Origin of the sequence: Pseudaquabacterium inlustre (assembly GCF_038066595.1) — a bacterium.
Taxonomy (GTDB): domain Bacteria; phylum Pseudomonadota; class Gammaproteobacteria; order Burkholderiales; family Burkholderiaceae_C; genus Pseudaquabacterium; species Pseudaquabacterium inlustre.
In genome coordinates this window covers 170196-227866 of the sequence record NZ_JBBUTH010000008.1, presented here as the reverse complement: position 1 = coordinate 227866, position 57671 = coordinate 170196, and the positions used below count along the sequence as shown (strand labels likewise).

General features: G+C 71.0%; 49 protein-coding genes and 1 riboswitch (2 of these 50 cut by a window edge). Of the genes, 28 read left to right on the top strand and 21 right to left on the bottom strand.

What is annotated here, in order from left to right:
* The 3 genes from sucC to recA form a co-directional block, all read right to left on the bottom strand.
* Nucleotides 1-789: the 5' portion of an ADP-forming succinate--CoA ligase subunit beta gene (sucC, locus tag AACH10_RS15580; protein ID WP_341411370.1), read on the bottom strand. It extends 372 nt beyond the left edge of the window; the window shows 789 of its 1161 coding nt (coding positions 1-789); it begins with the start codon at nt 787-789; its stop codon lies off the left edge, out of view.
* Nucleotides 790-1038: 249 nt separating this feature from the next.
* A complete protein-coding gene (locus AACH10_RS15575) occupies nt 1039-1623 on the bottom strand; it encodes a regulatory protein RecX (RefSeq protein WP_341411369.1) in 585 nt (194 codons plus the stop codon).
* A gap of 14 nt (nt 1624-1637) precedes the next feature.
* A complete protein-coding gene (gene recA, locus AACH10_RS15570) occupies nt 1638-2684 on the bottom strand; it encodes a recombinase RecA (RefSeq protein ID WP_341411368.1) in 1047 nt (348 codons plus the stop codon).
* A 205-nt stretch (nt 2685-2889) separates the two neighbouring features.
* On the opposite strand from recA, the gene AACH10_RS15565 reads away from it, so the two are divergent.
* Both AACH10_RS15565 and AACH10_RS15560 read left to right on the top strand, forming a co-directional pair.
* A complete protein-coding gene (locus AACH10_RS15565) occupies nt 2890-3561 on the top strand; it encodes a response regulator (RefSeq protein WP_341411367.1) in 672 nt (223 codons plus the stop codon).
* A 138-nt stretch (nt 3562-3699) separates the two neighbouring features.
* Nucleotides 3700-5229 (top strand): sensor histidine kinase, encoded by a 1530-nt coding sequence (locus AACH10_RS15560; protein WP_341411366.1) that lies wholly within the window; start codon nt 3700-3702, stop codon nt 5227-5229.
* A gap of 50 nt (nt 5230-5279) precedes the next feature.
* Here the strand turns inward: AACH10_RS15560 and rodA are convergent, their stop codons facing one another.
* The 5 genes from rodA to AACH10_RS15535 form a co-directional block, all read right to left on the bottom strand.
* A complete protein-coding gene (gene rodA, locus AACH10_RS15555; RefSeq protein WP_341411365.1) occupies nt 5280-6434 on the bottom strand; it encodes a rod shape-determining protein RodA in 1155 nt (384 codons plus the stop codon).
* Nucleotides 6431-8503 (bottom strand): penicillin-binding protein 2, encoded by a 2073-nt coding sequence (gene mrdA, locus AACH10_RS15550; protein WP_341411364.1) that lies wholly within the window; start codon nt 8501-8503, stop codon nt 6431-6433. Before mrdA ends, rodA begins: the two co-directional genes overlap by 4 nt.
* Nucleotides 8500-9024: a rod shape-determining protein MreD gene (gene mreD / locus AACH10_RS15545; protein ID WP_341411363.1), complete on the bottom strand. Its 525-nt coding sequence runs from the start codon at nt 9022-9024 to the stop codon at nt 8500-8502. The genes mrdA and mreD overlap by 4 nt, the downstream gene beginning before the upstream one ends.
* Nucleotides 9021-10025, bottom strand: coding sequence for a rod shape-determining protein MreC (mreC, locus tag AACH10_RS15540; protein ID WP_341411362.1), 1005 nt, complete (start codon nt 10023-10025; stop codon nt 9021-9023). Before mreC ends, mreD begins: the two co-directional genes overlap by 4 nt.
* A gap of 72 nt (nt 10026-10097) precedes the next feature.
* Complete coding sequence (locus AACH10_RS15535; protein WP_341411361.1) at nt 10098-11141, bottom strand: rod shape-determining protein; 1044 nt, start codon at nt 11139-11141, stop codon at nt 10098-10100.
* A 271-nt stretch (nt 11142-11412) separates the two neighbouring features.
* Here AACH10_RS15535 and gatC point away from each other — a divergent pair, with 271 nt between their 5' ends.
* Genes gatC through gatB form a run of 3 tightly spaced genes read left to right on the top strand, consistent with a single transcriptional unit; the run spans nt 11413 to nt 14668 of the window.
* Nucleotides 11413-11712, top strand: a complete 300-nt coding sequence (gene gatC / locus AACH10_RS15530; RefSeq protein ID WP_341411360.1) for an Asp-tRNA(Asn)/Glu-tRNA(Gln) amidotransferase subunit GatC — start codon at nt 11413-11415, stop codon at nt 11710-11712.
* Nucleotides 11709-13199, top strand: coding sequence for an Asp-tRNA(Asn)/Glu-tRNA(Gln) amidotransferase subunit GatA (gene gatA, locus AACH10_RS15525; protein ID WP_341411359.1), 1491 nt, complete (start codon nt 11709-11711; stop codon nt 13197-13199). The genes gatC and gatA overlap by 4 nt, the downstream gene beginning before the upstream one ends.
* 8 nt (nt 13200-13207) lie before the next feature.
* On the top strand, nt 13208-14668 hold the full coding sequence (gatB, locus tag AACH10_RS15520) for an Asp-tRNA(Asn)/Glu-tRNA(Gln) amidotransferase subunit GatB (protein WP_341411358.1): 1461 nt from the start codon (nt 13208-13210) through the stop codon (nt 14666-14668).
* Nucleotides 14669-14698: 30 nt separating this feature from the next.
* Here the strand turns inward: gatB and AACH10_RS15515 are convergent, their stop codons facing one another.
* Nucleotides 14699-15418: a DUF4124 domain-containing protein gene (locus AACH10_RS15515; protein ID WP_341411357.1), complete on the bottom strand. Its 720-nt coding sequence runs from the start codon at nt 15416-15418 to the stop codon at nt 14699-14701.
* A complete protein-coding gene (gene pyrE, locus AACH10_RS15510; RefSeq protein WP_423228614.1) occupies nt 15415-16104 on the bottom strand; it encodes an orotate phosphoribosyltransferase in 690 nt (229 codons plus the stop codon). Before pyrE ends, AACH10_RS15515 begins: the two co-directional genes overlap by 4 nt.
* 9 nt (nt 16105-16113) lie before the next feature.
* On the opposite strand from pyrE, the gene AACH10_RS15505 reads away from it, so the two are divergent.
* From AACH10_RS15505 to AACH10_RS15490, 4 genes are all read left to right on the top strand, one after another.
* On the top strand, nt 16114-16920 hold the full coding sequence (locus tag AACH10_RS15505; RefSeq protein ID WP_341411356.1) for an exodeoxyribonuclease III: 807 nt from the start codon (nt 16114-16116) through the stop codon (nt 16918-16920).
* Between the two features lie 12 nt (nt 16921-16932).
* Complete coding sequence (locus tag AACH10_RS15500) at nt 16933-17343, top strand: carboxymuconolactone decarboxylase family protein (RefSeq protein WP_341411355.1); 411 nt, start codon at nt 16933-16935, stop codon at nt 17341-17343.
* An 86-nt stretch (nt 17344-17429) separates the two neighbouring features.
* Nucleotides 17430-19457 (top strand): sigma-54-dependent Fis family transcriptional regulator, encoded by a 2028-nt coding sequence (locus tag AACH10_RS15495; RefSeq protein WP_341411354.1) that lies wholly within the window; start codon nt 17430-17432, stop codon nt 19455-19457.
* Between the two features lie 250 nt (nt 19458-19707).
* Complete coding sequence (locus AACH10_RS15490; RefSeq protein WP_341411353.1) at nt 19708-21504, top strand: NAD(P)/FAD-dependent oxidoreductase; 1797 nt, start codon at nt 19708-19710, stop codon at nt 21502-21504.
* Between the two features lie 88 nt (nt 21505-21592).
* Here the strand turns inward: AACH10_RS15490 and AACH10_RS15485 are convergent, their stop codons facing one another.
* On the bottom strand, nt 21593-22060 hold the full coding sequence (locus AACH10_RS15485; RefSeq protein WP_341411751.1) for an Lrp/AsnC family transcriptional regulator: 468 nt from the start codon (nt 22058-22060) through the stop codon (nt 21593-21595).
* Nucleotides 22061-22193: 133 nt separating this feature from the next.
* Between AACH10_RS15485 and hppD the strand changes: the two genes are divergently transcribed.
* Nucleotides 22194-23282: a 4-hydroxyphenylpyruvate dioxygenase gene (gene hppD / locus AACH10_RS15480; RefSeq protein WP_341411352.1), complete on the top strand. Its 1089-nt coding sequence runs from the start codon at nt 22194-22196 to the stop codon at nt 23280-23282.
* 70 nt (nt 23283-23352) lie between these two features.
* A complete protein-coding gene (gene pncB / locus AACH10_RS15475) occupies nt 23353-24546 on the top strand; it encodes a nicotinate phosphoribosyltransferase (RefSeq protein ID WP_341411351.1) in 1194 nt (397 codons plus the stop codon).
* A gap of 34 nt (nt 24547-24580) precedes the next feature.
* On the opposite strand, the gene AACH10_RS15470 is transcribed toward pncB, so the two are convergent.
* Nucleotides 24581-26464: a potassium transporter Kup gene (locus tag AACH10_RS15470; RefSeq protein ID WP_341411350.1), complete on the bottom strand. Its 1884-nt coding sequence runs from the start codon at nt 26462-26464 to the stop codon at nt 24581-24583.
* Between the two features lie 107 nt (nt 26465-26571).
* A complete protein-coding gene (gshA, locus tag AACH10_RS15465; protein ID WP_341411349.1) occupies nt 26572-27873 on the bottom strand; it encodes a glutamate--cysteine ligase in 1302 nt (433 codons plus the stop codon).
* A gap of 232 nt (nt 27874-28105) precedes the next feature.
* Here gshA and AACH10_RS15460 point away from each other — a divergent pair, with 232 nt between their 5' ends.
* Nucleotides 28106-30496, top strand: a complete 2391-nt coding sequence (locus AACH10_RS15460; RefSeq protein WP_341411348.1) for a TonB-dependent receptor — start codon at nt 28106-28108, stop codon at nt 30494-30496.
* A gap of 98 nt (nt 30497-30594) precedes the next feature.
* Here AACH10_RS15460 and AACH10_RS15455 read toward each other — a convergent pair whose 3' ends face one another.
* On the bottom strand, nt 30595-31710 hold the full coding sequence (locus AACH10_RS15455) for an adenosine deaminase family protein (RefSeq protein WP_341411347.1): 1116 nt from the start codon (nt 31708-31710) through the stop codon (nt 30595-30597).
* A 192-nt stretch (nt 31711-31902) separates the two neighbouring features.
* Here AACH10_RS15455 and AACH10_RS15450 point away from each other — a divergent pair, with 192 nt between their 5' ends.
* From AACH10_RS15450 to AACH10_RS15420, 7 genes are all read left to right on the top strand, one after another.
* Nucleotides 31903-32889 (top strand): BMP family lipoprotein, encoded by a 987-nt coding sequence (locus tag AACH10_RS15450; protein ID WP_341411346.1) that lies wholly within the window; start codon nt 31903-31905, stop codon nt 32887-32889.
* A complete protein-coding gene (locus AACH10_RS15445) occupies nt 32889-34463 on the top strand; it encodes an ABC transporter ATP-binding protein (protein ID WP_341411345.1) in 1575 nt (524 codons plus the stop codon). Before AACH10_RS15450 ends, AACH10_RS15445 begins: the two co-directional genes overlap by 1 nt.
* Nucleotides 34464-34542: 79 nt before the next feature.
* Nucleotides 34543-35472 (top strand): NAD-dependent epimerase/dehydratase family protein, encoded by a 930-nt coding sequence (locus tag AACH10_RS15440; protein WP_341411344.1) that lies wholly within the window; start codon nt 34543-34545, stop codon nt 35470-35472.
* Complete coding sequence (locus tag AACH10_RS15435) at nt 35469-36599, top strand: ABC transporter permease (protein WP_341411343.1); 1131 nt, start codon at nt 35469-35471, stop codon at nt 36597-36599. Before AACH10_RS15440 ends, AACH10_RS15435 begins: the two co-directional genes overlap by 4 nt.
* Complete coding sequence (locus AACH10_RS15430; RefSeq protein ID WP_341411342.1) at nt 36592-37575, top strand: ABC transporter permease; 984 nt, start codon at nt 36592-36594, stop codon at nt 37573-37575. The genes AACH10_RS15435 and AACH10_RS15430 overlap by 8 nt, the downstream gene beginning before the upstream one ends.
* A 74-nt stretch (nt 37576-37649) precedes the next feature.
* Nucleotides 37650-38075 carry a cytidine deaminase gene (locus AACH10_RS15425; RefSeq protein ID WP_341411341.1) on the top strand — a complete coding sequence of 142 codons (426 nt, stop codon included), beginning with the start codon at nt 37650-37652 and terminating at the stop codon, nt 38073-38075.
* On the top strand, nt 38072-38896 hold the full coding sequence (locus tag AACH10_RS15420) for a purine-nucleoside phosphorylase (RefSeq protein WP_341411340.1): 825 nt from the start codon (nt 38072-38074) through the stop codon (nt 38894-38896). The genes AACH10_RS15425 and AACH10_RS15420 overlap by 4 nt, the downstream gene beginning before the upstream one ends.
* A 16-nt stretch (nt 38897-38912) precedes the next feature.
* Here the strand turns inward: AACH10_RS15420 and AACH10_RS15415 are convergent, their stop codons facing one another.
* The 3 genes from AACH10_RS15415 to AACH10_RS15405 form a co-directional block, all read right to left on the bottom strand.
* Nucleotides 38913-40166, bottom strand: a complete 1254-nt coding sequence (locus AACH10_RS15415; RefSeq protein WP_341411339.1) for a D-amino acid dehydrogenase — start codon at nt 40164-40166, stop codon at nt 38913-38915.
* Between the two features lie 58 nt (nt 40167-40224).
* Nucleotides 40225-40334: riboswitch (glycine riboswitch) on the bottom strand.
* 102 nt (nt 40335-40436) lie between these two features.
* Nucleotides 40437-41672 (bottom strand): M20 aminoacylase family protein, encoded by a 1236-nt coding sequence (locus tag AACH10_RS15410; RefSeq protein ID WP_341411750.1) that lies wholly within the window; start codon nt 41670-41672, stop codon nt 40437-40439.
* Nucleotides 41673-41733: 61 nt separating this feature from the next.
* Entirely contained in the window at nt 41734-42723 is a 990-nt protein-coding gene (locus AACH10_RS15405; protein ID WP_341411338.1) for a tripartite tricarboxylate transporter substrate binding protein, read from the bottom strand.
* A 138-nt stretch (nt 42724-42861) separates the two neighbouring features.
* On the opposite strand from AACH10_RS15405, the gene AACH10_RS15400 reads away from it, so the two are divergent.
* The 8 genes from AACH10_RS15400 (at nt 42862) to AACH10_RS15365 (ending at nt 55179) form a co-directional block, all read left to right on the top strand.
* Complete coding sequence (locus tag AACH10_RS15400) at nt 42862-43752, top strand: LysR family transcriptional regulator (protein ID WP_341411337.1); 891 nt, start codon at nt 42862-42864, stop codon at nt 43750-43752.
* Between the two features lie 61 nt (nt 43753-43813).
* The gene (gene ushA / locus AACH10_RS15395) at nt 43814-45457 is read left to right on the top strand and encodes a bifunctional UDP-sugar hydrolase/5'-nucleotidase UshA (RefSeq protein WP_341411336.1); all 1644 of its coding nucleotides are present in this window, start codon (nt 43814-43816) and stop codon (nt 45455-45457) included.
* 16 nt (nt 45458-45473) lie between these two features.
* On the top strand, nt 45474-46259 hold the full coding sequence (deoC, locus tag AACH10_RS15390; protein ID WP_341411335.1) for a deoxyribose-phosphate aldolase: 786 nt from the start codon (nt 45474-45476) through the stop codon (nt 46257-46259).
* A gap of 41 nt (nt 46260-46300) precedes the next feature.
* Entirely contained in the window at nt 46301-46747 is a 447-nt protein-coding gene (locus AACH10_RS15385) for a VOC family protein (protein WP_341411334.1), read from the top strand.
* Between the two features lie 15 nt (nt 46748-46762).
* Entirely contained in the window at nt 46763-48118 is a 1356-nt protein-coding gene (deoA, locus tag AACH10_RS15380) for a thymidine phosphorylase (RefSeq protein ID WP_423228619.1), read from the top strand.
* Between the two features lie 125 nt (nt 48119-48243).
* A complete protein-coding gene (locus tag AACH10_RS15375; protein WP_341411332.1) occupies nt 48244-48741 on the top strand; it encodes a DUF2059 domain-containing protein in 498 nt (165 codons plus the stop codon).
* 248 nt (nt 48742-48989) lie between these two features.
* Complete coding sequence (locus tag AACH10_RS15370) at nt 48990-50105, top strand: response regulator (protein ID WP_341411331.1); 1116 nt, start codon at nt 48990-48992, stop codon at nt 50103-50105.
* Entirely contained in the window at nt 50098-55179 is a 5082-nt protein-coding gene (locus tag AACH10_RS15365) for a PAS domain S-box protein (protein WP_341411330.1), read from the top strand. Before AACH10_RS15370 ends, AACH10_RS15365 begins: the two co-directional genes overlap by 8 nt.
* A 13-nt stretch (nt 55180-55192) precedes the next feature.
* Here AACH10_RS15365 and soxZ read toward each other — a convergent pair whose 3' ends face one another.
* Both soxZ and soxY read right to left on the bottom strand, forming a co-directional pair.
* Nucleotides 55193-55507, bottom strand: a complete 315-nt coding sequence (gene soxZ, locus AACH10_RS15360; protein ID WP_341411329.1) for a thiosulfate oxidation carrier complex protein SoxZ — start codon at nt 55505-55507, stop codon at nt 55193-55195.
* A 17-nt stretch (nt 55508-55524) separates the two neighbouring features.
* Nucleotides 55525-55983, bottom strand: a complete 459-nt coding sequence (gene soxY, locus AACH10_RS15355) for a thiosulfate oxidation carrier protein SoxY (RefSeq protein ID WP_341411328.1) — start codon at nt 55981-55983, stop codon at nt 55525-55527.
* Between the two features lie 141 nt (nt 55984-56124).
* On the opposite strand from soxY, the gene AACH10_RS15350 reads away from it, so the two are divergent.
* Nucleotides 56125-56580 (top strand): DUF2214 family protein, encoded by a 456-nt coding sequence (locus tag AACH10_RS15350; protein WP_341411327.1) that lies wholly within the window; start codon nt 56125-56127, stop codon nt 56578-56580.
* A gap of 111 nt (nt 56581-56691) precedes the next feature.
* Here the strand turns inward: AACH10_RS15350 and AACH10_RS15345 are convergent, their stop codons facing one another.
* On the bottom strand, nt 56692-56970 hold the full coding sequence (locus tag AACH10_RS15345; RefSeq protein ID WP_341411326.1) for a hypothetical protein: 279 nt from the start codon (nt 56968-56970) through the stop codon (nt 56692-56694).
* A 190-nt stretch (nt 56971-57160) separates the two neighbouring features.
* On the bottom strand, nt 57161-57671 hold the final stretch of the coding sequence (locus AACH10_RS15340; protein WP_341411325.1) for a serine/threonine-protein kinase. Its footprint extends 920 nt past the window's final position; only the last 511 of its 1431 coding nucleotides appear in the window; its start codon lies beyond the right edge, outside the window — the gene reads right to left on this strand; it ends in the stop codon at nt 57161-57163.

Genomic DNA, 57671 nt, shown 5'->3' with positions numbered 1-57671 from the left:
GACCAGGCAGCCGATGTTGCCGTCCAGGCTGATGTAGGCCAGGTCGAACTTGCTGGCTTCCACCTCGGCCGGATCTTCCTCGTCCAGATCGCGGTAGGCCACGATCTCGGGGTGGCGGAACAGCGCGTTGGCGTCGAAGTTGAACTTGGCGTCCAGCGCGATCAGGTTGCCCTTGCTGTCGCAGTTCAGCGGGTTGATCTCCACCAGGCTGGCGTCCGTGTCCATGTAGCAGCGGTACAGGTTCTGGAACAGCGGCACGGCCTGGTCGACCGACACGCCCTTCAGGCCGATGGCCTCGGCGATCTTGCGGGCCTGCGCGTCACCCAGGCCGGTGAGCGGGTCGATCAGCTCGGTGGTGATCTTCTCGGGCGTGGCGTGGGCCACTTCCTCGATGTCCATGCCGCCTTCGCTGGAGGCGATGAAGGCGACCTTCTGCGAGGCGCGGTCGGTGACGAGGGAGACGTAGTACTCCTTGCCGATGTCGGCGCCTTCCTCGATGTACAGGCGGCGCACCTTCTGGCCTTCGGGGCCGGTCTGGTGGGTCTTGAGCTGCATGCCCAGGATCTGGCCGGCCAAGTCCTTCACGCCGTCGAGCGTCTTGGTGACCTTCACGCCACCGCCCTTGCCGCGGCCGCCCGCGTGGATCTGCGCCTTGACCACCCACACCGGGCCGCCCAGCTTCTGCGCGGCTTCCACCGCCTCCTGCACCGAGAACGCCGCAATGCCGCGCGGCACCGGCACATTGAACTGGCGCAGGATTTCCTTGCCTTGGTATTCGTGGATTTTCATCGTGGGCTCTTGGCTGTCGAGAGAACTTTGTGCTGCCTGCGCACGGCGCGCCGTGGGCAAGCCCGGTGTTGGCCCGGCGCCCGAGGCGGGGCGAGCAAACCTGCGCAATTTATCATGTTGCACTGCGGAAAACCCGAACGAGTGTCGCGGTGGCGCAGTCGGGCATTGCGCTTGTGCCGTTTCGGCACGTCGTGAAGACGGGTTGGCAGGCGCTGGAGGGGGCCCCTGGATGGGGGGGCTCCGGAGGCTTCAGGCCTCGTCGTCGGTCAGGCCGCGGATGACGCGCCGCACCACGTCGGACGAGAAGCCTCGGCCGGCCAGAAAGCGCATCTGGCGCAGCCGCTCGCCGGGGTCAGCCGCGGGCGCGCCGTACTTGCGCTGCCAGACCTCATGGGCGCGGGCCAGTTCGGTGTCGCGCAGTTGCTGGCGGGTGTCGGCGTCGGGGGCCAGGCCGTGCTGGGCCAGTTCGCGCTCGATGCGCAGGTTGCCGTAGCGGCCCTGGCGGGTGTGGATGCGGCTGTCGATGAAGCGCTGGTCGGACAGGTAGCCGCGTGCGCTCAACCAGTCGAGCAGCGCATCGACCTCGGGGGCGTGATCGACCGGATCAGCGCCCGCCTGCGAATCATCGTCGGGGGCATCGGCCGCGAAGGTATCACCGTCGCCCGCCGGGCCTTCGAGCGGGGCCGCCCAACCCGGCGCACTGACGGCGGGTGGCGGCACCGGTCGGCCGGCGGCGGCGCGCAGCAGCCGCGCGCGCAATTCGGCGCGGCTGTGCTCGCGCTGCGCCAGCCATTGCAGCGCGCGCACTTTCAGCGAGGCGGGACGCGGCGGCACCCCGGTGCCTGGGTTCAGGCCTCGGCGTCGCCGGCCGGGCCGGGCTGCAGCGGCACGCCCAGGGCCTCACGCACCTTGTTTTCGATTTCCAGCGCGATGTCGGGGTTCTCGCGCAGGAACTCGCGGGCGTTGTCCTTGCCCTGGCCGATCTTCTCGCCGTTGTACGCGTACCAGGCGCCGGACTTGTCGACGATCTTGGCCTCGACGCCCATGTCGATGATCTCGCCCTCGCGGCTGGTGCCTTCGCCGTAGAGGATGTCGAACTCGGCGGTCTTGAACGGAGGCGCGACCTTGTTCTTGACGACCTTGACCTTGGTCTCGCTGCCGATGACCTCTTCACCGCGCTTGATGCTGCCGGTGCGGCGGATGTCCAGGCGCACCGAGCTGTAGAACTTGAGCGCATTGCCGCCGGTGGTGGTTTCGGGGTTGCCGAACATCACGCCGATCTTCATGCGGATCTGGTTGATGAAGACGACCATGCAGTTGGTCTTCTTGATCGTGGCGGTGAGCTTGCGCAGGGCCTGGCTCATCAGGCGGGCCTGCAGGCCGGGCAGGCTGTCACCCATCTCGCCTTCGAGTTCAGCCTTGGGGGTGAGCGCGGCCACCGAGTCGACGATGACCAGGTCGACCGAGCCGGAGCGCACCAGGGCGTCGACGATCTCGAGCGCCTGCTCGCCGGTGTCGGGCTGGCTGATCAGCAGCTCTTGCAGGTTGACGCCGAGCTTTTGCGCGTAGGCGGTGTCGAGTGCGTGTTCGGCATCGATGAAGGCGCAGGTGCCGCCCAGCTTCTGCATCTGGGCCACGACCTGCAGCGTGAGCGTGGTCTTGCCCGAGGACTCGGGGCCGTAGATCTCGACGACGCGGCCGCGCGGCAGGCCGCCGACGCCCAGCGCAATGTCGAGGCCCAGCGAGCCGGTGGAGACGACCTCGAGCGCCTCGACGGCCTCGCCGTCGCCCAGCCGCATGATGGACCCCTTGCCGAACTGCTTCTCGATCTGGGCGAGGGCGGCTTGCAGGGCCTTGGCTTTTTCGGTGTTCAGTGCTTTCACGGGTGCGTCCATGGTGGGCTCTCCTCGGGTACGTGGCCCGATGATAGCCGAGTTACTGTATGTTTGAACAGCCTGGTCAAGTCCACAGTGCAGATGAACCCGCGCCGGGCCGTGCTGTCAGGATGTGCAAGTGTCGGGCTGCCTAGAATCAATTCGAGTCCAGCCGGCCGGTGCGCGCCGGGTTCTGGTCACGGCAGGGCACCAGCAGGAGACGAAGATGCGGATTCTCATCGCGGAAGACGACCAGGTGCTGGCCGACGGATTGTTGCGCTCGCTGCGGGCCACCGGCTACGCGGTGGATCAGGTGGGCAGCGGCAGCGAGGCCGATGCGGCGCTGGCGGCGCACGAGTTCGATCTGCTGATCCTCGACCTGGGCCTGCCCAAGATGCATGGCTTCGACGTGCTGCGCAAGCTGCGCGGCCGCGGCTCGGCGGTGCCGGTGCTGATCCTGACCGCGGCCGATTCGGTGGAGCAGCGTGTCAAGGGCCTGGACCTGGGCGCCGACGACTACATGGCCAAGCCGTTTTCGCTGCAGGAACTGGAGGCGCGCGTGCGCGCGCTGACGCGGCGCGGCCTGGGCGCGGCGTCCAACGTCATCAAGCACGGGCCCCTGACCTTCGACGCCACCGGCCGCGTGGCGTACATCAGCGACCAGATGGTGGAACTGTCGGCCCGCGAACTGAGCCTGCTGGAGGTTCTGCTGCAGCGCGCCGGCCGGCTGGTGAGCAAGGACCAGCTGGTCGAGCGCCTGTGCGAGTGGGGCGAAGAGGTCAGCAACAACGCCATCGAGGTCTACATCCACCGCCTGCGCAAGAAGATCGAGCAGGGGCCGATCCGCATCGCCACGGTGCGGGGGCTGGGCTATTGCCTCGAGAAAATTCCGAACTGAGGCCCACCCCCGAGGCGCCTGCGGCGCTTCCCCCTCAAGGGGGCATCGCGAGCGGCCCGGCAGAGCCGGATCCGCGGCGATCGCTGGGTTGGGTTCGCGCTGTGCGAACGGCCGGGCGTTATCCTGCCACGCATCACCATGGACACCCCCCGCGAACAGCGCTCGCTCTTCGGCGAGATCCTCGACTGGATGCTCGCGCCGCTGCTGCTGCTGTGGCCGCTGAGCGTGGCCCTGACCTGGCTGGTGGCGCAGAGCATCGCCAGCCGGCCCTTCGACCGTGAGCTGGCGGCCATGGCGCGCACCGTGGCGCGGCAGGTGGTGGTGGAGCCGGGCAGCATCGAGAAGGCCAGCACCATCCGGCTGCGCCACCCCGAGGTGGCCAGCGAGGTGCTGCGCACCGACGACGCCGAACGCGTGCTGTACCAGGTGCTGGGGGCGCGGGGCGAATTCGTGGCCGGTGACCGCAACCTGCCGGTTCCCGAGGACACCCCCGCCGCGCCGCAGGAGCTGCGCTGGCGCGACGACGAGCTGCAAGGCGACGGCGTGCGCGTGGCCTACCTGTGGCTGCCGCCCACCGGCGTGCCGGGCGAACTGCCGGTGCTGGTGCAGGTGGCCGAGACGCTGGACAAGCGCTCGCGCTTGGCCACCGAGATCATCAAGGGCGTGATCGTGCCGCAGTTCGTGGTGCTGCCGCTGGCCGTGCTGCTGGTGTGGTTTGCGCTGGCGCGCGGCATCAAGCCGCTCAATGAACTGCAGCAGCGCATCCGCCGCCGCGAGCCGCATGACCTGGCGCCGCTGCCCGAGCGCGACGTGCCCGAGGAGGTGGCGCCGCTGGTCAGCGCCATCAACGATCTGCTGGCGCGGCTGGACCAGTCGATGCGCACGCAAAAGCGCTTTCTGGCCGATGCCGCGCACCAGCTGAAGACGCCGCTGGCCGGCCTGCGCATGCAGGCCGAGCTGGCGCAGCGCGAGATCGACGCCGGCCAGCAGGACGCCAAGTCGCTGGGCCGCTCGCTGCAGTACATCGCGCATTCCAGCGAGCGCGCCGCGCACATGGTGAACCAGCTGCTCGCCATGGCGCGTGCCGAGGCACGCACGCTGGCGCGCCAGCCCGAGACGGTGAACCTGGTGGAGCTGGCGCGCGAGACGGTGCGCGACTTCGTACCCAAGGCCATGGACAAGCGCATCGACCTGGGCTACGAGGGCCCCGAGGCCGACGCGGCACTGCACGGCCGCCTGCTGGGCCAGCCGGTGATGGCGCGCGAGTTGGTGCGCAACCTGGTAGACAACGCGCTGCAGTACACCCCGGCCGGGGGCACGGTGACGGTGCGCGTGATGGACGACCCGTTCGGCCAGGTGGTGGTGCTGCAGGTGGAGGACACCGGCCCGGGCATCCCCGAGGCCGAGCGCGCGCTGGTGCTGGAGCCCTTCTACCGCGCACTCGGCACCAACACCGACGGCAGCGGCCTGGGCCTGGCCATCGTCAACGAGATCGTGCAGCAGCATGGCGCCGAGATGAGCATCGCCGACGCCCGTCCACGCAGTGTGGCGATGGCGCAGGGCCAGGCGCCGGGGGCGCTGTTCACGGTGCGCTTTCCGCTGGTGGCCTGGGGCCCGACGGTGGCAGACGCGGCTCAGTCGAGCGCTGGGCCGCCCCAAGCCGACTGAGCACCCGCCCGGCGGGTGGCCTTGCGTACCCGCAAGGCCGGGTGCCCCAGTCAGCGTTGCATCAGCCCGCGGCTGCGCGCGATGGACATCAGCATGCCCAGCGCCAGGCCCAGCGTCACCATCGCAGTGCCGCCATAGCTGATGAAGGGCAGCGGCACGCCCACCACTGGCAGGATGCCGCTGACCATGCCCAGGTTGACGAAGCCGTAGGTGAAGAAGCTCAGCGTGATGGCGCCAGCCAGCAGGCGCGAGAAGGCGGTGGGCGCCTGGGCCGCGATGACCAGGCCGCGGAAGATCAGCGCGATGTAGCAGACCAGCAGCAGGCCGGCGCCGAGCAGGCCGAACTCCTCGGCGAAGCCGGCGAACACGAAGTCGGTGGTGCGCTCGGGAATGAACTCCAGGTGCGTCTGCGTGCCGCTCATGAAGCCCTTGCCGGTGAGGCCGCCCGAGCCGATGGCGATCATGCCTTGCAGGATGTGGAAGCCCTTGCCCAGCGGGTCGCGCGTGGGGTCGAGCAGGGTGCACACACGCTGCTTCTGGTAGTCGCGCAGGCCGTGCCAGGCCACTTCGGGCTGGCACAGCGTGTCGCCCATCAACACGATGGTGGTGATGCCCACGGCACCCAGCAGCAGCACGGGCACGATCAGCCGCCACGACAGGCCGGCAAAGAACAGCACGTACAGCCCCGACGAGAGCACCAGGATGGCCGTGCCCAGGTCGGGCTGCTTGGCCACCAGCAGCACCGGCACCAGCAGCAGCAGCCCGGCGATGGCGAACTCGGGCGTGCGCCACTGGCCCTCTCGCTTCTGGAACCACCAGGCCAGCATCAGCGGCATGGCCAGCTTCATGATCTCGCTGGGCTGGATCACGATGCCCAGGTTGATCCAGCGCGTGGCGCCCTTCTTGGTGATGCCGAAGGCCAGCGTGGCCAGCAGCAGCAGCACGCCCAGCGTGTACAGCGGCACGGCCAGCGTCTGCAGCCGCTGCGGCGGCACCTGGGCGGCGATGAGCATCACCACCGCGCCGATCATCATGTTGCGGCCATGGTCGGCGAAGCGCGTGCCGTGGTCGAAGCCCACCGAGTACATGGTCACCAGCCCGAGCGCGGCCAGCATCAGCACCACCGCGGTCAGCGGGCCGTCGAAGCCGCCCAGTACCGGCTTCAGGCGCTGCCACAGGCTGGGCCGTTCGAACACGACGCTCATCGCGAGGCTCCTGGGGTGGCCGCAGCGGCGCTGGCCGTGCGGGCGCCACTGCTGGCACCGGCGGCGCTTGCAGCGCTGGCGGCACTGGCGGCACTGGCGCCCAACGCCGGCGCCATCGGCTGGCCCGGCAGCGGCACCTCGGCCGCGCGCCGCGGCGTGCCGATCGGTGCGCTGCTCTGGCCCTGGCGGGTGGCGGCCATGTCTTCGTCGCTGGGCCACTGGCCCTGCAGCAGGTAGTCGAACACGCGGCGCGCGATCGGCGCGGCCGCCTGGGCGCCGAAGCCGGCGTTCTCGACGATCAGTGCCAGCGCCACCTGCGGCGCCTCGGCCGGCGCATAGGCCATGTACAGCGCATGGTCGCGCAGGTGCTCGGCCATCTTGGCGGCGTTGTACTTCTCGTTCTTGCCGATGCTCACCACCTGGGCCGTGCCGGTCTTGCCGGCGGCCTGGTAGCCGGCGCCGCGGAAGGCGGTGGCCGAGGTGCCCTCGATGTTCACGCCCACCAGCGCGCGGCGGATCACCTCCATGTGCTCGGGCTTGATCGGCACCGGCGTCAGCGGCTCGGCGGCCACCTTGCGCGAGGCGCCCGACACCACGTCGACCACCTCGCGCACCAGGTGGGGCTTGTGGCGCTGGCCGCCGGCGGCCAGCGTGGCCGTGGCCTGGGCCAGCTGCAGGATGGTGAAGCTGTTGTAGCCCTGGCCGATGCCCAGCGAGATGGTCTCGCCTGCGTACCAGCGCTTCTGCTCGGGCTTGCGGTAGGCGTTCTGCTTCCAGGTGGTGGAGGGCAGCACGCCCTTGACCTCGCCGTCCAGGTCGATGCCGGTGAGCTGGCCGAAACCATAGGGCGCCAGCTGCTCGGCCATCAGGTCCACGCCCATCTCGCTGGCCAGGATGTAGTAGTAGGTGTCGCAGCTCTGCACGATGGAGCGGTACATGTCCACCATGCCGTGGCCGCCCTCCTTGTCGTCGCGGAAGCGGTGGTTGCCGAAGTTGAAGTAGCCGGGGTCGGCATAGGCCTGCTGTGGCGTGCGTTTGCCGGTGGCCAGCGCGGCCAGCGACATGAAGGGCTTGTAGGTGGAGCCCGGCGGGTAGGTGCCGCGCAGCGCACGGTTGAGCAGCGGCTTGTCGATGGACTCGTTCAGCTCGCGCCAGCTGTCCACGTCGATGCCGTCGACGAACAGGTTGGGGTCGAAGGTGGGCTTGCTGACGAAGGCCAGCACCTCGCCGGTGCGCGGGTCGATGGCCACCAGCGCGCCGCGCCGCTCGCCGAACAGCTGCTCCACCAGCATCTGCAGCTTGATGTCCACGCTCAGCCGCAGCGTGTTGCCCGGCGTGGCCGGGTGGCTGCCCAGGCGGCGCACGGCGCGGCCGCCGGCCGAGGTTTCCACCTGGTCGAAGCCGGTCGTGCCGTGCAGTTCGCGCTCGTAGCGCTGCTCCAGCCCCAGCTTGCCGATGACCTCGGTGCCGCGGTAGTTGGCCTGGTCCTCGTCGGCCCAGTCGTCCATGGCCTTCTGCTCGGCGTTGTTGATGCGGCCGATGTAGCCCACCAGGTGCGAGCCGGTCTCGCCCAGCGGGTAGGTGCGGAACAGCCGCGCGCGCACATCCACGCCCGGAAAGCGGAAGCGCTGCGCGGTGAAGCGCGCCAGTTCCTCGTCGGACAGGCGGTTGCGGATCGGCAGCGACTCGAAGCTCTTGCTCTCGTCCATCAGGCGCTTGAAGCGCCGCCGGTCCTTGGGTGCGATCTCCACCACCTCGGCCAGCGCGTCGATGACCTTGTCGAGCTCGCCCTGCACCTTGGCCGGCGTGATCTCCAGCGTGTAGGCCGAGTAGTTGGTGGCCAGCACCACGCCGTGGCGGTCGATGATCAGGCCGCGGTTGGGCACGATGGGCACCACCGCGATGCGGTTGGCCTCGGCCTGCTCGGCCAGGTCATCGTGGCGCACCACCTGCAGCCAGAACAGCCGCGTGCCCAGCAGGCCGAAGCACAGCAGCACGAACAGCGCGGCGGCGATCAGGCGGGTGCGAAAGCGCCCCAGCTCCCGATCCAGATCCTTCAGTTCCGTCACAGCGGTCTGTTTTCGTCGGGATCAGGGGCGCGGCGCTGCGGCGCCAGCAGCAGCCACACCACCAGCGGCCACAGCGCGGCCTCGGCCAGCGGCGCCAGCATCAGGCCCCAGCCGGGGAACATGCCTCCGGCGATCATGCGCGCCAGCAGCGACACGCCGTGCGCCGCCGCGAACAGCGGCAGCACCTGCAGCGCCTGCGCCGGCACCGGAAACCACAGCAGCCGCCGGTGCATGGTGATCGCGAAGTAGGCCAGCAGCGTGTAGGCCAGCGCATGCTGGCCCAGCACCGCGCCCTCGTGCACGTCCATCACCAGGCCGAACACGAAGGCCCAGCCCACGCCGACGCGGCGCGGCTGGTAGACGTTCCAGAACACCAGCACCAGGGCCACCAGGTCGGGCGAGCCGGGATGGCGGCCGATCGGCGTCATCTCCAGCAGCACCGCCAGCACCAGCGAGAAGCCGATGAACAGCGGGTTGGCCGGCAGCAGCAGCTGGTTGGCGGAGCCCAGCGGGCGGATCATGGCCGGCTCCCGGCAGCGCTGGCAGGGGCGGCGGACGCTGCGGCCGTGGCCGATGCGGCGCCCGACTTGGCCGCGGCCTTGCCGGCACCCTTGGCGGACTTGTCGGCCTTGGCCGGCTCGGGCGCGGGCTCGGGCCGTGGCGGCATCTGCTGCGCCGTGGGCTGCAGCACCAGCAGGTGGCGCACGCCGTCGATGCCGGCCGCGGGCGCCAGCAGGATGCGGGCGAAGCCGGCATCGGCGCGGCGGTCCACGCGGGTCACGGTGCCCACGGTCAGGCCCGGCGGATAGACGCCGTCGATGCCGCTGGTCAGCAGCCGGTCGCCGGCCTTCACGTCGGCGTTGGCGGCCACGAAGCGCAACTCCAGCGCGCCGCCGCCCTCGGCGCCGCCGAAGGCCGCGCTGCGCTGCTGGGTGCGCTCGTTGAGCACTGGGATCGCGGCGTCGCGGTCGGTCAGCAAGGTCACCAGCGCCGACAGCGGGTACACCGCCGTCACCTGGCCCAGCACGCCGGCCTCGTTGACCACCGGCGCGCCCAGCGTCACGCCGTGGCGCTCGCCGCGGTCGATGAACAGCTTGCGCGAATACGGGTCGGCGGCCTCGTACAGCACCTCGGCACTGACCGAGGGCACGGCCAGCGCCGGGCGCAATTCCAGCAAGGCGCGCAGGCGGGCGTTTTCCTGGGCCAGCTGGTCGCCGCGGGCCACGCGCTCGGCTTGGCGCGCCAGCTGCACGCGGGCGGCGTTTTCGGCGCTGCGCGCGGCATCCAGGCCCTGCAGGTAGCCGCCGGCCTCGTCGGCCAGGCGCACCGGCCACTTCAGCGCCTGCTGCACCGGCAGCAGCGCGGTGGCCAGCGCGGCGCGCAGCGGTCGCGTGAGCTTGAAGCGCGTGTCGGCCGCCATCAGGAAGACGGCCAGCGCCGAGCACAGCACCAGCTTGGTCAGTGCCGACGGGCCCTGGCGGAAGAAGGGCGGCGGGGTACGGTCGATCGTGCCGAGCGACATGAGGGGCTGCGGCGCAGGCGCAATGTCAGGGCGGGCGCGGCGGTGGGTGTGCCACGGCCGGTGCTTCGGACCTTACTCGGAGGTGAAGATCGAGCCCAGGCGCTCCATGCGCTCCAGTGCCATGCCGCAGCCGCGCACCACGCAGGTCAGCGGGTCTTCGGCCACCAGCACCGGCAGGCCGGTTTCCTCGGCCAGCAGGCGATCCAGGTCGCGCAGCAGCGCGCCGCCGCCGGTGAGCATCATGCCGCGTTCGGCGATGTCGGCGCCCAGCTCGGGCGGCGTCTGCTCCAGCGCGTTCTTCACGCTGGAGACAATCTGGTTCAGCGGGTCGGTCAGGGCTTGGAGGATCTCGTTGCTGCTGATGGTGAACGAGCGCGGCACGCCTTCGCTGAGGTTGCGGCCCTTGACCTCGATCTCCTTCACCTCGCTGCCGGGGAAGGCCGAGCCGATGTTCTTCTTGATCATCTCGGCGGTGGGCTCGCCGATCAGCATGCCGTAGTTGCGGCGGATGTAGTTGATGATGGCTTCGTCGAACTTGTCGCCGCCCACGCGCACACTGCCCTTGTAGACCATGCCGCCCAGCGAGATGACGCCCACCTCGGTGGTGCCGCCGCCGATGTCGACGACCATGGAGCCCGAGGCTTCGCTCACCGGCAGGCCGGCGCCGATGGCCGCGGCCATGGGTTCCTCGATCAGGTAGACCTCGCTGGCGCCGGCGCCGAGTGCCGATTCGCGGATGGCGCGGCGCTCGACCTGGGTGGAGCCGCAGGGCACGCAGATGATGATCCGCGGGCTGGGGCGCAGCACCGAGCGCGGATGGACCATCTTGATGAACTGCTTGAGCATCTGCTCGGTGACGGTGAAGTCGGCGATCACGCCGTCCTTCATCGGGCGGATGGCCTCGATGTTGCCGGGCACCTTGCCCAGCATGGCCTTGGCCTCCTTGCCCACGGCCTGGATGGTCTTCTTGCCGTTGGGGCCGCCTTCGTGGCGGATGGCCACCACCGAGGGCTCGTCGAGCACGATGCCCTTGCCGCGCACGTAGATCAGCGTGTTGGCGGTGCCGAGGTCGATGGCCAGGTCGGTGGAGAAATAGCGGCGCAGGGATCCGTACATGGGGAGACGCAATCTGGGCAGGAGAGGCGACGCGCGGCAGCAGGCGGCGGGTTCGCCGGGGTGCGCGCGGCCATCACGGGCGCGGCGCACAGGCTGGAAGGGGGCTCGAAAAGGCTCGAATGGGGCTCGGCACACCCCTGCGGGAACGCTGGCGAAGGCAGCGCAGACGCTGCGGCCGACAACGGGCGCGTAGGGGTGTGGATAACCGAAGATAATACCGCATCACCCCGGTGTTTCCCCCTTCGGAAACCCACCGTTGCACCCATTCCCCATGCCCCTGACCCCACAGGACGTGAGCCGCATCGCGCACCTGGCTCGCCTCGAACTCAGCCCCGCCGAAGAGCCGCAGATGCTGGCCCAGCTGAACGACTTCTTCGGCATCGTCGAGCAGATGCGCGCGGTCGACACCACCGGCGTCGAGCCGCTGTACACGCCGCTGTCGGCGCTGCACGCGGTCGAGCTGCGCCTGCGTGACGACGCCGTGACCGAGACTCCCGACCGCACCGCCAACCAGGCCAGCGCACCAGCGGTGGAAGACGGCCTGTTCCTCGTGCCCAAGGTCATTGAATGAGCGGCGATCTGCACAACCTGGGCGTGGCCCAGCTCGGCCGCGCGCTGGCCGACAAGACGGTTTCCAGCGAGGAAGTCACCCGCCACCTGCTGGGCCGCATCGAGGCGCAACAGTCGCTCGGCGCCTTCCTGCATGTGGATGCCGAGGCCGCGCTGGCCGGCGCCCGCGCCGCCGATGCGCAGCGCGCCGCCGGCCAGGCCGGCCCGCTGACCGGCGTGCCGATCGCGCACAAGGACATCTTCGTCACCCGCGGGGCGCCCACCACCGCCGGCTCGAAGATGCTGGCCGGCTATGCCAGCCCCTTCGACGCCACGGTCGTCGCCCGGCTGAACGCCGCCGGCACCGTGAGCCTGGGCAAGCTGAACTGCGACGAGTTCGCGATGGGCTCGGCCAACGAGAACTCGGCCTACTTCGCGGCCCACAACCCCTGGGACGCCACGCGCGTGCCGGGCGGCTCCTCAGGCGGCTCGGCCACCGCGGTGGCCGCGCGCCTGCTGCCGGCGGCCACCGGCACCGACACCGGCGGCTCGATCCGCCAGCCGGCCAGCTTCACCGGCATCACCGGCATCAAGCCCACCTACGGCGTGTGCAGCCGTTACGGCATGATCGCCTTCGCCTCCAGCCTGGACCAGGCCGGCCCGATGGCGCGCAGCGCCGAGGATTGCGCGCTGCTGCTGGGCGCGATGAGCGGCTTCGACGAGCGTGACGCCACCAGCGCCCAGCGCCCGCCGCAGGACTTTCATGCCCAGATGCTGACGCCGCGCGAGGGCGCCAGCGCCAGCCAGCCGCTGGCCGGCCTGCGCATCGGCCTGCCCAGGGAGTTCTTCCCCGAGGGCCTGTCCAGCGATGTGGACGCCGCCGTGCGTGGCGCGCTGGCCGAGTTGCAGAAGCTGGGTGCCACACTGGTGGACGTGAGCCTGCCGCGCACCCAGCTGTCGATTCCGGTGTACTACATCATCGCGCCGGCCGAGGCCAGCTCGAACTTGAGCCGCTTCGACGGCGTCAAGTTCGGCCACCGTGCCCAGCAGTACACCGACCTGCTGGACATGTACAAGAAGAGCCGCGCCGAGGGCTTCGGCCCCGAGGTCAAGCGCCGCATCATGATCGGCACCTATGTGCTGAGCCATGGCTACTACGACGCCTACTACCTGCAGGCGCAGAAGCTGCGGCGCATGATCGCCGACGACTTCCAGGCCTGCTTCCGCCAGTGCGACGTGATCGCCGGCCCGGTGGCGCCCACGGTGGCCTGGGCCCTGCACGCGCAGGACGCCGACCCGCTGCAGGCCTACCTGGCCGACATCTTCACGCTGCCCGCCAGCCTGGCCGGCCTGCCCGGCATGAGCCTGCCCGCCGGCTTCGGCGAAGGCGGCATGCCCGTGGGCCTGCAGCTGATCGGCAACTACTTCGCCGAAGGCACGCTGCTGCACACCGCCCACGCGCTGCAGCAGGCCACCGACTGGCACACCCGCGCCCCGGCCGGCATCTGATCGTTCCCATGAGCACACCCGCCCTCATCCGCGGCTACGAGGTCGTCATCGGCCTCGAGACGCATGCCCAGCTTTCCACCGCCAGCAAGATTTTCTCGGGCGCCAGCACGGCTTTTGGTGCCGATGCCAACACGCAGGCCTGCGCGGTGGATCTGGCCCTGCCCGGCACACTGCCGGTGATGAACCGCGCCGCGGTCGAGCGCGCGATCCGCTTCGGCCTGGCCGTGGGCGCCAAGGTGGCGCCGCTGTCGATCTTCGCGCGCAAGAACTACTTCTACCCCGACCTGCCCAAGGGCTACCAGATCAGCCAGTACGAGATCCCGGTGGTGCAGGGTGGCCGCGTCACCATCCGCGTGGGCGAGGGTGACAAGGCGGTGGAGAAGGTGGTCAACCTGACCCGCGCCCACCTGGAAGAAGACGCCGGCAAGAGCCTGCACGAAGACTTCCATGGCCAGACCGGCATCGACCTGAACCGCGCCGGCACGCCGCTGCTGGAGATCGTCACCGAGCCCGACATGCGCAGCAGCGCCGAGGCCGTGGCCTACGCCCGCGCGCTGCACGCGCTGGTGATGTGGCTGGGCATCTGCGACGGCAACATGCAGGAAGGCAGCTTCCGCTGCGATGCCAACGTCAGCGTGCGCAAGCCCGGTGCGCCCTTCGGCACTCGGCGCGAGATCAAGAACCTGAACAGCTTCCGCTTCCTGCAGCAGGCCATCGACTACGAGGTCAACTGGCAGATCGACCAGATCGAGGACGGCCTGGCCATCCAGCAGGCCACCGTGCTGTTCAACCCCGACAAGGGCGAGACGCGGGCCATGCGCACCAAGGAAGACGCGCACGACTACCGCTACTTCCCCGATCCCGACCTGCCGCCGCTGGTGATCGCGCCCGACTGGGTGGAACGGGTGAAGGGCGAGATGCCCGAGTTGCCCGCGGCCATGGCCCAGCGCTTCCAGAGCGCCGACGGCCTGCCGGCCTATGACGCGGCGATGGTGACGCAGAGCCTGCCGTTCGCGCGCTACTACGAGGCCGCGCGTGACCTGTGCAAACAGCCCAAGCTGGTGGCCAATTGGCTGATGGGCGAGGTGAGCAAGCGCCTGAACACCGAAGGCCGCGACATCGCCGACGCCCCGCTGCCGGCCGCCACGCTGGCCGCGCTGATCGGTCGCATTGCCGACGGCACCATCAGCCACAACGCCGCCAAGCAGGTGTTCGACGCGCTGTGGTCGGGTGAAGCCGCCGAGGTCGATGCCGTCATCGAGGCCAAGGGCCTGAAGCAGATGAACGACTCCGGTGCGCTGGAGAAGATCATCGACGAGGTGCTGGCCGCCAACCCGAAGAACATCGAGGAATACCGCGCCGGCAAGGACAAGGCCTTCAACGCGCTGGTCGGCCAGGTGATGAAGGCCAGCAAGGGCAAGGCCAACCCGGCCCAGGTGAACGAGCTGCTGAAGGCCAGGCTGGCCTGAGGTTCGGTGGCGCGGCGTGCGCCGCGCCGTTCAGCGCCGGGCGCTTTGGCCGGACTCGGTAGAGGTGTTGGCCACCGGCAGCGCGCCCGGCTGCGTGCCCGTCCACAGCGCGCGCAGGCGCTGCAGTTCCGCGTCGTACAGCGCATTGATGCGCGCCAGCTCGGCTGCCTGGGTCTTGCTGGCGGCGCGCTGGGCGTCCATCGCGGCGTCGTTGGCGTCGAGCTGCTGCTTGAGCTTGAGCGGCAGCTGGCGGCCCTTGTAGAACTCCACCTCGTCCTGCAGCGGCTTGCGCTCGGCCGTCAGGTCCTTCATGCGCTGCTCGGTGGTCTTGATCGCCAGGCGCACGGTGTCCAGCGCGGCCTCGCGCGCCTTCTGGTGGGCGGCCTCGTTGGGGTAGCGCGCCATCAGGTTGCGGTCGCGGCGCACGGCGTCGTTCTGTGCCGCGCGCTGCTGGGCCGCCTGGCGCTCGGCGGCGTCGCGCTCGGCGCGCTCATCGGGCGTCAGCGTCGGCGGGATGACCTGGCGCACCGAGCCGTCCTTGTTGCGCAGCTGCTGCTCGCGCGCCAGGCAGGCGGGGATGGGCCGGTCGGAGGTGATGCGCTTGCCCTGCGCGTCCACACAGGTGTAGATGCCCGGGCCGCCGGCCGGTGCCGTCTGGCCCGCCGCGCCGGTGGGCAGTGCCAGCAGGGCGGGCAGCACGGCGGCCGCGGCCCCAGCCGCGTGGCGGCGCCAGCGCGGTGCCGGGGTCATACGCCGTAGCGGTCGCGGTACGCGGCCACGCGCGGCAGGTGGGCGGCCAGATCGGGGGCCTGGGTGGCCTGCAGGTACTGCAGCAGGTCGGCCAGCGTGGCGATGGCGCTGATCTGCAGGTTCAGGTGCTCGCGCACCCACTGCACAGCCGACCAGGGCGCGTCCTGGCCGTTCTCGGTGGCCTTCTCTTGCCGATCCAGCGCGATGGCCACGCCCACCGGCGTGGCGCCGGCGGCGGTGATCATGGCGATGGACTCACGCACCGAGGTGCCGGCCGAGATCACGTCGTCGATGATCAGCACGCGGCCCTTGACCGGTGCGCCCACCAGGGTGCCGCCCTCGCCGTGGTCTTTCGCTTCCTTGCGGTTGTAGGCGAAGGGCACATTGCGGCCGGCGCGCGCCAGCTCGATGGCCACCGCGGCGGCCAGCGAGATGCCCTTGTAGGCCGGGCCGAACAGCAGGTCGAACTCGATGCCCGAGGCCAGCAGGCGGCGTGCATAGAATCCGGCCAGCCGCCCGAGCTTGGCGCCGTCGTCGAACAGACCGGCGTTGAAGAAATAGGGCGACAGCCGTCCGGCCTTGGTCTTGAACTCGCCGAAGCGCAGCACGCCGGACTCGACCGCGAACTGCACGAACTCCTGCGCCAGGGCATCGGCCGGTGCGGTGGTGGGGGTCGTCATCGACATGGAGCTCCCTTGGCCTTTCGTCTCGTCACGCTGAACCTGAACGGCATCCGCTCGGCCGCCAACAAGGGCTTTCTGGAGTGGGCCGCGCAGGCAAACGCAGATTGTATGGGGGTGCAGGAAGTCAAGGCGCAGCACGAGGACGTGGCCGGCCGCTTCGATACCGTGGCCGGCATGCCCGGGCACTTCCACTACGCCGAGAAGAAGGGCTACTCGGGCGTGGGCCTGTACACCCGGCACGAGCCCAGCGACGTGAAGGTCGGCCTGGGCGACGCCGAGTTCGACGCCGAGGGCCGCTGGGTGGAGCTGCGTTTCGACAAGCCGGGGCGCAAGCTGTCCATCATCAGCTGCTACTTCCCCAGCGGCTCTAGCGGCGAGGAGCGGCAGCAGGCCAAGTTCCGCTTCCTCGACATCATGGCGCCGCACCTGGCCCGGCTGAAGAAGACGCGCGAGTTCATCCTGGTGGGCGACGTGAACATCGCGCACCAGGAAGCCGACCTGAAGAACTGGAAGGGCAACCAGAAGAACAGCGGCTTTCTGCCCGAAGAGCGCGCCTGGATGACCGCGCTGCTGGGTGCGGCCAAGGGCCAGGGAGGCCTGGTGGACGTGTACCGCCGCCTGCACCCCGACACCACCGACGCCTGCTACACCTGGTGGAGCAACCGCGGCCAGGCCTATGCCAAGAACGTGGGCTGGCGGCTGGATTACCACCTGGCCACGCCGGCCCTGGCCGAGCACGCCCACACCGCAGCGATCTACAAGGACCAGAAGTTCAGCGACCACGCGCCGCTGACCATCGACTACGGCTTCAGCCTCTGACCGAACGCACCCATGAGCACCGTCGCCACCCCTGCCGATCCCGAGGCCGATCCGCGCGTGAAGGCGGTGTTCGACGACATCCGGGCCACGCGCAAGACCGACTTCGTCAACAACCTGTGGCGCGCACTCGCCTTCGACCCCGCGCTGCTGGAGCGCACCTGGGCCGAGGTGAAGGCGCTGATGGCCACGCCCAGTGCGCTGGACCCGCTGACCAAGGAGCTGGTCTACATCGCCGTGTCCATCGCCAATGGCTGCGGCTACTGCGTGCACTCGCACACCGCGGCGGCGCGCGCCAAGGGCATGACCGATGCCCAGCATGCCGAGCTGCTGGCCATCGTGGGCCTGGCGGCCAAGACCAACCACCTGGCCACCGGGCTGCAGGTGGCGGTGGACCCGCAGTTCGACCGCAGCGCGTCGCGCTGACCGGCCGGGGGCTTCCCCCCGGTTGACAGTGCGCGGCCGCGCCGCGATGGTGGCAGGCCCTGCCCGCCGCACCGAAAGCGCCCGCCATGCACGCTGCCCAGCACCAGCACATCGCCACCGTGATGCAGGTGGCGGCCGATGGCGTGGGCGCTGCGGCTGCCGCGCGCCACGAGCAGGTGATCCGCGACAGCTGGCTGCGCTGCGTGCAGCAGCACCGGCTCGATCCCACGCGCATGCAGGAGGCGGTGATCCTGCCGCAGCAGCGCCTGCGCGAGCACCAGGACCAGATGGAGGCCTTTCTCCACATCGCCCGGCATGGCCTGGAGGCGCTGTACCAGCAGGTGGCCGGCCTGGGCTATGTGGTGCTGCTGACCGACGCGCGCGGCGTCACCGTGGACTTTCTGGGCGACCTGGTGGTCGAGCCCAGCCTGCGCCGCGCCGGCCTGTACCTGGGCGCCGACTGGAGCGAGCACCATGCCGGCACCTGCGGCGTGGGCACCTGCATCAGCACCGGCCAGGCGCTCACCGTGCACCTGGATGACCACTTCGACGCCACCCACATCCCGCTGACCTGCACCGCCGCGCCGGTGTTCAGCCCCGCCGGCGAGCTGAGTGCGGTGCTCGACATCTCGCAGCTCAGCAGCAGCCAGCCCAAGAGCAGCCAGCACCTGGCGCTGCAGCTGGTGAAGGTGTACGCCCAGCATGTGGAGAACGCGCAGTTCCTGCACCGCTTCCGCCATGACTGGGTGCTGCGGCTGAGCCCGGCGCCGCAGTTCCTGGACGTGAACCCCGACTACCTGGTGGCGCTGGACGCTGGCGGCCGGCTGATCGGCCACAACCGGCGCGCCCAGTTGCTGTTGCAGGGCCTGCCCGGCCTGCAGGGCCAGTCGCTGCTGGGCCAGCCGCTGTCGGCCTGGCTGGATGCGCGGCCGGAAGACCTGGGCCGCTTCGTCGCCGCGCGGCCGGCCGACCAGCGTGCGGTGATGCTGGCCGGCGGCGGGCGGCTGCTGTTCCTGCTGGCCTCGCCGCCGCCGGCGGCCGTGTGTGCGCCGGTGGCGGCGCCCGAGCGGCGCAGCCTGCCAGCGCCGCTGGCCGCACTGTCGGGCGGCGATGCGCGGCTCGACCGTCAGCTCGAGCGCGCGGCGCGCCTGGTCAACAGCCCGGTGAGCCTGCTGCTCACCGGCGAGACCGGCAGCGGCAAGGAGTACTTCGCCAAGGCCCTGCATGCCGCCAGCGAGCGGCGCGGCCGCCCCTTCGTGGCGGTGAACTGCGCCGCCATCCCCGAGGGCCTGATCGAGAGCGAGCTGTTCGGCCACCTGCCCGGCAGCTTCACCGGCGCCGGGCCGCGCGCCAAGCGCGGGCTGATCCAGGGTGCCGATGGCGGCACGCTGTTCCTCGACGAGATCGGCGACATGCCGCGCGCACTGCAGGCGCGGCTGCTGCGCGTGCTGGCCGAGCGCGAGGTGCTGCCCATCGGCGCCAGCCGGCCGGTGCCGGTGGACATCCGCGTCATCGCCGCCACGCACTGCCCGCTGGAGGCGCTGGTGCGCGAGGGGCGCTTCCGTGACGACCTGTACTACCGGCTCAACGGCGCGCACTTCCAGCTGCCTCCGCTGCGCGAGCGCGCCGACCTGGGCGTGATGATCGACCGCCTGCTGGCGGCGCCACGGCCGGGCACCGGCGCCGTTGAGCGTGCGCCGGTGCTGTCGCCCGAGGCCCGCGCGCTGCTGCTGGCGCACCGCTGGCCGGGCAACCTGCGCGAGCTGGCCAATGCGCTGGCCTATGCGCGCAGCGTGTGCAGCGGCGGCGTGATCCAGCCCGCCGACCTGCCCGATGCGCTGCTGGCTGGCGCGCCGCCGCTGGTGGGGACGGCACCGGCGCTGGCCGCCCCGGCGCTGCCCCCCTCGAGGCCCGGCGCCGAAGAGGCCGAGGCCTTGCGCCAGGCGTTGCGCGCGGCGCACTGGAATGTCTCGGCACTGGCGCGGCAGTGGGGCTGCTCGCGCATGACCCTGTACCGCCGCATGGCGCGGCTGGGCGTGAAGTCGCCCAACGCCCGCGATGGCGAGGCCGGCGAGCCTGCGCCGGGCGAGCCACCTGTCACAGCGGCGCCGTGACACCTGTCTCGCTGTGACAGTGGCGGCCGCGCCGCCGGGCAGGCCGCTCAGCTTTGCTGCAATGCAATAGGCGCCGGCCTGCCTTCAGCGGTCTCCCCAGCGTGGCGACGGCGGCGCGTGCATGCCGCGGTGCAGCAAGTGCCGCCCCCCACGGCTGACCCTGGCGTGCGGCACGCCGCTTGCGCTTGATCAAGGCCCGCGGCGCCCCGGCCTGCGCCGCGGCACTGCAACCCTTGATGGAGACAAGACGATGAGTGAATCCCAAGCCAACACCGCGGCGCGCGCCTGGCTGGCCGCCTTCGATGCGGCACTGAGCGCGCGCAAGCTCGACGCCGCCGTGGCCCTGTTCGGCGCCGAGTGCTACTGGCGTGACCTGGTCAGCTTCACCTGGAACATCTGCACGCAGGAAAGCCCCGAGCAGATCCGCGCGATGCTGGCCGCGCGGTTGGACGACGTGGCGCCATCGAACTGGCAGCTCGAAGGCGATGCGGCCGAGGCCGACGGCATCACCGAGGCCTGGTTCACCTTCGAGACCCGGCTGTCACGCGGCAAGGGCCTGCTGCGCCTCAAGGATGGCAAGGCCTGGACGCTGCTGACCACGATGGTGGAGCTGAAGGGCCATGAGGAGAAGACCGGCGAGCACCGCGCCGCCGGCGCCGAGCACGGCGTGCACAAGGGCCGCAAGAGCTGGTCGGAGCTGAAGGCCGAGGAAGCCGCCAACCTGGGCCACAGCGTGCAGCCCGAGGTGGTGATCATCGGCGGCGGCCAGGGCGGCATCGCGCTGGCGGCGCGGCTGCGCCGGCTGGGCGTCTCACACCTGGTGATCGAGAAGAACGCCAAGCCCGGCGACAGCTGGCGCCGTCGCTACAAGAGCTTGTGCCTGCACGACCCGGTGTGGTACGACCACCTGCCCTACCTGCCCTTCCCGAACGATTGGCCGGTGTTCGCGCCCAAGGACAAGATCGGCGACTGGCTGGAGGCCTATGTCAAGATCATGGAGATCAACTACTGGGCCTCCACCCAGGCCCAGGGCTGCCGCTACGACGAGCAGGCCGGCCGCTGGGACGTGACCGTGCAGCGCGACGGCCGGACCGTGGTGCTGCACCCCAAGGAGCTGGTGATTGCGCTGGGCGTGTCGGGCTATGCCAACGTGCCCAAGATCCCCGGCGCCGAGACCTTCCTGGGTGACCAGCACCACAGCAGCCAGCACCCCGGCCCCGACGCCTGCAAGGGCAAGAAGGTGGTGGTGCTGGGCAGCAACAACTCGGCCCACGACATCTGCGCCGCGCTGTGGGAGAACGACGTCGACGTGACCATGGTGCAGCGCAGCTCCACCCACATCGCCCCCAGCGCGGCGCTGATGGAGCTGGCGCTCGGCGGCCTGTACAGCGAGCAGGCGATCCAGAACGGCATCGACCACCACAAGGGCGACCTGATCTTCGCCAGCGTGCCGTACAAGATCATGCACACCTTCCACATCCCCGTGTACGAGGAGATGAAGCGTCGCGAGGCGGACCTGTACGGCCGGCTGGAGAAAGCCGGCTTCATGCTGGACTTCGGCGCTGATGGCTCGGGCCTGTTCATGAAGTACCTGCGCCGCGGCTCGGGCTACTACATCGACGTGGGCGCCTCCGAGCTGGTGGCCAACGGCAGCATCAAGCTGAAGAGCCGGGTCAACATCGAGCGCATCAACCCGAAGAGCGTGACGCTGACCGACGGCACCGAGCTGCCGTGTGACGTGCTGGTCTACGCCACCGGCTACGGCTCGATGAACCAGTGGCTGGTGGACCTGATCTCGCCCGAGGTGGCCGACAAGATCGGCAAGGTGTGGGGCCTGGGCTCCGACACGCCCAAGGACCCGGGCCCGTGGGAAGGTGAGCTGCGCAACATGTGGAAGCCCACGCAGGTGCCGCACCTGTGGATCCACGGCGGCAATCTTCACCAGAGCCGGCACTACAGCCAGTTTTTGTCGCTGCAGTTGAAGGCTCGCTTGGCCGGCATCCCGACGCCGGTCTACGCGCAGGCGCCGGTGCACCACCTGCGCTGACTGGGGCACCCGGCGCTGCGGGTACGCAGCGCCACCCGCCGAGCGGGTCGCCGGCCGGCTCCGGAGCGGCCGCGCGCTCGGCCGGCTGCTACAGCGGAAGGGCGCCGGTGCACTTGATCTCGTCCAGGCACACGGTCGAGTGCACGGCGCCCACCCCCGGCGCGCGCATCAACGTGCCCATCAGGAAGTCCGACAGGCTCTTCAGATCGCGCGCCACCACCTTGAGCACGTAGTCGGCATCGCCGGTCACGGCGTAGCACTCCTGCACCTGCGGCAGGTCGCCGATCAAGGCCTTGAAGTCGGCGATCTGGCCGACGTGGCCGCGCTCCATCGTCACGTGCACGAAGGCCACCACATGCAGGCCCAGCGCGGCGGGGGCCAGGCGTGCCTCGTAGCGGGCGATCACGCCCGTTTCCTCGAGCCGGCGGTGGCGGCGGTTGCTCTGGGCGGGCGACAGGTGCGCCGCCTCGGACAGTGCCTGCGCCGTGGCGCGGGCATCCTGCTGCAGCTTGCCCAGCAGGCGGCGGTCGATCGCGTCGAGCTCCACTTCGTCCATTGGCATCTCGCATTGTCTTGAATTAGTGCGAAGTTATCGCATGAATGCGGGCGATTGCGACCGCCACACGCGATCTTTTCGCGCGCCATGCTGCCTACAGTGCGCGGATTGATTTCCGTCAGGAGTGACACGCATGGCCGACCTGTTCAACAACCCGATGGGCCTGATGGGCTTCGAGTTCGTGGAGTTCGCCTCCCCCACGCCGGGCGTGCTGGAGCCGCTGTTCGAGCAGATGGGCTTCAGCCTGGTGGCGCGCCACCGCAGCAAGGACGTGCTGCTGTACCGCCAGGGCGACTGCAACTTCATCGTCAACCGCGAGCCGCGCAGCCTGGCGGCCTACTTCGCGGCCGAGCACGGCCCCAGCGCCTGTGGCCTGGCCTTCCGCGTGAAGGACTCGCACAAGGCTTATGCGTTGGCGCTGGAACGCGGCGCGCAGCCGGTGGAGATTCCCACCGGGCCGATGGAGCTGCGCCTGCCGGCGATCAAGGGCATCGGCGGTGCGCCGCTGTACCTGATCGACCGCTATGAAGATGGCAAGAGCATCTACGACATCGACTTCGAGTTCCTGCCTGAGTACCAGGCGCTGGACAGCCGTCACCCGGTCGGCCACGGCTTCAAGATGGTCGACCACCTGACGCACAACGTCTACCGCGGCCGCATGGCGTTCTGGGGCGGCTTCTACGAGCGCATCTTCGGCTTCCGCGAGATCCGCTACTTCGCGATCCAGGGCGAGTACACCGGGCTGACCAGCCGCGCGATGACCGCGCCCGACGGCCTGATCCGCATCCCGCTGAACGAGGAGAGCAGCAAGGGCAGCGGCCAGATCGAGGAGTTCCTGATGCAGTTCAACGGCGAGGGCATCCAGCACATCGCGCTGCAGACCGATGACCTGCAGAAGAGCGTCGACGCGCTGCAGCTGGCCGGCATCCCGCTGATGACCGCGCCCAACGACGTGTACTACGAGATGCTGGACGAGCGCCTGCCCGGCCACGGCCTGCCGGTGCCCGAACTGAAGGCGCGCGGCATCCTGATCGATGGCAGCACCGAAGGGGGCGACAAGCGCCTGCTGCTGCAGATCTTCAGCCAGACACTGCTGGGCCCGGTGTTCTTCGAGTTCATCGAGCGCCGTGCCGACCAGGGCTTCGGCGAGGGCAACTTCAAGGCGCTGTTCGAGAGCCTGGAGCGCGATCAGATCCGGCGCGGTGCCCTCACCACGGCCTGATCTGGGGCCGGCTTCTATACTGGCCGCCGCCTGAGGAAAGCCGCGGCCGGTCTTCGCGCCGGCGCCAGCCATGCAACCCGTCATCAACAGCCTGCTCGAAACCGACCTCTACAAGTTCACGATGTGGCAGGCCATGCTGCATCGGTTTCCGCAGACGCAGGCCGAGTACGTGTTCGTGTGCCGCAATGCGCGCGACTACCCGCTCACGCACCTGATCCCCGAGCTCAACGAGCAGCTCGACCACCTGTGCTCGCTGCGCTTCCGCCGCGAGGAGCTCGACTACCTGGCCGGGCTGCGCTTCATCAAGAGCGACTTCGTCGACTTCCTGCGCATCTTCCAGTTCCAGCGCGACTTCATCCAGGTGCGCGACAACGCCGGCACGCTGGAGATCGTGGCCCGCGGCCCGCAGGTGCATGTGATGGCCTTCGAGATCCATGTGCTGGCCATCGTCAACGAGCTGTATTTCCGCCGGGTGGACCAGGCCGGCGCGCTGGCCGAGGGCCGCCGGCGCCTGACCGAGAAGGTGCGGCTGCTGCGCGCCTTCGCCCAGGAGCCCAAGCGCCGCAACCCCTTCGAGTTCTTCGACTTCGGCGTGCGCCGGCGCTTCTCGGGCGCCTGGCACCGCGAGGTGATCAGCACGCTGGCGCGCGAGGTGCCCGAGTACTTCCGCGGCACCAGCAACGTGAAGCTGGCGCGCGAGCTGGGCCTGGTGCCCATCGGCACCATGGCGCACGAGTTCATGCAGACCTACCAGGCCCTGGGCGTGCGGCTGCGCGACTTCCAGAAGGCGGCGCTGGAAGGCTGGGTGCAGGAGTACCGCGGCGACTTAGGGATCGCGCTCACCGACGTGGTCGGCATGGACGCCTTCCTGGCCGACTTCGACCTGTACTTCGCCAAGCTGTTCGACGGCCTGCGCCACGACTCGGGCGACCCGATCGAGTGGGGCGAGAAGGCCCTGGCCCACTACGCCAAGCTGCGCATCGACGCCAACACCAAGCGCCTGGTGTTCAGTGACGGGCTGACGCTGCCCAAGGCCTTCGAGCTGTACCGCCACTTTGCCGACCGCACGCAGCTGGGCTTCGGCATCGGCACCTACCTCACGAACGACATGGGCCTGCACACCCTGCACATCGTGATGAAGCTGACCCAGTGCAACGGCCAGACCGTGGCCAAGATCAGCGACAGCCCCGGCAAGACGCTGTGCGACGACACCACCTTTCTCGCCTACCTGAGGCAGGTGTTCAACATGCCGGCCGGGGCCTGAGGCAAAGCCGGCGGGCCGAGCGCCGGGTGCCCCATCAGATCTCGACTTTGGCCCCCAGCTCCACGATGCGGTTGGAGGGCAGGTTCAGGAAGTCCGCCGCCGCCGAGGCGTTGCGGTGCATGCCGGCGAACAGCTTCTCGCGCCACATCGCCATGCCCTGGCCGATCGTCGGGATGACGATGTCGCGGCTGAGGAAGTAGCTGGTGTCCATGTCGGGCAGCGGGATGCCGCGGTCTTCCAGCAGGCGCAGCGCCTGCGGCACGTCGGGGTCGTTCTTGAAACCGAAGTGCAGCACCACCTGCCAGCAGTCGTGGCCCAGCGGCTCGATCTCGATGCGCTTGTCGAAGCCGATCCAGGGCACTTCGTGGCTGCGCACCGTGACGAACAGGTTGTACTGGTGCAGCACTTTGTTGTGCTTCAGGTTGTGCAGCAGCGCGTTCGGCGTCATGTCGATGTCGGCCGACAGGAACACGGCCGTGCCGTCCACGCGCGTGGGCGGGCTGACGAACACCGCCTCCAGAAAGCTCTTCAGGTCGATGGCCTCGTCGCGCAGGCGCTCGGCCATCAGCTTGCGGCCCTGCATCCAGGTGAGCATCAGCGTGAACATGCCGATGCCGATGACCAGCGGGAACCAGCCGCCGGCCACCAGCTTGAGCATGTTGCTGGCGAAGAAGGTGATGTCGATGACGAAGAAGAAGCCGGTGGCCAGCACGCAGGGCAGCAGCGGGTACTTCCAGCCGTAGCGGATGACGAAGAAGGTCATCACCGTGGTGATGGTCATGTCCAGCGTCACGGCGATACCGTAGGCCGCGGCCAGGTTCGACGAGGTCTTGAACAGGCCCACCGCCAGCACGATGAACACCCACAGCCCCCAGTTGATGAAGGGCACGTAGATCTGGCCGGTGTCCTTCACCGAGGTGTGGCGGATGGCCATGCGCGGCAGCAGGCCCAGCTGGATGGCCTGCTTGGTGACCGAGAAGGCCGCCGAGATCAGCGCCTGCGAGGCGATCACCGTGGCCGCCGTGGCCAGCACCACCAGCGGCAGCTGGGCCCAGTCGGGCGCCATGTGGAAGAACGGGTTCACCACGGCTTCGGGCTCGCGCAGCAGCATGGCGCCCTGGCCGAAGTAGTTCACCACCAGCGCCGGCATCACGAAGCCGTACCAGGCGATGCGGATCGGCTTCTTGCCGAAGTGCCCCATGTCGGCATACAGCGCCTCGCCACCGGTGACGCACAGCACCACCGCGCCCAGCGCGATGAAGGCCACCAGCGGGTGCGCGGTGAAGAAGCCGACCGCATGCATCGGGTTCAGCGCCACCAGCACGGCCGGGTGGGCCGCCACGTGCGGCAGGCCCAGCGCCACCAGCACGATGAACCACACCAGCGTGATCGGCCCGAAGAACTTGCCGATGCCGCCGGTGCCGAAGCGCTGCACCGAGAACAGCACCGTGATCACCACCAGCGTGATCGGGATCACCCAGGCGTGCAGCGCGGGCGAGACCACCTCCAGGCCTTCCACCGCCGACAGCACCGACACTGCCGGCGTGATCACCCCGTCGCCGTAGAAGATGGCGGTGCCGAACAGGCCCGCGGTCATCAGCACGCTGCGCAGCGCGGGCTTGTCCTTCACCGCGGTGGTGGCCAGCGCCAGCATCGCGATCAGGCCGCCTTCGCCGTTGTTGTCGGCGCGCAGGATCAGCAGCACGTACTTGACCGAGACGATGATGGTCATCGTCCAGAAGATCAGCGACAGCACGCCCAGGATGTTCTCGGGCGTGGCCGGCACATGGCCCGCGTGAAAGACCTCTTTCAGCGCGTACAGCGGGCTGGTACCGATGTCGCCATACACCACACCCAGGGCACCGAGGGTGAGTGCCGCCAGGGCGGCGGGGGTCTTGGGCGCGTGGGCTGAGCTCACGGAAGGTGGCGGACGCGCGAACTGCCACGCCCGAAAGCCAAAACGGCTATTGTGCGCCGCCTGTTGTGCAGTGCGTCAAGCCAGCCGCTGCGCCGCGGCAACACCGGTCAGTCGTAGACCTCGGCGTCGGGGTCGGTCGCTTCGAGCTCGTAGCTGGCGGCCAGCATCGCCAGGCGGCCGATCACGCCGTACATGTAGAAGCGGTTGGGTGCCAGCGCGCCGGGCTTGGCGCCGGGCTTGGGCAGCTGGTGGCTCTCGCTGAAGGCCAGCGGCACGTAGCGCGCGCCGGGCGCCGACAGGTTCTCGTCGATGCCACGCTCGGCGTGCACGCGGTAGAAGCCGCCGACCACGTAGCGGTCGATCATGTAGACCACCGGCTCGGCCACCGCGTCGTTCACGCGCTCGTAGGTGGGCACGCCTTCCTGGATGATGACCTCGGTGACGGCCTCGCCGCCGCGCACCGTGCCCAGGCGCTCGCGCATGCGCGCCAGGCCATCGGCGTCGGCCAGGTCCTTGGCGTCGCGCACGGTCATCAGCCCGGCACCGCCCGAGCCGTTGTCGGCCTTGACGATGACGAAGGGCTTCTCGTTGATGCCGTATTCCTTGTACTTGCGCCGCACCTTGGTGAGCATGGCGTCCACATTGGCCTGCACGCAATCGAGGCCCGAGGCGTCGCCGAAGCTCACCTCGCCGCAGCGGCCGAACATCGGGTTGATCAGCCAGGGGTCCATGCCCAACAGCTTGGCGAACTTCTTGGCCACCTCTTCATAGCTCTCGAAGTGGCGGCTCTTGCGGCGCACGCCCCAGCCGGCATGCAGCGGCGGCAGCAGGTACTGCTCGTGCAGGTTCTCCAGCACCGCCGGCGTGCCGTTGGCCAGGTCGCAGTTCAGCAAGATGGTGCAGGGGTCGAAGTCCTTCAGCCCCAGGCGGCGCGGCGTGCGCAGCAGCGGCTCCAGCGTCAGGCTCTCGCCGTCGGGCAGCGGCAGCGTGGTGGGCGCGGTGACGGCCGGGTCCAGCGAGCCCAGGCGCACGTTCAGGCCCGCCTGCGTGAACACCTGCACCAGGCACTGCAGGTTGGCGCGGTAGAAGCTGGAGCCGGTGTCGTTGTCGGGTACCAGCAGCAGGTTCTTGGCCTCGGGGCAGATCTTCTCGATGGCCGCCATCGCCGCCTGCACCGCCAGCGGCAGCATCTCGGGCGTCAGGTGGTTGAAGCTGCTGGGGAACAGTTCGGTGTCCACCGGCGCCAGCTTGAAGCCGGCGTTGCGCAGGTCCACCGAGCAGTAGAACGGCGGCGTGTGCTCCATCCATTCGAGCCGGAACCAGCGTTCGATGGCGGGCATCGAGTCGAGGATGCGCGCCTCCAGCTCGTTGATCGGGCCGGTGAGTGCGGTGATGAGGTGCGGAACCATGGTGGGCTCGACGTGGGGGTGGGGTCGACCCATTCTAGAGAGCCGACCCGAACCTCCCCCTGGTGTGGGTGGATGCCTGACCAAACGATCAGGTTCTGGCATCCAACTTGCTGGCTTACATATCGTTGTAAATCGGCAACTTGATCCATACGGATCATCCAGCTGTCAAAGCTCGCCCCAAGAATTGGCGGTTTCGCCGATCTCATCCCGTTCTGTCCGGAGAGTCCTGAACATGCATCACCGTTCCTTCTTCCGTGCCACCCCGGTGGCCCGCGCGCTGGCCGTCCTGCTGGCGGGCGCCGCCGCTTCGGCCTTCGCGCAGCAGGCCACCAATGAAGCCGACCAGCCGCGCGCCAAGGACGACAACGTGCGCATCGGCACGGTGGTCATCACCGGCCAGGGCGACCGCCTGGGCGCCGGCCAGATGCTCAAGGAAGACGTCGCCAAGGCCCGCAGCACGGTGACCAAGGCCGCCACGGAGAAGGACCGCGCCACGGGCAACCCGTACCAGGCGCTGGCCATGCTGCCCAGCATCAACACCTTCAACCACGACGCCACCGGCCTGTTCGGCGGCGGCCTGTCGGTGCGCGGCTTCAACAGCGACCAGCTGGGCTTCACGATCAACGGCGTGCCGGTCAATGACTCGGGCAACTTCGCGGTCTACCCGCAGGAGTACATCGACCAGGAGAACGTCTGCACGATGAGCGTGGCGCAGGGCAGCCCCGACTCCGAGTCGCCGCACGCCGGCGCCACCGGCGGCAACGTCAGCATCAGCACCTGCGACCCCGAGGACAAGCGCCGCGTGCGCGTGGCCCAGACCGTGGGTGGCCTGAACCTCAGCCGCACCTTCGTGCGCGTGGACAGCGGCCGCTTCGCCGACGGTCGCGCCAAGGTGTTCGTGAGCCTGTCGCACTCGCAGGCTGACAAGTGGAAGGGCGAGGGCCAGGCCAAGCGTGACCACCTGGATGCCGCGTTCCGCTTCGACATCAACCAGGACAACGTGATCCTGGGCTCGCTGGTCTACAACCGCGCGGTCAACAACAACTTCTACAACATGACGCTCGCGGAGTTGAACTCCAAGGGCTACTACTACGACTACAGCACCACCTTCAAGCCGCGCGTCGCCGGCGTGAACGGCACGGCCCAGGTCGAGAGCGCGCAGTCGGCGCCCATCTACTACGGCGTGGCGCTGAACCCGTTCGAGAACGCCATCGTGTCGGTGTCGGGCTCGTTCAAGGTGGCCAAGGACACCTACCTGAAGGTGCAGCCCTACCTGTGGTACGGCTTCGGCAACGGCGGCTGGTCCGACCGCGCCGTGTCCGAGGCCACCGGCCTGAGCGGCGGCGCCGTCGACATCAACGGTGACGGCGACACGCTGGACACCGTGCGCGTGGGCCGCGCCAGCGTCACCCGCACGCACCGTCCCGGCGTCACCGCCGAGCTCAACACCACCTGGGGCGACCACGCGCTGAAGTTCGGCCTGTGGTACGAGCGCGCCGACCACCGCCAGACCCAGCCGATCACCCAGCTCAATGCCGATGGCTCGCCCGCCGACATCTGGCTGCGTGACTGCATCAAGCGCAGCACCGGCGTGTGCTACCAGGGCCGTGACTGGGACACCATCAGCACCGCCTACCAGGCCTACGTCAGCGACAACATGACGTTCATGGGCGACCGCGGCCTGCTGACCCTGTCGGTCCGCACCCCGCATGTCACCCGCGACGTGACCAGCGCCCAGAGCGAAGGCCAGACCCTGGCCACCTACCGCATCCAGCGTGACTACAACGAGGTGCTGCCGCAGGCCGGCGTGCGCTTCAACCTGGACAAGCAGCAGCAGGTCTTCGCCAACATCGCCAAGAACTTCAAGGCGCCGCCCAACTTCGCCTTCACCGGCAGCAATGTGCGCCTGGTCAACGGCGTGATCACGCCGTACGTCGAGATCAAGCCCGAGACCTCGGTGATGCTGGACGTGGGCTACCGCCTGCAGACCAACCTGGGTTCGCTGTCGGCCACGGTGTTCAACGCCGACTTCAAGAACCGCCAGGCCACCGCCACCGACCAGGCCACGCTGGTGTCCACCTACACCAATGCCGGCGCCACCAACAACCGTGGTCTGGAGCTCGAGGCCGGCTCGGCACCGTTCTTCGGCGGCTTCACGGTCTACGGTTCGCTGACGCTGCAAAAGAGCAAGCTGAAGGACGACCTGCAGGCCTCGACCGCCGTCAAGCTGCCCACCAGCGGCAAGCAGATGACGCTGACGCCCGAGACCATGGTGGCGGCCGCGCTGCAGTACGCCGCCGGCCCGTACTACGCGCGCCTGAAGCTCAAGCACACCGGCAAGCAGTACGCCACGCTGATGAACGACGAGGAAACTCCGGCCTACACCACCGGCGACCTCGACTTCGGCTACAAGTTCGCCGACATGGGCATCGTCAAGAGCCCGACGCTGCGCCTGAACATCAGCAACATCGGCAACACCAAGTACCGCAACCCGAGCTCGGGCACCGGCAACAACGCCGTGACCTACACCTCGACGGCCGGTACCGTGGCGGGCACGGCGCCCACCTACTACCTGGGCGCCCCGCGTCTGGTGACGCTGAGCCTGAGCGCCGACTTCCAGTAAGCGCAGCGACGCGGGGCTGCGGCCCCGCCGGACTGACTGGCTGCCATGGCGCCCCGACGGCGCACCGCCCAAGTGCGGTGCGCCGTTTTTCATGGCGATCAGGCAGCCGGTGTGGGGCGTGCGGGTGCCAGGCGCTCCAGCTCGGCCCATGCATCCAGCTGGCGCAGGGCCTCGGCGCGGGCGGCTTCGGGCAGGAAGGACGCCACCGCCGCATCCCGGCCCATGTGCACCAGATCGCCCCAGCCGAGGCCGGCGCGCACCAGGTTGGCGGCCTCGCCGGCATGGTCGATGCGCGACATCAGCTTGTTGTCGGTGTGGAAGGACAGCGACACCCCCGCCTGCCACAGCCGGTGGATGGGGTGCAGTGCCAGCGACGCGGCGGCACCGGTGTGCACATTGCTGGTGGGGCAGATCTCGAGGTGGATGCCATGCGACTTCACCTCGGCCAGCACCTGGCCGGCGCCGGGGTCGTCCAGCAGGTCGGCCAGGCGCACGCCGTGGCCGATGCGGCTGGCGCCCAGGCGCGCGGCCTCCAGCACGCGGGCACCGGCATCGGCCTCGCCGGCGTGCAGCGTCAGGCCCAGGCCGGCCCCGCGCACGCGCGCCAGCAAGGCGGCATGGCGGCTGGCGGGCCAGCCGGCCTCGGGGCCGGCCAGGTCGAAGCCGATCACGCGCGCCGCGCCGGGGCGGCCGGGCCGGTGGTGGAAGCGCAGCGCCAGTTCGGCAGCGCGGGCGATCTGTTCGTCGCTCTCGTGGCGCATGGCGCAGACGATCAGGCCGCTGGGCAGCGGGCTGCGCGACAGGCCGTCGAGCATGGCCTCCACCGCGGCGTCGCCGCTGACGCCATGCGGTTCGAACAGCAGCGGCGCGATGCGGAACTCGGCCAGCACGCAGCCCTCGGCGCGTGCGTCCTCGGCCGCCTCGAAGGCCACGCGGGCCAGGCCCTCGGGCGTGGCCATGGCCGCCACCGTGAGCGCGAAGCCGCGCAGGTACTCCACCAACGAGCCGGCATGCGCGCGGGCGTCGAACCAGGCGGCCAGCGTGTCCACGTCCTCGGCCGGCGCGGCGATGCCGCGCTGGTGCAGCAGGTCCAGCAGCGTGGCCACGCGCAGGCCGCCGTCCAGGTGCTCGTGCAGCAGCACCTTGGGCAGGCGCCGGGCCTGGCGCAGCAGCGCGTCGTCGTCGAGGGGCGGGCGGGCGTCGGGCAGGCTCATCGCGCGATGCTACCCGCGGCCCTGGCGGCCGGGGCCGATGTCCCTGGGCCGGCCGGTTCCGCACGCCGGCACTGCGCCGGCCCCTGCCTGCGGGGCCTGGGTGGCGGTTTGGATGGCATGTACGGAGTCCAAGTCGGCGTGAGTCTTGCTATCCTGCCCGCCACGTCAAGCAACCCCGGGGACCATCCCAACATGAACACCTCGCTGCGCACCCGCCTCGCCCTGGCCGCCACCCTGGCCCTGGGCGCCAACGTCGCCCACGCCGACCCGGCCGTGATCTACGACATGGGCGGCAAGTTCGACAAGAGCTTCAACGAAGCGGCCTACAACGGCGCCGAGCGCTGGAAGAAGGAAGCCGGCGGCAAGGGTTATCTCGACTTCGAGATCAGCAACGAGGCCCAGCGCGAGCAGGCCATGCGCCGCATGGCCGACAAGGGCGCCAACCCGATCGTCGGCGTGGGCTTCGCCCAGGCCAGCACGGTGGAGAAGGTGGCCAAGGAGTTCGGCAAGCAGCAGTTCGCCATCATCGACTCGGTGGTCAAGCTGCCCAACGTCGAATCGGTGGTGTTCAAGGAGCACGAAGGCTCGTTCCTGGTCGGCATGATGGCCGCGCTGGCCAGCAAGAGCGGCAAGGTGGGCTTCGTCGGCGGCATGGACATCCCGCTGATCCGCAAGTTCCAGTGCGGCTACGAGCAGGGCGCCAAGTACGCCAACCCCAAGGTGGAAGTGACCAGCAACATGACCGGCACCACGCCGGCCGCGTGGAACGACCCCACCCGTGGCGGTGAACTGGCCAAGGCGCAGTTCGCCAAGGGCGTGGACGTGGTGTTCGCTGCCGCCGGCGGCACCGGCGTGGGCGTGTACCAGGCCGCCAAGGACGGTGGCAAGCTGGCCATCGGCGTGGACAGCAACCAGAACCACCTGCACCCCGGCGTGATGCTGACCAGCATGGTCAAGCGCGTGGACGTGGCCGTCTACAACCTGTTCAAGAAGACCAACCCGGGTCAGCTCACCGTGCTGGGCCTGAAGGAAGGCGGCGTGGACTACGCGCTGGACAAGCACAACGAGAAGCTGGTGTCCGCCGACATGAAGAAGAAGGTCGACGCGGCCAAGGCCGACATCATTGCCGGCAAGATCAAGGTCGCGGACTACATGGCGGACAACAGCTGCAAGTACTGATGAGCGCAACCTCTGCCGGAGGGTTGCCTCCGGCCGTGCAGATGCGCGGCATCTGCAAGCGCTTTGGCGCGGTGCAGGCCAACCGGGACGTGAACCTCACGGTGGCCGCCGGCACGGCGCATGGCATCGTGGGCGAGAACGGCGCGGGCAAGTCCACGCTGATGTCCATCCTCTACGGCTTCTACCAGGCCGAGGCGGGCAGCATCGCCATCGAGGGCCGCGAGGTGCAGATCCCCGGCTCGCGCGAGGCCATTGCGCTGGGCATCGGCATGGTGCACCAGCACTTCATGCTGGTGGAGCCGCTGAGCGCGCTCGACAACATCATGCTGGGCGCCGAACCCGACTGGCGCCTGGGCGCGGCCCGCGCCGTGGTGCGCGAGAAGCTCGAGGCGCTGATGCGCGACACCGGCCTGCAGGTGCGGCTGGATCTGGCGGTGGAAGAGCTGCCGGTGGGCGAGCGCCAGCGCCTGGAAATCCTGAAGGCGCTGTACCGCGGCGCGCGCATCCTGATCCTGGACGAGCCCACCGCCGTGCTCACGCCGCAGGAGACCGAACAACTCTTCGTCACGCTGCGCCGGCTGCGTGCCCAGGGCACCACGCTGCTGCTGATCACGCACAAGCTCAAGGAAATCATGGCGCTGTGCGATGCCGTCACCGTGATGCGCCAGGGCGCCGTGGTGCTGGACACGCCGATTGCCGACACCTCGCTGGATGCGCTGGCCGAGGCCATGGTGGGCCGCCGCGTCAACCTGGGCCGCGATGCCGGTGCCGCAGCGCGCGCGCCCGGCGCCACGCTGCTGGCGGTGCAAGGCCTGCGCTGGGCCGACGAGATGGGCGTGCCGCGTCTGGCCGACGTGTCGCTCGACCTCAAGGCCGGCGAGATCGTCGGCATCGCCGGCGTGTCGGGCAATGGCCAGACCGAGCTGCTGGCGGCGCTGTCGGGCATGCTGGCGCCGCAGGCCGGGCAGATCACGCTGGGCGGCGAACGCTTCGACGCGCCCGGCCGCTGGCTGGACCCGACCGCCGCACGGCGCCTGAAGCTGGCCCATGTGCCCGAAGACCGCCACCGTTGCGGCATGGTGCTGAAGATGAGCGCCTGGGAAAGCGCGGTGCTGGGCTACCACCGGCTCAAGCGCTTCGTCGGCGCCGGAGGCTGGATGAAGCAGCGCGCCATGCGCGAGGCCACCGCCCAGTGGATGGAGGCCTACGACGTGCGGCCGCGCAACGCGCTGCTGCAGTCGTCGAAGTTCTCCGGTGGCAACCAGCAGAAGCTGGTGCTGGCGCGCGAGGCGCTGGCGCCCGAGACGCCACCGCAGGTGCTGCTGGTGGGCCAGCCCACGCGCGGCGTGGACATCGGCGCCATCGAGTTCATCCACGGCCGCCTGCGCGCCATGCGCGATGCCGGTGGCGCGGTGCTGGTGGTCAGCAGCGAGCTCGACGAGATCCTGGCCCTGGCCGACCGCGTGCTGGTGATGGACCGCGGCCGCATCGCCGGCGAACTGGCCATCGAGGACTGCACCGAGGCCGCGCTGGGCCGGCTGATGGCCGGCGCCACCGCGCGGGAGGCGGCGTGAGCGCTCCCGCACGGCCGCTCCGAAGGGAGCGCGTTCCTCCCTCGGGGAGGTGGTCACGCAGTGACCGGAGGGTTGTCCAGTGAAGGTTCTCGTCACCGGCGCCAGCGGCCGCATCGGCCGCGCGCTGATGCGGCGCCTGTCGCGCGACCACGCCGTGCAGGGCCTGGACCGCGTGCCCTCGTCCACCGCGCACTGGGTGGGCGATCTGGCCGATGCCGCGCTGCTGCAGCGCGCCCTGGCGGGCGTGGATGCGGTGGTGCACTGCGCCGCGCTGCATGCGCCGCAGGTGGGCCAGGTGCCCGATGCCGAGTTCGAGCGCGTCAACGTGCAGGCCACCGAGGCGCTGGCGCGCGCCGCCTGCGCGGCCGGCGTGGGCCACCTCGTCTACACCAGCACCACGGCGCTGTACGGCGCGGCCAGCACGCCGGTCCACGCGGCGGGCTGGGTGGACGAAGACACCGTGCCGCAGCCGCGCACCGTCTACCACCGCAGCAAGCTGGCGGCCGAAGCGCTGCTGGCGCGCTGGGCCGATGCCGGCGCCTTCGGCCTCACCGTGCTGCGCATGGGCCGCTGTTTCGCCGAACCGGCACCGGCCATGGCCGTGGCGCGCCTGCATCGCGGCATCGATGCGCGGGATGTGGCCGAGGCCCATGCGCTGGCGCTGGCCCAGGCGCAGCCCGGCACCCGTACCTACCTGCTCAGCGGCGCCACGCCCTTCCAGCCCGCCGATGCCGTGGCGCTGAAGACCGATGCCGCCGCGCTGATCCGCCAGCGCGTGCCCGAACTGGCCGCTGCCTTCGCGGCCCGCGGCTGGGCGCTGCCCGCCGGCATCGACCGCGTCTACGACGCCAGCCGCGCCCAGCGCGCGCTGGGCTGGCAGCCGCGCCACGGCTGGGCCGAGGTGCTGCGCCAGCTGGATGATGAATCGCCCGAGGTGCTGCCCGTCGGATTTCCGGTGGCCGGCGGCACCGCTGCAGAAGCTGTCCCGATGAAAGATCCCTGCCTGTGAGCCGGCCCGTCGAACTGCCCCGCTGGGCCGACATCGGCCTGCTGCCGCTGATCAACCTGGCCATGGCCCTGGCCGTCAGCGCCATCGTCGTGGCCGTGATCGGGCTCGACCCGGTGCAGGTCATCACGCAACTGGTCAAGGGCGCCTTCGGCACGCGCTCGGGCCTGGGCTACACGCTGTACTACGCCACCACCTTCACCTTCACCGGCCTGGCGGTGGCCGTGGCCTTCCATGGCGGGCTGTTCAACATCGGCGGCGAGGGCCAGGCCATGGTGGGCGGCCTGGGCGTGGCGGCCGTGTCGCTGGCCTTCGGCAACAGCCTGCCGGCGGTGCTGATGCTGCCGCTGGCGGTGGTGGCGGCGATGGCCTTCGGCGCGGCCTGGGCGGCGGTGCCGGCGGCGCTGCAGGCCTGGCGCGGCAGCCATGTGGTCATCACCACCATCATGTTCAACTTCATCGCGTCGGCCCTGCTGGCCTGGCTGCTGGTCAACCACCTGAAGGCGCCCGGCGGCATGACGGTGGAAACCGTGGCTTTCGCCGACAGCGCCCACCTGCCCGGCATGCACGAACTGCTGGCGGGCCTGGGCATCGAATGGCCACGCACGCCGCTGAACGCCAGCCTGCTGCTGGCCCTGGCCGCCGCGGTTGGCGTGTGGGCCTTGCTGTGGCGGCTGCGCGCCGGCTACGAACTGCGCGCCGTGGGCCACTCGCCCGAGGCCGCGCACTACGCCGGCATCCATCCCAGGCGCCAGGTGATGCTGGCCATGCTGATCTCGGGCGCGCTGGCCGGCATGGTGGGCGTCAATGAGCTCTCGGGCGTGCAGCACAAGCTGCTGCTGGACTTCGTGGCCGGCGCCGGCTTCACCGGCATCGCGGTCAGCCTGATCGGGCGCAACCACCCGCTGGGCATCGTGCTGGCGGCGCTGCTGTTCGGCGCGCTGTACCAGGGCGGCGCCGAGCTGGCCTTCGAGGTGCCGGGATTCAGCCGCGACATGGTGACCACGCTGCAGGGCCTGATCGTGCTGTTCTCGGGCGCCATGGCGCGCGTGGCGGCGCCGGCCTTGTCGCGCGTGGTGATGGCGCTACAGCCGCGCGCTGCCGTGGCCGCAGGAGCCGCGCATGGATGACACGCTGATCTTCCTGGGCGGCCTGCTGGCGTCCACGCTGCGGGTCTCCACCCCGCTGATCCTGTGCGCGCTGGCCGGCCTGCTGAGCGAGCGCTCGGGCGTCATCGACCTGGGCCTGGAGGGCAAGATGCTGCTCTCGGCCTTTGCCGCGGGCGCCGTGGGCGCGTTCACCGGCAGCTGGCCGCTGGCGCTGGCCGCGGCGCTGATGGTGGGCGTGGCGCTGTCGATGCTGCACGGCTATGCGTGTGTGAGCCACACCGGCGACCAGGTGGTGATGGGCATGGCGCTGACCATGATCGCCGCCGGCCTGACCATCGTGCTGGGCATCGCCTGGTTCAAGCAGGGCGGGCAGACGCCGGCCCTGCCCGATGCCGTGCGTCTGGGGCCGCAGGGGGTGGCGCTGGGCGAGGCGCTGAAGGCCATCCCGGTGATCGGCCCGGTGCTGGGGCTGGGCCTGGCGGGCCACAACGCGCTGGTCTACCTGGCGCTGGCGCTGGTGCCTGGCGTGTGGTGGCTGCTGTACCGCACCCGCCTGGGCCTGCGCCTGCGCGCCACCGGCGACAACCCGGCCATGGTGGATGCCGCCGGCCTGAGCGTGCTGCGCCTGCGCTACGGCGCACTGGCGATGAACGGTGTGCTGTGCGCACTGGCCGGCGCCTACCTGGTGCTGGCGCAGAACGCCAACTTCGTGCCGCACATGACGGCCGGCCGTGGCTACATGGCGCTGGCGGCGATGATCTTCGGCAAGTGGCGCCCGGTGGCCGCGCTGTGGGCCTGCCTGCTGTTCGGCTTTCTGGACGCCGTGGCCATCCGCCTGCAGGGCGTGGCGCTGCCGGCGGCGCTGGGCGGCGGCCAGGTGCCGGTGCAGGCCATCCAGGCCCTGCCCTATGTGCTGACCGTGGTGCTGCTGGCCGGCTTCATCGGTCATGCGCGCGCGCCGGCGGCCTTGGGCACGCCCTATCTGAAAGAACGGTAATGTCCGCCCCCCGTCGCGTTGCGCCGGCCCCCCGCGGGGGCGCAAAGCCTGCTTGGGGCGGCCCGGCGCTGGCTTTGCCTCGCTTCGAGCACCACCTCGATGCTCTGCTGGCCGCCGCCCGCGCGGCCCGCCTGCGCGCCCACGCGCCGTACTCGCGCTTTCTGGTGGGCGCGGCGCTGCTGGACGAACACGGCCGCATTCACGCCGGCTGCAATGTCGAGAACGCGGCCTACCCGCAGGGCCAGTGCGCCGAGGCCACGGCCATCGGCACGCTGGTGCTGGCCGGCGGCACGCGCATCGTGGGCGCCGTGGTGGTGGGCGTGGCGGACGCGCCGGTCACCCCCTGCGGCGGCTGCCGCCAGCGCCTGCGCGAATTTGCCGCCGACGATTGCCCGGTGTGGGTGGCCGATCTGCATGCCGTGCGCGCACAATTCACATTAGGCCAGTTGCTGCCCGCCAGCTTCGGCCCTTCGCATCTCACGTTTCCCCCTGCCCCATGAACGATTCCCAACTGCTCGACCTGATCGGCCGCAGCGTCGAACGCATCCGCAGCGCCAGCGACGACACGCCCGAACTGGCCATCGTGCTGGGCTCGGGCTGGGACGGCATCGCCGGCCTGGTGATGGACCCGGTCGACATCCCCTATGCGCAGCTGCCGGCCTTTCCGGCGCTGGGTGTGGCCGGCCATGCCGGCACGCTGCGCCTGGGCCGCATCGCCAACCGCCCGGTGGCCCTGCTGCGCGGCCGCAAGCATGCCTATGAGACCGGCGATCCGGCCGGCATGAAGGGCGCCATCCGCACGCTGGCCGCGCTCGGCTGTGGCACGCTGGTGCTGACCAATGCCGCCGGCAGCCTCGATCCGGCCATGCCGCCGGGCTCGCTGATGCTGATCAGCGACCACCTGAACATCGTGCAACGCACGCCGCTGCACGGCGAGACCGACAACCAGCGCTTCGTCGACATGGTCAACGCCTACGACGCCGCGCTGCGCGACCAGGCCGCCGCCGCCGCCAGCGCCGCCGGCATCACGGTGCACGAGGGCGTCTACGCCTGGGTGCTGGGCCCGCAGTTCGAGACGCCGGCCGAGATCCGCATGCTGCGGCTGCTGGGCGCGCAGGCGGTGGGCATGAGCACCGTGCCCGAGACCATCCTGGCCCGCCATGCCGGCCTGAAGGTGCTGGGCCTGTCGATGCTGACCAACATGGGCGCCGGCATGGCCGACGAGAACCTCAGCCACGCCCACACGCTGAACACCGCCAGCGCCACGGCCGACCAGGCCGCCAAGCTGCTGGCGGCGGTGGTGCCGGCGTTGAAGGCCTGACGCCCCGGCCGCCCGGTCAGGCGGCGAACGAGAACGCCACCTCCGGCCGCAGGCCGCTGACGATGCGCGCAATGCTCTTGCCCGAGCCGCAGGCATGGGTCCAGCCCAGCGTGCCGTGGCCGGTGTTCATGAACAGGTTGGCGAGCTTGCTGCGGCCGATGATGGGCACGTTGCTGGGCGTGGCCGGGCGCAGGCCGGTCCAGAACTGGGCCTGCGTGGTGTCGCCGGCGCCGGGGAACACTTCTTCCACGCGGCGCACGATGGCCTCGCAGCGCACGCGGTTCAGGTCGCGGTCGTAGCCGTTGAGTTCGGCGGTGCCGGCGATGCGCAGGCGGTCGCCCAGGCGTGAGAAGACGAGCTTGTACTCGTCGTCGGTCAGCGACACCTGGTGCGCCATGGCCGCATCCTTCACCGGCATGGTCACCGAGTAGCCCTTGGCCGGGTAGATCGGCAGGCGGATGCCCAGCGGCGCAGCCAGCCGCGGGCTCAGCGAGCCCATGGCCAGCACATAGGCGTCGGCCTTCAGGCGCTGGAAGCGGCCCTCGGCATCGGTGGCCTCCACATGGTCGATCTGGCCGCCGGCCTGGCGCAGCGCGGTCACGGTGTGGCTCATGCGGAACTGCACGCCGGCCGCGGCGCAGCGCTTGGCGAGTTCCTGCACGAAGCGGTGGGCGTCACCCGATTCGTCCTCGGCCGTGTAGGTGGCGCCGGCCAGTTGCGGGCGGATGTGGCGCAGCGCCGGCTCGATGGCCACGGCCTCGTCGGCCGAGACCAGGCGGCGCTCGCAGCCCAGCGCCCGCATCTGCTCGGCCGGGGCCACGGCGGCCTCGAACTCGGCCGCCGAGGTGTAGAAGTGCAGGATGCCCTGGGTGCGCTGCTCGTACTGCAGGCCGATCTCCTGGCGCAGCTGCTGCAGCGTGGCGCGGCTGTAGGTGCCCAGGCGCACGATCTGCAGGATGTTGTGGCGCGTGCGGCCGGGCGTGCACTGGCGAAGGAACTCCAGGCCCCAGCGCCATTGCGCGGGGTCGGCGCGCAGGCGGAACAGCAGCGGCGCGTCCTCGCGGCCCAGCCACTTCAGCAGCTTGGCCGGCGCGCCGGGGTTGGCCCAGGGCTCGGCATGGCTCACCGACACCTGGCCGCCGTTGGCGAAGCTGGTCTCCGCGGCCGGGCTGGCCTGGCGGTCGATCACCGTCACGTCATGGCCCTGCTGGCGCAGGAACCAGGCCGAGGTCACGCCGAGCAGGCCGGCGCCGAGGACGATCACATGCATGGGAAGCACTCCACAAACGGGTGCCCGCGTCCGGCGCGATGGATGCCGGATCGGGCTTGCCGCTCCCCCTGTCCTCGGTACCTGAGAGATTCAGCGCCGCGCACCGTGCGCGGGCCTTGCTCCTTCGGTGCTTCACGCCGGGCGTGAAGGCTCTCCAGACGGCGATGGTGGTGTGCAGTACGGGACCTGAGCGTGCATGGGAGTTTGCGCCTTCGGTGGCCGACGCCGCCTGGGGCGGTGCCGGCACTCTCCTGCAGAAGCGAAAGGGTATCAGGGGGCCGGCGGAGCCTCCGTGTCCAGGGTCTTGGGGTCGGCGAGAAAGCGCTCGGCCAGCCGCACCCAGTAGGCGGCGCCGATGGCCAGGTTGTCGTCGTTGAAGTCGTAGCCGGGGTTGTGCACCATGCAGGCATGGGCCGGGGCATGGTCGCCCACCGCGGCGCCGTCGCCATTGCCGATCAGCAGGTAGCTGCCGGGCACGCGCTCGAGCATGAAGGCGAAGTCCTCGCTGCCGGTCAGCGGCGGGCCCTGCTCGGTCACGCGGCCGGCGCCCAGCAGTTCCAGGCCCACCTGGCGGGCGAAGGCGGTTTCGTCGGGCGTGTTCACCAGCACCGTGTAGCCGGGGCGCCAGTCGATCTGCGCCGTGCAGCCCAGGCTCTCGGCCTGGGCGCTGATCAGCGCCTTGATGCGCGCTTCCAGCGTGCGGCGCACGTCACGGTCGAGCGCGCGCACGCTGATCTCCAGCCGCGCGCTGGCCGGGATCACGTTGTTGGCCTGGCCGGCCTGCAGCGCACCCACGGTCACCACCGCCGTGTGCAGCGGGTCGATGTTGCGCGACACCACGGTCTGCAGCGCCATCACGATGCTGGCGGCCGCCACCACCGGGTCTTGCGCCAGGTGCGGCATGGCGCCGTGGCCGCCCACGCCGTGCAGCGTGACGGTGGCGTAGTCGGACGAGGCCATCGCCGCGCCCTCGCGGAACACCAGCCGACCCTGGGCGATGCCGGGCATGTTGTGCATCGCGAACACGGCGTCGCAGGGGTGCTGGTCGAACAGGCCGTCGGCCATCATGCACAGCGCGCCGCCCTGGCCTTCCTCGGCCGGCTGGAAGATCAGGTTCAGCGTGCCGCTGAACTGGCCGTGCGTCGCCAGGTGGCGCGCGGCGGCCAGCAGCATGGCGGTGTGGCCGTCGTGGCCGCAGGCATGCATCACGCCGGCATGGCAGCTGGCATGGGCGAAGGTGTTGGCCTCGGTGATCGGCAGCGCGTCCATGTCGGCGCGGATGCCCAGCCGCCGCGTGCCGCTGCCGCGCTGCAGCGTGCCCACCACGCCGGTGCCGCCCAGGCCGCGGTGCACCGTGTAACCCCAGGCCTGCAGGCGCTCGGCCACCAGCGCGCTGGTGCGGTGTTCGTCAAAGCCCAGCTCAGGGTGGCGGTGGATGTCGCGGCGCAGCGCCACGAACTCGGGCGCGGCGTCGCGCAGCGCATCCAGCGTGGCCAGCGAGGCCATCGGATCGGCACCGTTCAGGGCCAGCAAGGCCGGGCTGACGTGGTCGTTCATGGCTGTGGGCTCACTGCGGTTGCAGCTTGATCTGGCGAGCGAGGGCGCGGTACTTCGCCGTCTCGGTCTCGAAGAAGCGGGCCGATTCGGCCAGCGTCATCGGCCGCGAGGCCACCTGCGTCTGCGCCGCCAGCTGGCTGCGCACGCCGGCGTCCTGCAGCGTAGCGGCGATGTCCTTGTGCAGGCGCTGCACCACGTCTTCCGGCGTGTCCTTGCGCACCATGAAGCCGGTCCAGATCGTGAACGCGAAGTCCTTCAGCTGCCGGCTCTCGCTCAGCGTGGGCTGGTTCTTCATCAATTCCGAGCGCTGTGCGCCCAGCTGGCCGATGATCTTCAGCCGGCCCTGCTCGGCCATCGCGCCCATCGCGGCGCTGTACACCAGCACGGCAAAGTCGACCTGGCCGCCGGCCACGTCCTGCAGCAGCGGCGCGTTGCCCTTGTACGGCACATGCGCGGCCGGCATGCCGGTGCGGTGCTGCAGGTCTTCCACGATGAAGTGGTACAGCGAGCCGATGCCCACGCTGCCGTAGGTCAGCGGCTTGTCCTTGTTCTTCTTGCCCAGTTCGATCAGCTCGTCCACATTCGCCACCGGCAGGTCCTTGCGCACCAGCAGCACCATCACCGCATCGGCCACCGGGTGCACCAGGCGGAAGTCTTCGGCCTTGACCTTCACCGCGGCATTGGCCAGCGGCGCCAGGATCACCTCGTTGGGCGAGGCCTGGAAGATGTACTGGCCATCGGCCGGCGCGGCCAGCACCTTCTGTGCGCCCAGCGCGCCGCTCACGCCGCCCAGGTTCTCCACCAGCACCTGCTGGCCCAGCTGCTTGCCCAGCGGCTGGTTCAGCAGGCGGGCGATGGCGTCGCTGGGGCCGCCGGCGGGGTAGGGCACCATCAGGTTGACGGGCTTGCTGGGGTAGGCATCGGCGCCCAGCGCCAGGCCACAGGCCAGCAGCAGCGGGGCGAACAGGGCGGCACGGCGGGCAAGCAGGCGGGGGCGCATGGCGGAATCCTCGGCAAGGGGTGGGGACACAAAGATCGACGACGCCAGGCCATCGTAGGCAGCGCCATTTCGTGCGTCCAATGCATTGTTCTTTGCATTAGCATGAGCTCACTGCATGCATTGCGCCGAAGGTTGCCGATGACGCTGATCCAGCTGCGCCACTTCATCGCACTGGCCGAGCTGGGCTCGTTCAGCCGCGCGGCCGACGATGTGCACCTCACCCAGCCGGCGCTCAGCCGCAGCATCCGCGCGCTGGAGGACGAGCTGGGCCAGCCGCTGTTCGACCGCGTGGGCCGGCGCAACGAGCTCAGCGCCTTCGGCCGTGCGGTGCTGGTGCGTGCGCGTCAGATCGTGTTCGACGCCGACGAGCTGCGCGGCAGCGGCCCGCGCATGCGCCAGGGCCTGGCCGGCCGGCTGCGCGTGGGCCTGGGCTCGGGCCCCGGCGCGATGCTGATGACGCCGCTGCTGCTGCAGGTGGCCGGCCAGCCGCCGGGCCTGCAGGTGGAGGTGGCGCGCGGCGGCACCGAGCTGCTGGTGCAGGCGCTGCGCGCGCGGCAGCTGGATGCGCTGGTGATCGACGCGCGCTCGCTGGTGCCGGCGCCCGACCTGCACAGCGAGCCGGTGGGCGAGATGCGCGGCGCCTTCCTGGTGCGGCGCGGCCACCCGCTGGCGCGCAGCCGCCGCGCGCCGACGTTCGATCAGGTGGCGGCGCACGGCATCGCCTCCACGCCGCTCAGCGACGAGGTCGCGCGCATCCTGGTCGAGCGCTACGGCCCGCAGGCGCATCCGCAGCGCTGCGTCACGCTGCGCTGCGACGAGGTCGGCAGCCTGGCCGAGGCCGCGCGGCACAGCGACGTGGTGCTGCTGGCCATCCGCGCCGCGGCGCCCGATCTGGTGGAACTCACGCTGGCGCCGCCGCTGGACGCCACCGCGCGCTTCGCGCTGGTCACGCTGGCCGGGCGGGCCGAGGCGCCGGCGCTGGCCCTGGTGCGACAGCTGGCGCTGGCGCTGCTGCAGGATGCGGGTTGACGCCATGCCCCTATGGCATGCTCCATGCCTTCGTCCCGAGCCCGCCCCTGTGCCGTCGTCCATGCCCCTGCATCGCCGCTCCGTCCTGCTCACCCCGCTGGCGCTGGCCGCCGCCCTGCTGGCCGGCTGCGCCACCGCGCCCCAGCCCGACGCCACGCCGGCGCCGCGCGCGCCGCTCAAGCTCACCATCCTGCACACCAACGACCACCACGGCCGCTTCTGGCCGAATGCCGATGGCGAGTACGGCATGGCCGCGCGCAAGACGCTGATCGACCGCGTGCGCGCCGAGGTGGCGGCCGCTGGCGGCGAACTGCTGCTGCTGGACGGTGGCGACATCAACACCGGCGTGCCCGAGAGCGACCTGCAGGACGCCGAGCCCGACTTCCAGGGCATGAACCGCCTGGGCTACGATGCCTCGGCCGTGGGCAACCACGAGTTCGACAAGCCGCGCAGCGTGCTGCTGCGCCAGAAGGCCTGGGCCAACTTCCCGCTGCTGTCGGCCAACATTTACCAGGACGGCCAGCGCCTGTTCGAGCCCTACCGCATCTTCGAGCGGCGCGGCTACAAGATCGCCGTGATGGGCCTGACCACCAACGACACGGCCAAGATGGTGCTGCCCGACAACGTGCGCGGCACCGAGTTCCGCAAGCCCATCGACGAAGCCGCGAAGCTGGTGCCCGAGCTGCGCGCCAAGGCCGACATGGTGATCGCCGCCACCCACATGGGCCACTACCCCGATGGCAACCGCGGCGTCAACGCGCCGGGCGACGTGGAGATGGCGCGTGCCGTCAAGGGCCTGGACCTGATCGTCGGCGGCCACAGCCAAGACCCCGTGTGCATGCTGGCCGAGAACCGGCGCAACGAGGCCTATGTGCCCGGCCAGCCCTGCGCGCCCGACCGCCAGAACGGCGCCTGGATCGTGCAGGCCCATGAATGGGGCAAGTACGTCGGCCGCGCCGACTTCGTCATCGAGGCCGGCCGCGTGGAACTGGTGAAGTACCAGCTGCTGCCGGTCAACCTGAGCCGCAAGCTGGCCGACGGCACGCGCGCCACCTACACCGAGCGCATCCCCGAGGACACGGGCCTGCGTGCCTTCCTGCAACCCTTCCAGGAGCGCGGCCAGGCCCGGCTGAACGTGCCGGTGGCCCAGGCCGATGGCGTGCTGGACGGCGACCGTAGCACCGTGCGCAAGCAGCCCACCACGCTGGGCACGCTGATCGCCCGCGCGATGATGGACAAGATGGGCGCCGACCTGGCCCTGATCAACGGTGGCGGCGTGCGCGACAGCCTGCCCGCCGGCACCATCACCTACCGCGACGTGATGAAGGTGCAGCCCTTCTCCAACACCGTGGGCGTGGCCGAGCTCACTGGCACCGAACTGCTGGACTACCTGCGTGCCGCGGCCCGGATGACGCCGGGCTCGGGCGCCTTTGCCCAGACCGCCGGCGTGCGCATGGTCATCGAGGGCGGCGTGCTGAAGCAGGCGCTGGTCGGTGGCCAGCCCATCGACCCGCAGCGCCGCTACAAGCTGGCGATCAACAACTTCACCGCGCTGGGCGGCGACGGCTACCCGCGCCTGCGCGAGCACCCCGGCTACACCGACAGCGGCTACAACGACGCCGAGGTGCTGCGCGCCTACCTGGCCGCACGCAGCCCGCTGAAGGTGGCCGACTTCGAACCAGGCGACGCCGTGGTGCGCCGCTGAAGCCCCATCGATCGACATGAGCGACACCTTGCTGAACGACGCCCGCACCGCGCTGGCTTGCCTGGACCTGACCAGCCTGAACGACGGCGACACGCCGGCGGCCATCACCGCGCTGGCCGCCAAGGCCGCCGGGCCGGCGGGCCGACCCGCCGCGCTGTGCGTGTGGCCGCGCTTCGTGGCCCAGGCCAAGGCCGAGGCGCCGGCCGGCGTGGCCGTGGCCGCTGTGGCCAACTTCCCCGACGGCAGCCTGGACCTCGCCCGCGCGGTGGCCGACACCCAGGCCATCGTGGCCGCCGGCGGCGACGAGGTGGACCTGGTGCTGCCCTGGCGCGCGCTGCAGGCCGGTGATGCGGCCGGCGCCGCCGCCGTGGTGCAGGCGGTGCGCGCGGCCTGCCCGGGCCGGGTGCTCAAGCTGATCATCGAATCGGGCGAGCTGGCCACGACGGCCCTGATCGCCCAGGCCAGCGCCATCGGCCTGGAGGCCGGCGTCGACTTCCTGAAGACCAGCACCGGCAAGACGCCCACCGGCGCCACGCCCGAGGCGGCCTGCGTGATGCTGGAGGCGATCGCGCAACACCAGACCGCCCACCCGCGCGGCGCGGCCGTGGGCTTCAAGGCTTCGGGCGGCATCCGCACCGTGGCCGACGCGGCGCTCTACATCGGCCTGGTGCGCGAGATCCTCGGCGAAGGCGCGCTGAACGCCCGCCGCCTGCGCTTCGGCGCCAGCGGCCTGCTGGGCGACATCGAGCGCGTGCTCACCGGCGCCGGCGCGGGCAACACCGCCGCGCCGGGCAGCTATTGAGGCCGCCGCCCCAGCCCGTCATTCAGCGCAGGAGGCCCGCCATGCCCGAGGTCATCGGCATCGACCACATCTACCTCACGGTCAGCGACCTGGCGCGCTCCGAGGCCTTCTACACCCAGGTGCTGGAGAAGACCCTGGGCTACCGCAGCAACCGCTTCACGCTGGGCGGCGATGCGCACGTGCAGTTCTACAACCGCCTGCACGGCATCGTGCTGCGGCCGGCGCGCGTGGCCACGCCGCACGAGCCCTACGCGCCCGGCTTGCACCACCTGTGCCTGCGCGTGGACAGCGCGGCCGATGTGGCCGAGGTGGCGCGCGCGCTGCAGGCCGCCGGCATCGCCGCCAGCGACGCCCACACCCACTCGGAGTACGCGCCCGACTATGTGGCCACCTTCTTCACCGATCCCGACGGCCTGCGCCTGGAGGTCACCAATTACCGGCAGGAACGGCGTGACCGCCACGACCGCTGGTCCGAGCTGGGCGGCTGAACGGCGGGGCCGGGCCTGATGCGCGCTGCCGAGATCATCCGCGCCAAGCGCGACGGCCGGGCGATCACCGAGGCCGAGATCCAGGCCTTCGTGCGCGGCCTGGTCGACGGCAGCTGGAGCGAGGGCCAGGCCGCCGCGCTGGCCATGGCCATCGTCTGGCGCGGCATGACGCGCGCCGAATGCGTGGCACTGACCCAGGCCATGACGCACTCGGGCCAGGTGCTCGACTGGCGCGACGCGCGCCTGCCCGGCCCGGTGCTTGACAAGCATTCCACCGGCGGCGTGGGCGACAAGGTGAGCCTGCCGCTGGCGGCCATCGTGGCGGCCTGCGGCGGCGTGGTGCCGATGATCTCGGGCCGCGGCCTGGGCCACACCGGCGGCACGCTCGACAAGCTGGAGGCCCTGCCCGGCTACACGGTGAACCCGCCGCGCACGCAGCTGCTGGCGGCGCTGGGGGCGGCCGGCTGCGCCATCGTCGGCGCCGGGGCGGATCTGGCGCCGGCCGACAAGCGGCTGTATGCCATCCGCGATGTCACGGCCACGGTGGAGTCGGTGCCGCTGATCACCGCCAGCATCCTCGGCAAGAAGCTGGCGGCCGGGCTGCAGGGCCTGGTGCTGGACGTCAAGGTGGGCAACGGCGCCTTCCTGTCGGGGCTGGACGAGGCGCAGGCGCTGGCGCGCAACCTGGTGGACGTGGCCTGCGGCGCCGGCTTGCCCACCCAGGCGCTGATCACCGACATGAACCAGCCGCTGGGCCGCACCGCCGGCAATGCGTTGGAGGTGGCCGAGAGCATCGCCCTGCTGACCGGCGCCCGTGCCGGGGCGCCCGAGCCGCCCGAGCCGCGCCTTCTGGAACTGACCCTGGCGCTGGCCGCGCAGCTGCTGCACCTGGGCGGGCTGGACGCCAGCGTGGCGGCCGCCCGCGCGCGGGCCGAGGCGGCGCTGGCCAGCGGCGCGGCGGCCGAGCGCTTCGCCCGCATGGTGGCGGCGCTGGGCGGGCCGGCCGACGTGCTGGCCGATGCGCGCCTGCCTGTGGCCCCGGTGGTGCGGCCGGTGCCGGCGCTGCGGGCCGGCCACATCGCCCGCATCGACACCCGCGCACTCGGTCTGGCCGTGGTGGCGCTGGGCGGCGGCCGGGCGCGGCCGGGCGATGCGGTGGACCCGCGCGTGGGCTTCAGCGGCCTGCGCCCGCTGGGCAGCGCGCTGGCCGCCGGCGAGCCGCTGCTCACCGTGCACGCCGCCAGCGCGGCGGATGCCGAGGCCGCCGCGCGCGCCGTGCAGGCCGCCATCACGCTGGCCGAGGCCGCGCCGCCGCCCACGCCGGTGGTGGTGGGCCGGGTGGAGGCCGCGGCGCCACCGGCCTCGGCGTGACGCCTGGCGTGATGCCCGTCGCGATGCCCGTCGAGAGGCCCCGGCACGGCGTCGCGCCGCCGGCCACCTCCGGCTGGAGGTTATGCTGCGCGCGTCCGTCCCCGTCACCGTCCGGAAAGCCCGCGATGCGCCGTCTTGTCACCCTGATCTGTCTGGCCGCCACGCTTGCCACCGCGCAGGCCGCGCCGCCCAGCGAGGCCTCGATCGAAGCCCTGCTCACCGTCACCAAGGCCGAGCGCCTGCTCGACGGCATGTACGCCAACATCGAGCAGATGATGCGCCAGAGCATGCAGGCTGCCGTGCAGGGCCAGACACTCAGCGACGAGCAGCGGCGCGTCCTGGATGCCGCGCCGGCGCGCCTGGCCAAGGTGATGCGCGAGGAACTGAGCTACGCCTCGCTCAAGCCGCTGTATGTCGGCATCTACCGTGAATCCTTCACCCAGGACGAGGTCGACGGCCTGCTGACCTTCTACCGCAGCCCGGCCGGCGTGGCGATGATTGAGAAGATGCCGCTGGTGATGCAGAAGAGCCTGGTGGGCGTGCAGCAGCGCATGGGCCCGATCATGGACAAGCTGCGCCAGGCCATGGAAGCCGCGGTGGCCGACGCCAAGGCCGCCAAGTAGCGCGCGCCGCGGCGCGCAGGTTTCGGCCGCGGGCGTGAACCCTGCGCGCAAAGCCCTGTCGGCGGCGGGCTGCGCCGGCGCCGCGGCGCCCGCCGATGCCCTAAGATGGATTGCAAAGCTGCCGGCCCAGGCCGGGGGCGATCGTGGCCGTCGGCCGGACGGCGACCGGGCGCATCCGCAGTACCACGATGCCCGGTGGGCAATCGCACTGGTACCGGCGCCGGTGCCCGTGTCGGTGGAGAACCGCGATGAAGCCGTCGACCATCCTGGTCGTCGACGACGAACCGCTGAACCTGGCGGTGATGTCCAAGCTGCTGAACCCGCACTACCGCGTGCTGGGTGCCCGCACAGGCCCCAGCGCGCTGGCGCTGCTGGCCAGTGGCGAACTGCCCGACCTGATCCTGCTCGACGTGATGATGCCGGAGATGGACGGCCATGCCGTGCTCACCCGGCTGCGCGAGGACCCGCGCACGCGGGCCATCCCGGTGGTCTTCGTCACCGCGCTGAGCGACGAGGTCAACGAGGAGCAGGGCTTCGCGCTGGGCGCGGTCGACTACATCGGCAAGCCGATCAAGCCGGCGGTGGTGCTGGCCCGCGTGCGCACCCACCTGGCGCTCAAGCAGGCCCAGGACCGGCTGGGCGAGCAGAACCAGTGGCTCGAGGTCGAGCTGGCGCGCCGCATCCGCGAGAGCCTGTTGGCCCAGGACCTGACGCTGTGCGCGATGGCCGAGCTGGCCGAGACCCGCGACAGCGATACCGGCAACCACATCCTGCGCACGCAGTCGTACATCGAGGCGCTGGGCCGCCAGCTGCAGCGCATGGGCGGCTATGGCGGCGAGCTCGACGACGTGCAGCTCGACCGCATCGTCAAGGCCGCGCCGATGCACGACATCGGCAAGATCGGCATCCCCGACAGCATCCTGCTCAAGCCCTCGCGGCTGGATTTCGACGAGTTCGAGATCATGAAGACCCATGCCCGCATCGGCGGGCAGGCCATCGACCAGGCGGTGCGCAAGGCCATGGCCATGCATGGCGGGGCCGACGGCGAGGCCTCGGCGGCGGTGCGCTTCCTCGAGGTGGCGCGCACCATCGCCACGCACCACCACGAGCGCTGGGACGGCCTGGGCTACCCCGACGGCCTGGCCGGCGAGGCCATCCCGCTGCCGGCCCGGCTGATGGCCCTGGCCGACGTGTTCGACGCCCTGACCACGCGCCGCGTCTACAAGGCGCCCTGGACGCTGGACGACACGCTGGGCTACATCCAGGCGCATGCCGGCCGGCAGTTCGACCCGGCACTGGTGCAGGCCCTGATGGCCATCCGTGGCGAGTTCGCCGCCATCATGGCGCGCCTGGCCGATGACTGAGGCGCGGGCTGCCGCGCCGCTGGTCACCGGGGTGCCCGACGGCCTCGGGGCCGCGATGGAGGAGCGCCTGCGCCTGATGCAGGCGGCGGTGGACCAGGCGGGCGACGCGGTGTTCGGCGTCGATGCCGACGGCCGCGTGGCCTATGCCAACCGCGCCGCCGGCGACTGGGTGGGGCGCGAGCCCGCCGCGTTGGTGGGCCGCCATGCCGGCGAGGTGTCGCCGGCCTGGGCGGCCGACCAATTGGCGCGGCACTGGGCCAGCTGGCGCAGCCTGGGCGGCGCGGTGCTGGAGAGTACGCTGTGCACCGCCGACGGCCACCAGCACCCGGTGGAGATCCGGCTGTGCATCACGCTGGTCCACGGGCGCGAGCTGCTGTTCGCGCTGGTGCACGACATCGCCCAGCGCCTGCGCGCGCAGCAGCGCGACCGCCGCCGCCTGGTGCTGATGGAAAGCCTGGCGCTGGGCGCGCCACTGGACGCGCTGCTCGAACGCCTGTGCCGCGACCACGAGCAGCAGCACCCCGAGAGCCTGTGCGCGGTGATGCTGCGCGACGACGACAGCGGCCACCTGGTCGAGATCGCCGGGCCCAGCCTGCCAGCCGAGTGGCGGCAGCTCATCGCCAACGTGCCGATCTCCGCCGACGCGCCGCCCTGCGGCGCCGCCGCCGCCACCGGCCAGCGCCGGGTGGTCGACGACATCGCCAACGAGCCCAGCTGCGCGCCGATGCGCGAGGCGGCGCTGCGCCTGGGCCTGGCCACCTGCTGGTCCGAGCCGATCCGCGGCGCGCAGGGCCGCGTGCTGGGCACCTTCGCGCTGTACCGCCGCCGTCCCGGCCGGCCCGGCGCCGAGGAGGCCGACGACCTGGCCTTCGCCGTGCAGCTGGCCGCCACCGCCATCTCGCAGGGCCAGACCACGCGCCAGCTGGCGGCCAGCGAGCGCCGGCTGAAGGACCTGCTGCGCGCGCTGCCCGACCTGGTGTGGATGAAGGACACGCAGGGCGTCTACCGCGCCTGCAACGCCGCCTTCGAGCGCCTGCTCGACCGCCCCGAGGCCGAGATCATCGGCTGCAGCGATGCCGACTTCGTCGACGCCGAATCGGCCACCGCGATGCGTGCGCACGACGCCTCGGTGATCGCCACCGGCCGGCCCGACGTGGGCGAGCGCTGGCTGCACTTCGCGCGCGACGGGCACCGCGGCCTGTTCGAGATCGTGCAGACGCCGCTGTACGACGCCGACGGCCAGCCCACCGGCCTGCTGGGCGTGGCGCGCGACGTCACGCTCACCCGCCAGGGGGCCCAGGCCATCACCGACCAGCACCGCCTGGTCGACACGATGTTCGCGCAGACCACCGACGCCATCGTGCTGCTCGACCCGCTGACGCTGGCCTTCATGAACTTCAACGACGCCGCCTGCAACGGGCTGGGCTACAGCCGCGAGGCCTTCGCGCGGCTGCGGCCGATGGACCTGCAGGGCGACCTCGACGAGGAAGGCGTGCTGGCCGTGGTGCGCCGCGCGCTGGGCGGCGAGACGGTGCGCTTCGACACCCGCCACCGCAAGGCCGACGGCGGCCTGCAGATCGCCGCGATCACGCTGCGCCGGGTGCAGTTCGCTGGGCGCATGATGGTCTCGGCCGTGTGGCGCGACATCACCGACAGCCGCCTGCACGAGGTGCGCATCCAGCGCCTGAACCAGGCCTACGCGATGCTCAGCCGCGTCAACGAGGCCATCGTGCGCGTGCGCGACAGCGGCACGCGGCTGTTCAACGAGGTGTGCCGCATCGTCGTCGACGTGGGCGGCTTCCGCCTGGCCTGGGTGGGCGGGCTCGACCCCGGCGGCGGCGGGCTGTTCCCGATCACGCACTCGGGCTCGGCCGAGCACTACCTCGACCAGCTGCGCCTGCCGTCCAAGCAGCCGCCAGGCCCGGCGGCACAGGCCGTGGCGCAGGGCCAGGTGTGCGTGTTCAACGACATCGTCGAGTCGCCGGCCAGCCCGCTGCGCGAGTCGGCGCTGGCCCATGGCTACCGGGCCTTCGCGGCCTTCCCGGTGCCGGCCGGTGGCACCGTGCGCCATGCGTTGATGGTGTATTCCGACATCGTCGGCCACTTCGACGAGGAGCAGGTGGCGCTGTTCACGCGGCTGGCGCAGGACCTGGGCTTCGCGCTCGACTTCAACGCCGCCGAGCAGGCCCAGCGCCAGGAGCAGCGCTTTCGCGAGCAGCTGGTCGACTCGGTGGCCGGGCTGTTCTTCGCGCTGGACCGCCAGGGCCGGCCGGTGCTGTGGAACCGCCGCTTCGAGGAGGTCACCGGCTACAGCCGCGACGAGATCATGCAGCGCGCGGCCACCGAGTACTTCGACCAGGACGAGCGCCAGCGCATCGCCGACAGCGTGCGCGAGGTGTTCGACCGGGGCGAGAGCCGGGTCGAGGCCTCGCTGGTGGCGCGCGACGGCCGGCGCATGCCCTACCTGTTCGTCTCGCGGCGCATCGACCGCTCGCCCGAGCCGCTGCTGGTGGGCACCGGCACCGACATCTCCGACCGCGTGCGCTCCGAGCGCGAGCTGGCGCTGTACCGCCAGCAGCTGGAGGTGCTGGTGGCCACGCGCACGGCCGAGCTCGAATCGGTGAACGCCCGCCTGGCGCGCGAGGACCAGCGCCTGCGCGCGATGCTGGCGCTGAGCCAGAAGGCCAGCATGCTGGGCGAGCAGGAGCTGCTGCAGGGCGGCCTGGAGGTGGCCTGCCGCCAGACCGCCAGCACCGGCGGCTGCCTGGTGGTGGTGGAGGACGGCCAGCTGCTGCTGGGCCAGCAGGCCTGCGTGGGCCTGTCGGGCGAGGACGTGGCCGCGCCGGCGCTGACCGCGCCCTGGCAGGGCGTCTGGCAATCGGTGCTGGCGCAGCGGCGCGTGGTGGCGCTGGAAGGCGACGCGGCACGCCAGGCCGGCGTGCCGCCGGGCCTGGCGCGGGCGCTGTGCGTGCCGGTGGTCGACGAGGGCGAGGTGCGCCTGCTGCTGTGCGTGGCCGACAAGGCCGTGGGCTACGACGCCGCCGACGAACGCGCGCTGGCGCTGATCGGCGGCGACCTGCTGCGCATCGTGCGCCGGCGGCGCATCGAGATCGCGCTCGAGCAGGCCAAGCATGCCGCCGATGCCGCCAACCAGGCCAAGGGCGCCTTCCTGGCCAACATGAGTCACGAGATCCGCACGCCGATGAACGCCATCGTCGGCTTCGCCCACCTGCTGCGCCGCGACCCGCTGACGCCGCGCCAGGTCGACCACCTGGCCCGCATCACCGACGCCAGCCAGCACCTGTTGCAGGTGATCAACGACATCCTCGACTTCTCCAAGATCGAGGCGCACAAGATCACGCTGGACGAGACCGACTTCGGCCTGCGCGAGAGCGTCGAGCGCGTCACCGCGATGCTGATCGACCGCGCCCGCGCCAAGCAGGTGGCGCTGTCGCTGGAGATGCCCGGCTGCCCGGCCGTGGTGCACGGCGACCGCCTGCGCCTGGAGCAGGTGCTGCTGAACCTGGTGGGCAATGCCGTCAAGTTCACACAGCGTGGCCGGGTGATGGTGCGCATCGCCCCGGTGGCCGAGGACGGCCAGCAGGTGCGCCTGCGCTTCGAGGTGGAAGACACCGGCATCGGCATGCGCGAGGACCAGATCCCGCACCTGTTCGAGGCCTTCGAGCAGGCCGATGCCTCGACCACCCGGCGCTTCGGCGGCACCGGCCTGGGGCTGGCGATCAGCAAGCGCCTGACCGAGCTGATGCGCGGCCGCATGGGCGTGCGCAGCGTGCTGGGCCAGGGCAGCCTGTTCTGGTTCGAGCTGCCGCTGCGCCGTGCCAGCGGCCCGGCCCTGGCCTCGGCGGGCGCGCCGCTGGCCGGCGCGCGTGCGCTGCCGGCGCCCGGTGGCGGCGATGCCGTGGTGCTGCAGGGCGCGCGCGTGCTGCTGGCCGAGGACAATGCGATCAACCAGGAAGTGGCCTCCACGCTGCTGGGTGCGCTGGGCGTGACGGTGGACGTGGCGGCCAACGGCGAGGAGGCCGTGCAGCTGGTGCGCGACTGCCCCAACGGCCCCTACGACCTGGTGCTGATGGACGTGCAGATGCCGGTGATGGACGGGCTGCGCGCCACGGCGCAGATCCGCAGTTTCGAGGGCGCCACGCGGCTGCCCATCGTGGCCATGACCGCCAATGCCTTCGAGGACGACCGCGCCCAGTGCCTGGCCGCCGGCATGGACGACTACCTGGCCAAGCCGGTCGAGCCGCAGCAGCTGCGCCAGTGCCTGATGGGCTGGCTGCGCCAGCGCCGCCCGAGCGCGGCCCTGCAGCCGGCCGGCCTGGAGGCCGCGCAGCGCGCGCGCCTGGCGGCCATGCCCGGCCTGGACCTGGCGCTGGGCCTGTCGCGCGTCAACGGCAACTGGGCGCTGTACCTGCGCGCGTTGCGCCTGTTCCGCGGCCACCACGGCCCCGACCTCGTGCGCCTGGGCCAGGGCCCGGATGGGGGGACAACACCTGCCGAGCCGCCCGCCGAACTGCCCGCCGAGGCATGGCGGCCCGGCTCCGCACCGGCCACGGCCTTGCGCCGGCTGGCGCATTCGATCGCCGGCGCCGCGGCCACGCTGGGTGCCGAGACGCTGCAGCACCACGCGCAGGCGCTGGAGCAGGCGCTCGATCCGCAGGCCGAGGGCGGACGCCCGCGCGACGCCGCGGCGCTGCGCGCGTTGCAGCAGGCGCTGGGCACGGCGCTGGGTGAGTTCTTCGGCGCGCTCGACCGGGCGCTGGACGGCGAGGTGCCGGCGCCCGCGCCCGCCCCGGCCGTGACCGCGGTCGACTGGACCCAGGTGCTGGGTGGCCTGCTGTCGCTCAAGCCGCTGCTGGTGAGCCACGACACCACCGCCGGCGAACTGTTCGACACCCAGTTCCCGCTGCTGCAGGCGGCCTTCGGCGAGCCCGCCGAGCGCCTGGGCCGGCACATCCACAGCTTCAGCTTCGCCGAGGCGCTGGAACTGCTGGCGCCGCTGCTCGAGCGCGCCGGCCGCCACGCGGCCGAGCACGAGGCCGGCGCCGCCGCCTGAGCGGCGGCTGGCGTCAGCCCACCGCGGCCTCGTCGCTGCGGCGCTCGCCGCGGTTGTCGATCCAGCTCACGCCGATGCGGTCGCCGGCCTTGGCGCCCCGCACGGTGAACTGCAGAAAGGGGTTGCGCGCCATCGAGGGCCCGCACTGGGCGCTGAGCAGCGGGCGGCCGTTGAGCGTGATGCTCAGCTCGCGGATGAACCAGGCCGGCACGCTGCGGCCGTTGGTCGGGTCCTTGCGCTGGCCAGACTCCATCTCGTGGGCCATCAGCACGCGCACCACGGTCTTGTCGCCGGTGGCCTTGGCGCGGATCAGGGTCGGATCGGGCATCGGAGGGCTCCTCGTGTTCAGCCGCCGCAGCCGCCGGCGGTGACCTGCACGTCGCGGTGGGCGTAGTGCACGCGGCCGTCGCCGGTGACGGCCACCGCCACCACGCCGGAGGACTGGGCCATCTTCACGCGCGTGCTGATGTCGGGCACCAGGCCCTCGCCGGGCTCGAACATCACGCACAGCGGCACCGGGTTCTTGTCCACCAGGATCATCAGCCGCTTCACGCCGGCCAGGGTGGTGGCGCAGCCCACGGCCACGGCGGCGCCGCTCTCGGCCACGTCGGGTGCGGCCAGCGTCACCTCGCGGCTTTCCACCGGCGCCGACAGGCCCAGCACCCTGGCCAGCTCGGCCAGCGAGCGGGCCTCGAACGCGGCCTGGTGCCAGGCGGCCTGCGCCGGCTCGGGCAGCAGGCCCAGGCCGCCCAGCAGTCCGGCCACGGCGGCGCTTCGCTGCAGCATCTGTCGGCGGTCGGGCATCGGGCGGGTCTCCTCGGTCAGATCGGGCGGCGCGCGGCGGATCGGGGGCGCGCGGGCCGCCACCGTACCATCGTCCGCGCCGGGCCACCACCGGGCGCCGTCAAGACGGCGGCGGGCGCGGCCCTCGCTAGACTGGCGCGCATGCTTGCCGACACCGCCTTCGCCTACCTGCACCTGCTGGCCATCCTGAGCTGGGTGGTGTTCCTGTCCAGCACTGCCGCGCTGGCGCGCAGCGAATGGCTCAATGCCGCGGCGTTGGCGCGCCTGGGCGTGGTCGACCGCGTGGCCTTCATCGCCGGCTGGCTGGTGCTGGCCACCGGCCTGGCGCGCGTGGCCGCCAGCCCCAAGGGCGCCGCCTGGCTGCTGGCGCAGCCGCTGCTGTGGGCCAAGCTGGCCCTGGTGGCGCTGATGCTGGCGGCGGCCTGGCACACCCATGCCCAGGTGCGGGCCTGGCTGGCGGCGCACCAGGCCGGCGGCGCGCTGCCGGCGGCCGATGCGGTGGCCACGCTGCGCCGGCGCGTGATGCGCGCCTCGCACCTGATGCTGGTGCTGCCGCTGCTGGCCGTGCTGCTGGCACGCGGGCTGTTCACGGTCTGACCACCGGCTGTTCCCCGGCCGAGGCCGGCGCCACCATGCAAAAGGCCGGCAAAGCCGGCCTGTTGCGGGTGCTGCGCGCGGGCCCTCAGGCCCGGCATCGGCGCAGGCCGATCACTTGGCGTCGGCGGTGCACTTCTTGACGAAGCTGTTCTTGGCCGCGCCGTGCAGCTTCTTCTCGCCGGCCTGCTTCTCGCAGGCCTCGGCGGCCGGCGACTTGGCGGCGGCGGCGCCGCCCGAGCACTTCTTGACGAAGCTGTTCTTGGCCGCGCCGTGCAGCTTCTTCTCGTCGGCCTGCTTCTCGCAGGCGGCCTTGTCCTCGGCGAAGGCGTGCGTGGTCACGCCGGCGGCCAGGAACATCGCGACGGCAACGGTGGACAACTGCTTCAGCATGGTGGGGGTCCTCTTCCTCGGGTGATGTGGATGCGGCCGGATGGCCGATGCCGATTGGAGCAGAGCGCCCACGCACCGGCAATGATTCAACGCCGCCGGCGGGCGGCCGGTGCACCGGCGCCACGCAAACCTGTTGATCGCCATCACGCGTCGGCCACGCCGGGCGGGCCGGGTGGGGCCTGCGCTGGCGCTAGAGGATGCGCCGCGGGTGATGCAGCGCCTCGTGCGCGGCATGCAGCCGGCGCACCAGCACGCGGATGAAGGCCGCATCGAACAGGTGCCGCGTGCTCGGGCTGAAGGTGTCCATCGACTCGGGCGTGAACGAGATCGTGGTGGCCATGTCGGAGACGATCACGTCGGCGGCGTGCACGCGCAGGTCGGGGCTGGGTGCCAGGTAGGCCATCTCGCCCACCGAGGTGCCGGCGCCCAGGCGCGCCACCCGCTGGCCGTCGCGGTACACCTCGATGCGGCCCTGGGCAATGATGTGGAAGGTGTTGCCGGTCTCGCCCTTGCGGTACAGCGCCGTGCCGTGGCGGTGACGCAGCCACTGCGCGCGGTGCACCACCTCCCACAGCTCCACGTCGCCGAAGCCGCTGAAGAACTCCAGGCTGCGCAGCAGGTTGAAGCGCTCGGAGTCCAGCACGTCCTGCTGGCGGCCCAGCGGCACCTCGGCATTGGCCACCAGCAGCGCCCACTCGCGG

Coding starts and splice junctions, on each gene's coding strand:
- AACH10_RS15445 (WP_341411345.1), top strand. CDS start 32,889: ATGAGCGCAACCTCTGCCGGAGGGTTGCCTCCGGCCGTGCAGATGCGC.
- gshA (WP_341411349.1), bottom strand. CDS start 27,873: ATGGTTCCGCACCTCATCACCGCACTCACCGGCCCGATCAACGAGCTG.
- rodA (WP_341411365.1), bottom strand. CDS start 6,434: ATGAGCGTCGTGTTCGAACGGCCCAGCCTGTGGCAGCGCCTGAAGCCG.
- pyrE (WP_423228614.1), bottom strand. CDS start 16,104: ATGTCGATGACGACCCCCACCACCGCACCGGCCGATGCCCTGGCGCAG.
- AACH10_RS15400 (WP_341411337.1), top strand. CDS start 42,862: ATGACGCTGATCCAGCTGCGCCACTTCATCGCACTGGCCGAGCTGGGC.
- soxY (WP_341411328.1), bottom strand. CDS start 55,983: ATGCCCGACCGCCGACAGATGCTGCAGCGAAGCGCCGCCGTGGCCGGA.
- AACH10_RS15460 (WP_341411348.1), top strand. CDS start 28,106: ATGCATCACCGTTCCTTCTTCCGTGCCACCCCGGTGGCCCGCGCGCTG.
- soxZ (WP_341411329.1), bottom strand. CDS start 55,507: ATGCCCGATCCGACCCTGATCCGCGCCAAGGCCACCGGCGACAAGACC.
- AACH10_RS15485 (WP_341411751.1), bottom strand. CDS start 22,060: ATGGACGAAGTGGAGCTCGACGCGATCGACCGCCGCCTGCTGGGCAAG.
- AACH10_RS15405 (WP_341411338.1), bottom strand. CDS start 42,723: ATGCGCCCCCGCCTGCTTGCCCGCCGTGCCGCCCTGTTCGCCCCGCTG.
- AACH10_RS15345 (WP_341411326.1), bottom strand. CDS start 56,970: ATGCTGAAGCAGTTGTCCACCGTTGCCGTCGCGATGTTCCTGGCCGCC.
- AACH10_RS15500 (WP_341411355.1), top strand. CDS start 16,933: ATGAGCACCGTCGCCACCCCTGCCGATCCCGAGGCCGATCCGCGCGTG.
- pncB (WP_341411351.1), top strand. CDS start 23,353: ATGCAACCCGTCATCAACAGCCTGCTCGAAACCGACCTCTACAAGTTC.
- AACH10_RS15375 (WP_341411332.1), top strand. CDS start 48,244: ATGCGCCGTCTTGTCACCCTGATCTGTCTGGCCGCCACGCTTGCCACC.
- hppD (WP_341411352.1), top strand. CDS start 22,194: ATGGCCGACCTGTTCAACAACCCGATGGGCCTGATGGGCTTCGAGTTC.
- AACH10_RS15415 (WP_341411339.1), bottom strand. CDS start 40,166: ATGCATGTGATCGTCCTCGGCGCCGGCCTGCTCGGCGTGACCTCGGCC.
- AACH10_RS15385 (WP_341411334.1), top strand. CDS start 46,301: ATGCCCGAGGTCATCGGCATCGACCACATCTACCTCACGGTCAGCGAC.
- AACH10_RS15365 (WP_341411330.1), top strand. CDS start 50,098: ATGACTGAGGCGCGGGCTGCCGCGCCGCTGGTCACCGGGGTGCCCGAC.
- mreC (WP_341411362.1), bottom strand. CDS start 10,025: ATGTCGCTCGGCACGATCGACCGTACCCCGCCGCCCTTCTTCCGCCAG.
- deoC (WP_341411335.1), top strand. CDS start 45,474: ATGAGCGACACCTTGCTGAACGACGCCCGCACCGCGCTGGCTTGCCTG.
- AACH10_RS15495 (WP_341411354.1), top strand. CDS start 17,430: ATGCACGCTGCCCAGCACCAGCACATCGCCACCGTGATGCAGGTGGCG.
- gatC (WP_341411360.1), top strand. CDS start 11,413: ATGCCCCTGACCCCACAGGACGTGAGCCGCATCGCGCACCTGGCTCGC.
- AACH10_RS15350 (WP_341411327.1), top strand. CDS start 56,125: ATGCTTGCCGACACCGCCTTCGCCTACCTGCACCTGCTGGCCATCCTG.
- AACH10_RS15490 (WP_341411353.1), top strand. CDS start 19,708: ATGAGTGAATCCCAAGCCAACACCGCGGCGCGCGCCTGGCTGGCCGCC.
- gatA (WP_341411359.1), top strand. CDS start 11,709: ATGAGCGGCGATCTGCACAACCTGGGCGTGGCCCAGCTCGGCCGCGCG.
- AACH10_RS15515 (WP_341411357.1), bottom strand. CDS start 15,418: ATGACCCCGGCACCGCGCTGGCGCCGCCACGCGGCTGGGGCCGCGGCC.
- AACH10_RS15420 (WP_341411340.1), top strand. CDS start 38,072: ATGAACGATTCCCAACTGCTCGACCTGATCGGCCGCAGCGTCGAACGC.
- ushA (WP_341411336.1), top strand. CDS start 43,814: ATGCCCCTGCATCGCCGCTCCGTCCTGCTCACCCCGCTGGCGCTGGCC.
- gatB (WP_341411358.1), top strand. CDS start 13,208: ATGAGCACACCCGCCCTCATCCGCGGCTACGAGGTCGTCATCGGCCTC.
- mreD (WP_341411363.1), bottom strand. CDS start 9,024: ATGATCCGCCCGCTGGGCTCCGCCAACCAGCTGCTGCTGCCGGCCAAC.
- AACH10_RS15430 (WP_341411342.1), top strand. CDS start 36,592: ATGGATGACACGCTGATCTTCCTGGGCGGCCTGCTGGCGTCCACGCTG.
- AACH10_RS15560 (WP_341411366.1), top strand. CDS start 3,700: ATGGACACCCCCCGCGAACAGCGCTCGCTCTTCGGCGAGATCCTCGAC.
- AACH10_RS15370 (WP_341411331.1), top strand. CDS start 48,990: ATGAAGCCGTCGACCATCCTGGTCGTCGACGACGAACCGCTGAACCTG.
- recA (WP_341411368.1), bottom strand. CDS start 2,684: ATGGACGCACCCGTGAAAGCACTGAACACCGAAAAAGCCAAGGCCCTG.
- AACH10_RS15410 (WP_341411750.1), bottom strand. CDS start 41,672: ATGGCCTCGCTGGCCACGCTGGATGCGCTGCGCGACGCCGCGCCCGAG.
- AACH10_RS15535 (WP_341411361.1), bottom strand. CDS start 11,141: ATGTACGGATCCCTGCGCCGCTATTTCTCCACCGACCTGGCCATCGAC.
- AACH10_RS15565 (WP_341411367.1), top strand. CDS start 2,890: ATGCGGATTCTCATCGCGGAAGACGACCAGGTGCTGGCCGACGGATTG.
- AACH10_RS15455 (WP_341411347.1), bottom strand. CDS start 31,710: ATGAGCCTGCCCGACGCCCGCCCGCCCCTCGACGACGACGCGCTGCTG.
- AACH10_RS15450 (WP_341411346.1), top strand. CDS start 31,903: ATGAACACCTCGCTGCGCACCCGCCTCGCCCTGGCCGCCACCCTGGCC.